Source organism: Paraburkholderia sp. SEWSISQ10-3 4 (assembly GCF_030464785.1).
GTDB lineage: Bacteria > Pseudomonadota > Gammaproteobacteria > Burkholderiales > Burkholderiaceae > Paraburkholderia > Paraburkholderia aspalathi.
The window spans coordinates 1-56,991 of record NZ_JALPRI010000021.1 but is presented as its reverse complement, the minus strand read 5'-3'; the positions used below and the strand labels follow the sequence as shown (position 1 = coordinate 56,991).

Genomic DNA, 56,991 nt, shown 5'->3' with positions numbered 1-56,991 from the left:
AAAGCCCGCACGAGGCGGGCTGAGGGAACGAGCGCGCCCTTGCTTCAGCGCGTAGTTCTTATTGTCTGGTACTGCAGTTCAATGCTGCGGAGCCTTTTCAGCGGGTCGATCCCGCGGTTCGGCCGATTCGGTTCGGGCGAGGAGCGGCCGCTGAACCTTTAGCCCGCTTACAGGCGAGCCATCCGCTGATATTCGCCTGCGGCCTTGGTGCGCCCGATCGCGGCTTCGAACTCGGTGTGCAGTTCGTTCTGGGTGGTTTCCGCATCGGCGAGCAACGCTGCGTCGATGTCCTGAATCCGGCGGATCATTTCCAACGCGGCCGGTTCCTGATTGGCCGACAGCGACATCAGCAGCGGCGAACGCAGTTCGGTCAGGCGGCCCGCTTCCGGCCAATCGGCCAGCGAGGCCGCCTGTTCGATTTCCCGTGTGATCGACAGCAGGCGTTCGACCAACTCCGTCTGATTCATTTCGATCGGGGCCATGGCTTAGCTCTTGTTGGTCGCCAGCGCGCCGGCGCTGTTGGTGCCGCCGAACAGGGCGGTCAGGTACTGCGAGTTGTTGTTCATTGTCGCCATCAGCGTGTTCAGCGCGGTGAACTGGGCCTGATACTGGCTCGTCAGCTGCGCCGTGTAGTCGGCGAGCGCCGTTTGCTGTGTGGTGATGCTCTTCAGGTCGGCGTTCAGCGCGCTGTTGCGCGTATCGATGATGCCGCCGGTCTGCGTGAAGGTGGTAATGCTGCTGTTCAGCTGCTCGGCGATGCCGTTGGTCGAGTTGAAGAGCGAGGCGACCGTTGCCGGGTTGGCCGTCAGGGCGGTGCTGAGCGCGGTGTTGTCGACCACCATCGTGCCGTCTGCCGGGTCGTCCTTCAACGTGATGCCGATCGACGCCAGCGTGGTGCCGGTGCTGCCCGAGCCAACCGAGCCGCCCACGATCGAAGCCAGCGCGTTCTTGATCGTCTGCAGCGTCGAGTCGCCCAGCAGCGGGCCTTGCGACGAGGACGACGAGTTGAACGACGTGAGCGTCGACATCGTCGTGACGACGGTGTTGTAGAGGCTGACGAAGTTGTTAATCGCGGTGCTCTGCGACGTGGTATCCGTCGCAATGGTCAGCGTCTGCGTGGTGCCCGCGGATGCCGCTGTCAGGTTCATCGTGACGCCGGAAATGGCGCTCGTCACAGAATTGGTTGAGCTGCTGGCGGCGATTCCGCCGACCGTGAATTCCGCGTCCTGGGCAAACCCGCTTTGCGTCCAGGCACTGCTCGAATTCGCCGACGTGATCGACGATTGGCCGCCCGTCGTGCTGGCAGTCGAGGTCACGCCGAGGCTCGACAGGCCGGTGTCGGACGTGACATTGCTGGTCGAGACGTTGATGACGTTGGCGGCACCCGTGTTCGCCGCGCGCAGCACGAGGTGGGCGCCGTCCGTACCGGTCACGATGGTCGCTGTGACGCCAGGGTTGCTGCTGCTGGAGTTGATTGCGGACGCGATGCCGGAGAGCGTGTTGTTGGTGCTGTCGACGTTGATGTCCATCGACTTGCCGCCGAGCGAAACCGTCAGCGTGCCGGCGCCCAGTTGTGTCGTGGCGCCGAAGGCTGCCGAGGACAATGCCTGCGAGCTGGCGATCTGCGTTACCGCGACCGAGTAGCTGCCGGCCACGGCGCCCGCACCGGCTGTCGCCGTCAGACCGGTGCCGCTGGCGGTTGCCGAGAAAGTCGACAGCGTGGTGCCGTTGGCGAGGTTCGTGATACCCGACTGCAACGCGCTCAGCGCGGAGCTCAGGGCACCGTATGCGGACAACGTGGTGCTATCCGTGGTTTGTTGCGCCGCCAGAGCCGCCGTTTGTCCGGCAGTCTTCGCGTTCACGAGTGCCGTAACGAGCGTCGACACGTCCATCGACGAGTTGCCGGTCGAGCCACTGATGATCGATTGAGCGGCCGACTGCAGCGCTGAGTTGGCGGCGGCGGTCGACGCAGCAGTAGACGTGGTTGAGATCGAGGACATGCAGAGGCTCCGGGCGTCTGGAAATCTGTATTGGGTGGTGCGCGATGCTACATCACTTCTCAAGCGGAATGCACAGCGGGAGGCATGCCTCCCGTTGCTTGAAACCCGGTGATGCGCCGCACTTGCGGGCGGCGCATCACCTTACTGCGTCAGCTCTTACTGCAGGAGCTTCAGAACTTGCTGCGGGTTCGAGTTAGCTTGCGCCAACACCGAGATACCAGCTTGTTGCAGCACTTGCGCCTTGCTCAGGTTCGCCGTTTCTTGTGCGAAGTTGGCGTCCGTGATTTGCGATTGTGCCGACGACAGGTCGGTCGACTCAGCTTGCTGCGACGTCGAGATTGCGGTGAAGCGGTTTTGTGCGGCACCCAGCGATGCTTGCAGGTTGTTGACGGTCTGCAGTGCGTTGTCGATGGAGACCATCGCTTCGTTCGCGCCGGTGACCGTGCTGATGTCGAGGTTCGAAACCGTCGGCGGGCTGTTGATCGCGTTGATCTGTGCGACTGCCGATGCCTGAGCAGCGGAACCCGCACCTGCCGTCGTCGTTGCAGCAGCCTGGAGTGCCAGAGCCGTACCTTGCGTGCCCGTACCTGCCGTTGCGCCTGCGCCGAAAACTGCTTGTGCGACGGTCGCGGCAATCGCCTGGTTATTCTGGTCGGTGAAGGTGTAGCCGCCCTGGCCGTCCGACAGCACGTTGATTGCCGTGATTGCCGGGCTGGCAGCCGTCGTGTAAGCACCCGCCGAGTCCACGCTGAGCGAGACCGTGCCGACCGTTTGACCCGTTTGCACCAGGCCGCCACCGATCTTCGCTGCCGACATCGATTGGCTCAGGTTCAGGCTGATGGTCTGGCCAACGTTCGCGCCGACCTGGAACGTCAGGCTGCCTGCCGAGCCGTCCAGAATGTTGGTGCCGTTGTACGTCGTTTGCGACGCGATACGGTTCACTTCAGAGATCTGTGCTGCCACTTCCTTCTGCAGAGCTGCCTGGTCGCTCGACGACAGCGAACCGGTCGATGCTTGCACGGCCAGTTGGCGGATACGTTGCAGGCTCGACGTCAGCGAGGACAGTGCGCTCGATGCGGTTTGAACCATCGACACGCCGTCATTCGCATTCGACACGCCCTGGTTCAGGCCGTTGATCTGCGTTTGCATACGCGTCGAGATCGCCAGACCTGCTGCGTCGTCAGCCGCGCTGTTGATGCGCTTGCCCGACGACAGACGGGTGATGGCTTGCGAAAGGGCGCTTTGCGAGCCATTAAGGTTTTGCTGTGCAACCAGCGAGTTGATGTTGCTATTGATTCCGAGCATGAAAATCTCCTAAATAAGCCTTGAGCCCAATACGCCACGTTGGCATCGGCGGAAGCACTCGTTCATTGCTGGCCGCCTCAGTGAAGGTTGACGGCGCGTCTAAAAAAAACTTGAGGAACTTTGTGCAATAGCGACCCAATTGTTTTTCGAGCCGGTTGGGCCGCTACCCGTCTGCAAGCCGCTTGCAGCCTTGTTCGGGAGATCCACTGCAGGTATTGAAAAGACGGCGTATTCTCCTTTCCTCTTGTGACAAACCCTGGAAAAATCATGCAAAAACGCCGGATTGGACGTTCCGAATTAGAGGTCGCGCCGCTTATGTTCGGTGGCAATGTATTTGGCTGGACAGCCGATGAATCGACCTCCTTTTCGATCCTGGATGCATTTGTCGATGCGGGGCTCAACTTTATCGATACCGCCGATGTCTATTCCGCGTGGGCGCCGGGAAACCAGGGTGGCGAATCGGAAACCATCATCGGCAAGTGGTTCAGGCGGAGCGGCAAGCGCGACAGGATCGTGCTCGCCACCAAGGTTTCGAAGCACCCGCAGCGCAAGGGTTTGTCGGCGGCGAACATTCAGGCGGCAGTCGAGGATTCGCTGCGCCGCTTGCAGACGGATTACATCGATGTCTATTTTTCTCACGACGACGACACCGAAACGCCTTTGGCCGAAACCCTCGGCGCGTATCAGAAGCTGATCGAGGCGGGCAAGGTGCGGGTGATCGGCGCGTCGAACTACAGCGGCGCGCGCGTCGAGGAAGCACTCGCCGTGTCCCGCCAACATGGGCTGCCCGAGTACCAGTTGCTGCAGCCGGAGTACAACCTGTACGACCGCGCGGAGTATGAGCGCGACATCGAGCCGGTGGCGCTCGCCAATCAGCTCAGCGTGGTGGTGTACTGGAGCCTTGCAAGCGGCTTTCTGTCCGGCAAGTACCGTTCGCAGGCCGATCTGGCCAACAAGGCGCGCGGCAGCCGGGTCGAGAAGTATCTGAACGAGCGTGGTTTGCGGATTCTGGACGCGCTCGACCGGGTCGCCGGGCGGCACGGCAGCACGCCAGCCACGGTCGCGCTGGCATGGCTGATCGCCCGCCCGAGTGTAACGGCCCCAATTGCCAGCGCGACCTCGGTCGACCAGCTCAAAAGTCTGGCCGCCGCCGTCCATCTGATGCTGACCGGCGCCGATATCCGCGAGCTGGACGAGGCAAGCGCTTGACCCGCGCGGAGGCCTGGCGCGATCGCTAAACCCCTGGTAGGATGGAGAGTTTCCTGATATCATCGGGAGTGAATTGAGATCTTTGCCTGTTTCGTCAATGTTTTTCATTGATGAAAGGTTGGCGAAACGGCAGCAGACGCGGCATATGCGTTACGTCTGTCCGCGTTCCGCGGTGAACTCCCCACCTCTCTTTTCCGGCCTCCGTGGCCGTTATGCCTCTCGTTTCATTCGTGGTTTGGCCGGGATTTATCCCGCGTTTGCCTGTTACTGGCCATGAATCGGAACGACCGGAGGGCCGGCGCGTGAGCGGTATCCGCCACGCAATTTACCCCTATCAAGTGATTGAGTTAGGAATTACATGACGACGATTCTTCTGAAAGAAAACGAGCCGTTCGAAGTGGCGATTCGCCGCTTTCGTCGCGCAATCGAAAAGAATGGCCTGATCGCTGAACTGCGTGAGCGTCAATCGTACGAAAAGCCGACTACGGCACGTAAGCGCAAGAAGGCTGCTGCTGTGAAGCGCCTGCACAAGCGCCTGCGCAGCCAGATGCTGCCGAAAAAGCTGCACTAAGCACGCTTTTTCGCGCTGCATTTCGCGCACTGTACGCCGAACGGCGGTGTGAGCTTCGAAAGAAGCCACATCGCCGTTTTGCTTTTGGGGAGTCGATTTACGTTGGGCTTTTGCCGCCGTATCGAGGCTCGTTACGCGGCGCTCTTCAGGCGTTCGGCGGACAGGCCGAATTGCCGGGCAATTGAGCTCAGACGCTCATGCCATTCCCACGTGCCGAACACGTCGTGCACGTTCTGCAGGCAACTCAGCAGAGCGATTGTGGCCGGGTCGTAGACATTGAGGCGGGCGCGCAGGAGCGCCTTTTTGAGCGCAGAGATGCCGGCATCCATATACGCAGGCACCTCGGTGGCCGCGCGGCCGATGTAGCGCACTGGAACGCCTTCCATCGCAGTCATGTAGTCGCGCGGCTTGATGAAGCTGCCGACCGGGCAACCGCCGCAGTAGCCGCGGTATGCGCCGCCGCCACGCGGTAGCAAGGCGGCGCGTTTCTGGCCGAGCAGATGGTCCACGGCCTGGTCGAAAATCTCCTGATGGGTCAGGAAATTAAGGGTTTTCATGGTTGGTCTCCCATGCGTTACGCAGCGGTTATTCGTTGTTCGAGCGCATGAACGGCAGTATCGGATACGCGCCAATTAATGAAGCCCGGACTAGCAATGCGAAAAGCCTTCAATTCCCGGGTTTGGCTCGTTTGCCTTTTCTGCCGCTTATGCCGGTCTGGCGACACCGTCCGCCACCGTGGCGGCCAGCGCTCACCATCTCTATAACGACTGCCCGCGTGAAAAGCGTAGACAGGGCTTTACCGGATGGCCGGCGTTCGCCTGGAACGCGAGCGGCGCCTCAGACGCTTTACGCCAGGCGCTACCAACCGCTGCCGCTGCGCTGCTTCAGCCGGCCTTGCGATTGCGTCCCTTCTTGCCAAGCGCCGCGCATCGCGCGCGGCACATGCAGCTCGCCTCGTGGTCATTCACCATGCCGACTGCCTGCATGAATGCATAGCAGATCGTCGAGCCGACGAACTTGCAGCCATAGCGCTTCAGCCCCTTGCTGAGCGCGTCCGAAATTTCGGTCGATGCGGGCGCCTGTTTATACGATGCCCAATCGTTCTGGATCGGCGTCTGATCGACGAACGACCATACGAAGTTGGCGAGCGAGCCGTGCTCGGCCTGAATCTGCTGCACTGCGCGCGCGTTGGTAATGGCCGATTCGATCTTGCCGCGATGGCGTACGATACTTTCGTCCAGCACCAGCGCGTCCACATGTTTGGGCGTAAAGCGCGCGACCTTATCAATGTCGAAGTCGGCGAAGGCGCGGCGATAGCCGGTCCGTTTGTTGAGAATCGTCGACCATGACAACCCTGCCTGGGCACCTTCCAGTACAAGCAGTTCGAACAAATGCTGATCGTCCCGCGAGGGCACGCCCCACTCGGTGTCGTGGTAGTGTGCGAGCGCTTCGCTCGATACCCAGTTGCATCGCTGTGTCACTTTTGCGCTCCCGCGTTGTCATGTCGTCCGTCAGCATAGCGGAAGTCCAGCGCGTCGCAAGCTGGCCATTCGGCCGATTGCGGGATTGAAACTGACCTGCCACGCTATGCGTTATTCACCACCTGAACTCACTCGATTCGATGAATAAAGACCTCTTTCTGATCGGCATTGACGGCGGCGGCACGGGTACGCGAGTCGTACTCGGCGATGCGCAGGGCCGCGAACTGGCGCAGGCGGCGAGCGGCCCCTCGGGGCTGGGTCTCGGCGTGGAACGCGCGTGGCAGGCCATTGAGGCCGGCTGCGCCGCCGCATTCGCACGGGCCGACATGTCATTGGACTGGGCGCGCTGCGTACTCGGTTGCGGGTTGGCAGGGGTCAATAATCGCGACTGGCTGGCTGCGTTTCGCGCGCAGGCGCCGACGGTAGCCGGGCTTGCGGTGGAAAGCGATGTGTACACCACCTTGCTTGGTGCGCACGGCGGCGCGCAGGGCGTGGTCGTCGCGCTTGGCACCGGCAGTCAGGCGGCTGTGCTTGACGGCAACGGCGAGTGCCGAACTGCCGGCGGCTTCGGTTACCCGTCGGGTGACGAGGCGAGCGGCGCGTGGCTTGGGCTGCGAGCCATCGTGTACGCCCAGCAGGCGGCCGACGGCCGTGTACCCAACGACGATCTGGCGCAGGCGCTGCTCGCCCACACCGGCGCACATGACAGCGACAGCCTCGTGGTCTGGCTGTGCGAAGCCAATCAAACCGCTTACGCAAGGCTCGCGCCGATCGTCTTTGCACATCGCACGCATCCGTTTGCCGCGCGTTTGCTCGGCGAAGCCGGCCTGGAAGTGGGCAAGATGATTGCCGCGCTCGACCCTTCGGAGATCCTGCCGGTCGCGCTGTGCGGCGGTCTCGGCGCACCCTTGCGCGAGTACGTGCCGCAGATCTATCAAGCCCGTTTGCGCGAGCCGTTGGCGGACTCGGCACACGGCGGTTTGCAGTTGGCGCAGCGCGAAGCGGCTCGCATCGGCGGTTGAGAATCGCCGGGCGCGCCGGGAGCGATCTCTCGGATCCGGCGCACAACGGTAAAATGCGATCTTTGACGCTGCCCGGCTGCCCACACTATGTACAAAGTCATTGCCACGGATCTCGACGGTACGCTGCTCAACGCCGATCACCAGGTGGACCCGTTCACGATCGCCACCGTGCGTAAGCTGGAAAGCGACGGGCTGCATTTCGTGATCGCCACGGGGCGCCACTATAGCGACGTTGCGGGCATTCGCGACCTGCTGGGCATCGAGCCGTACCTGATCACGTCGAACGGTGCGCGCATTCACGCGCCGGACAACACCGTGATCCACGCCGACGACCTGCCACCGGCCATCGTGCAGCGGTTGGTGCTGCCGGAAATCGTCGGCGAGCACGGACGTGTGATCGTCAACCTGTTCGCCGACCAGGCGTGGTTGATCGACCGCGATGCGCCGGACTTGCTGAAATTCCATCAGGATTCCGGCTTCACCTACGAGGTCACCGACCTGCTGAAACACGACGGCGTCGACATTGCCAAGGTCCTCTACATCGGTGACCCTGCTGACCTCGCGCAAATCTCGGCCAACCTGGCGCGCGAATTTGGCGACGCGCTGTACGTTACCTATTCGCTGCCGGATTGCCTTGAGGTGATGACGTCGAACGTATCGAAGGGCCGTGCTTTGCAGATCGTGCTCGAGCGCCTCGGCGTCGATGCCTCGCACTGCGTGGCGTTTGGCGACAACATGAACGATATCGACCTGCTGGAGACAGCCGGCCATCCGTTCATGATGAACAACGCCAATCCCGATCTCATCAGGCGCCTGCCGGACGTACCGCGCATCGGCAACAACTTCGAAGCGGGCGTGGCGCACCATCTGCGTAAACTGTTCTCGCTCGACGACGAACTGATGTCCTGAAAACGGACCGGCCCGCATCCTCTTTCGTGGATGCGGGCCGGTTGTTCGCCTCCCCAGGCGAAGGCCTTACGAGCCAGCGCTACGATTAGCCGTGCCATCCGCCACGGCGATCGCCGTGGTCATAGTGACCCCAGTGGCGGTCGTTGTGATTCCAGCCGCGGTTATCCCGGTGGTCGTCGCGATAGTAGCCGCCGCGGTCGTAGCGGTGGTCCCAGCCGCCGTTGCCGTAGTACACCGGCTGCGGCGCTGCGTAGACGGGTGCAGGCTGGGCATAAACCGGTGCGCCGAGCGACAGGCCGATATTCAGATCCGTATGGGCTTGCGCGACACCGCATGCGCCCGCCGCGAGTCCAGCAGCAACCAGCAAGTGAGTGACGATGCGTTTCATGTTGTTCTCCTGTGAGGCGACGTATGTTTGTCGCACAGGACCAATCTACGCATTCCGGTCGCTGATTAGTGAGACGAGATGTTACGGACTGCAAGCATCGTCGCAGGGTTTGAAAGGCAATAGAAGGAACATTCGAACGCAACACGCGGTATGCGTTTTCCGGTCGAAGCCCCGTCAAATAAGGCCCCCCGGCTTCCTGAGGCGAGCCGGCATCCAGTTCCCATCGCCTATTGCAGCATTCGGACGGCTGCGCCCGTAATCACGGCTTACATCTGTATTACCCAATTAATCAGCCGAGCCAGAGGAAGCACCCGCCGCAGCCGCTCCCGGCAGCGCCGCGCATGGGCAATCCGCAGCGCGGCCGTTCAGTCCTTGCCGGTCAAGCTTGAACGTGGCGCGGGCCGTGCCGTTTTGCCAGTTGAGGCGAACGATATAAATACTGTCGAAGTCGTCGCTTTGCCAGTTGGGGACATCGGCGGCATTGCCGCCATGCGTGCTCATCATCTGGCGCAGCAACTTCACGATTAACTTGTGCTCCCATGCAACGACAATCAGCTTGTTGCGATTGGCCGGATTGACGAGCGCTGTGCCGAGTTGATCGATCTGGGCGAAGCCGTATGGCGTTTGCACCGGCATCTGGAACTGGATGGCGGTTGGCTCGATGGTCGCAAGCGGCCGGACATAGTAATAGGGATGACCGCTGTCGTCCTTTTGCTGGCCGGGATCGGGTGCGTAGATCGCATCCGGTTTGCCGAACTTGGCGGCGATCACCGCCGGCAGGGCCAGCGCGCGGTTGAGCCCCTGGCAATTGAGCTGGCCGTAACCCTTGGCGGGTTTCTCACCGTGGCGCACGAATACGAGCGTTTCGGTATTGCTGTCCGCCGCATGGGCCGCGGGTAACGCCAGCACGCCTGCACACAAACCGCCGATGGAGAGTGCGACGCCATGCAGGAATCCGCGGAAACGGGTCATCAGTAGCACCTGTGCGAGCTTGGGAAGTCGCACGATTCTAGCAGCGGGTTATCGGTAGGCCGTGGGCCTGCCCGCATTGTGCGCAAAAACGAAACGGGCGCCGTAGCGCCCGCTTTGATTGCCCAGGGTATGCGCACCCTGGCACACCCAGCGCACTCGCCGATCAGTCGAGCGCCAGTTCCTGCGAATTGCCGCGGCGGCTTTCGGCGACGAGCGGGTACAGCACACCTGCGATCACCGCGCCGATGATCGGTGCGACCCAGAACATCCACAGCTGATCCACCGCTGCGCCGCCGACGAACAGCGCCGGACCGGTGGAGCGCGCCGGGTTGACCGACGTGTTGGTAACCGGAATAGAGATCAGGTGAATCAACGTCAGGCACAGGCCGATGGCGATCGGCGCGAAACCGGCCGGCGCGCGTTTGTCGGTCGCGCCGAGGATGACGAACAGGAAGAAGCCGGTCATCACCACTTCGCAAATGAATGCCGCTACGAGCGAGTAATGGCCCGGCGAGCGCTCACCGTAGCCGTTGCTGGCGAACCCGCTGGCAACGAGGTCGAAGCCCGGCTTGCCCGAGGCGATCAACGACAGCACCAGCGCACCCAGCACCGCGCCGATCACTTGCGCGACGATGTACGGCACCAGGTCGCGGGCCGGGAAGCGGCCGGCGACGGTCAGGCCGACGCTCACCGCCGGATTCAGGTGGCAGCCGGAGATATGGCCGATCGCATACGCCATTGTCAGGACCGTGAGGCCGAAGGCGAGCGAGACGCCCACGAAACCGATGCCCAGGCCGTGGACCGGGCCGGCGAAGTTGGCGGCGAGGACGGCGCTGCCGCAGCCCCCGAGCACGAGCCAGAAGGTGCCGAACAGCTCGGCAGCAAGGCGCTTTGACAACTGCATGATTGGTAATCCTAAAATGTTTGACGCTTGGAGTGGCATGAACGCTAAGCGCTAGTGCATGCCATTGAGCGCGCAATTCTAGGGAAAGACAGCCGGATTAGGTGTCAAGAATTGTCAAAGTGGAGTCGCCTTTACCTATTATTACCCGATAAAGATCTCGTTTTACAATTCATCGACGCTTAATAATTATCAGATGATTTCTTCCTAAATCGGTATTATTGTCCATTGCGAATTTTTATAATTGCAGCTAGTCTGCGAGCGAATGAGTTCTAAAAAGGGGAGAACCGATATGTCTCAATATGCAGACCTCAAGGCACAGATTGCCAAATTGCAGGCACAGGCAGACGAAGCCCGTCGTACTGAAGTCGACAATGTTGTCGCCGACATCCGCCAAAAGATCGCTGAATACGGTCTGACCGCGCAAGACCTCGGCTTTGCGGTGGCCGCCAAGCGTGGACGCCCGCCGAAGAAGGCGCCGCTGCCGGCCAAGTACCAGGATCCGAAATCGGGCAATACCTGGAGCGGACGCGGCAAACCGCCAAAGTGGATTGTCGGTAAGAATCGCGAACGCTTTCTGATTGGCGCGGCCTGAATGCTCTGTAGTCCGGGCGAAAGCCAACTGAAGGTTGAACGGCGCCGGGTTGTTTATTCGCGTCGCGCTAATCCGGGATGGAAGCGCATCCATGGCTGAATTAAAAAAGCCGCCCTTGAGAGGCGGCTTTTCCGTAGTAGAAGCGGGTTAACTCTAGCTAAGCGCTCGCGCAAACGATTCACCAGGCAAATTTACTCATGATTGGCGTGCGAATCGGAAAACGGCGAGAAAACGGCGTAAGCGGCAGAAGCACGACTTAAGCGGCTGAGCGGATAAAAACCTCAGCCACTTAAGCCCATCGCTCAACCCACCGCAACCCGGCGCAACATCGGGCGGCGCGTCGCTTCGATCAGTGCCGAATAGCCGTCAACGTAATTCTGGGCCATTGTTTTCGAACTGAAGCGGCGCTCGAACTGCGCGCGAATCTCGGTGCGCGACAGTTCGTCCAGACGCTGCAGCGCGGCTACCGCGCCTTGAACGTCCTCGACAATGTAGCCGGTCACGCCGTGGTCGATCACTTCCGGTACCGAACCGCGGTTGAAGGCGATCACCGGCGTGCCGCACGCCATCGATTCGATCATCACGAGACCAAACGGCTCCGACCAGTCGATCGGGAACAGCAGCGCCTTGGCGCCCGACAGGAACTCGGGCTTTTGCGCCTCGTTGATCTCTCCGACGAACTCCACGTGCGCCATGGAGAGCAGCGGTTCGATTTCCTTCTTGAAGTATTCCTGGTCGACCTTGTCCACCTTGGCGGCGATCTTCAGCGGCAAACCGCTTTGTGCAGCGATCTTGATAGCTGTATCGACGCGCTTCTCCGGACAGATTCGGCCGAGGAACGCCAGGTATTCCGGCTTCTTGTGCGCCTGCGGAGTGAGCAGTTGCTCCGGCAGACCGTGGTAAATCGTATTCAGCCAGTTGGCCTGGGGCAGCGGCACGCGCTGCGAATCCGAGATCGACACCACCGGCACATTCGAGAACGCGTCGAACACCGGTTGCAGCTCCGGCAAGTCCAGACGGCCGTGAAGCGTCGTCACGAACGGCGTGTCCATGGTCGTGAAGAGCGGGAACGGCATGTAGTCGAGGTGAAAGTGCAGCACGTCGAACTCGTGCGCGACCTTGCGCACCTTTTCCATCATCAGGACGTGCGGAGCCAGCGCATCGCGAATCGTCGGGTCGAGGCGCAGCGCCCGCGGCCAGCACGCATCGAGGTTCGCCGAGGTGACCGAGTCGCCGCTTGCAAACAGCGTGACGTCGTGGCCGAGATCGACCAGCGCTTCGGTCAGGTACGAGACGACACGTTCGGTGCCGCCGTAGAGTTTCGGCGGGACAGCTTCATACAGCGGCGCAATTTGTGCGATTCGCATGCGTTTCTCCTGTTCAAAACGGCTTCGCACAACGGCGCTCGGGTCGAGCGAGGAGCGAATGCCTGACGGACGGTTGGGCGCGGTAAGCCGCCGCCCGGGGGTGTTCCGAACCTGCATCGGGTAATCCCTTAGCTTCATTATCGGGATCGGCCGCGCTAATTCGAGTTATTTTTCAAACGCTTAATGTTGTTACAGCGCGAAACATGATGCGTTACAGGTCGGCAGGAGGGTGTCCCGATAGTCGGCAAGCACGACAGGATGGGCATCCGAACGCTAAAGGAACACCAGCAAGGGGCGGTCCCGGGGGGCTGAAACGCGCCCTAAACCACGCGCGTTGCACAGAAGTGAAAACGTCTTATAATTCTTCCTCACCACTACAAGGTGCGGATTGTGAGTCACTCAAGACTCACCGTTTGGTTCACATTTCTGCTGAAGAAATAGCCAAAACGCATCGCCGGCCTCAAGCTGAGCGCCACTTCGGCTGCTTCAGCCTTCTTTACGACCCCTCCGTGTAGGAATAATTCCTACACGAATGACGGATTAATCCGTCAAACAGGCAGGGTGTCTGTCCGATTTTCGTCCGCTCCCCCTTTCGACACAATGCTCCCAAGACCAGAAACGAGCCGATTCGTGCGGTTTAAGTGCGCGCGTTCGAGCAAACGTTTCCGTAACGGCCTGACCAGCCAGATACACCCGGGGGAATCATGAGCGCGACAAGCGAAATGCTCAATGAGATCAGAGAAGTCAATCTTTCTTATCTCCTGCTCGCCCAGCGTCTGCTGCGCGAAGACAAGCCTATGGGCATGTTTCGCATGGGGATTTCGGACCAGCTGGCCGACGTCCTCGCCAACCTGTCTTTGGCGCAGACCGTGAAGCTGGCGGCGTCCAATCAGGTGTTGTGCCGTTTCCGTTTCGATGACCATGCCGTACTGTCCGCCCTTGCGGACAAAGGCAAATCGAGCGCCGTGGCCCAGGCGCATTCCGCGATCCTGATGGCAAGCCAGCCAGTCGAGCAACTCAGCTGATGGCAGCTTTTGGTTCAAGTAAAGCGATCAGGATTGGGGAATTGCAAGCGGATGGCCTATAAGAGCGTTGTGCAGGAAGTCAGGGAAATTACCCTCGCCATCGAGCTGATCGAGCTCGGTGCGCGTTTGCAATTGCTGGAAGCGGAAACCAGCCTGTCGCGCGACCGGCTGATCAAGCTGTACAAGGAGCTGAAAGGGGTGTCGCCGCCCAAGGGCATGTTGCCGTTTTCGACCGACTGGTTCATGACCTGGCAGCCGAACTTTCACTCATCGCTGTTCTACAACATCTACTGTTTCATGGCCGGCCACGGCGGCTGTCCGACGATCCAGTCGATTGTGAAGAGCTACCGGCTCTATCTGGAACACGTCCAGCTGCACGACGACGAGCCCGTGCTCAGTCTCACGCGCGCCTGGACGCTGGTGCGCTTCTTCGACTCCGGAATGCTGCAAATGACCGCCTGCTGCCGGTGCGGCGGACATTTTGTCGCGCATGCCCACGATCCGCAGCACGCCTTTGTTTGCGGGTTGTGCCAGCCGCCGTCGCGCGCGGGTAAGACAAAGAAATTTGCCGACGCCCGGGCCCGCGAAAGCCTCGCCGCGCTCGAAGTTTGAGCCGTAGGGCGGTGCCGGCCTTTAGCCCGCAATCCGGCGCACAGGTCGTTTCACACGCCCACATCCCCATTCGGCGGGCTTTCCAGCCCGATCGGTCAACACGGGACCCGGCCGGGCCGGTTTAACCCGCCTCTGGTTTACACCGGAGCGACGAGCCGCTTTTCCGTCAAAGTTTTCTGCTCCGTTGCCGTAAACCAGATTAACGACGGTCACCGTCGCTTCTTTGTGAGGGCTCGGCAGTGCTGATTTTCGTGGGAACACTCGTGACGCTATTGTCCGTTTTCGGCGGTTACGCGCTGGAAGGCGGCCATCTCGGCGCGCTGTTGCAGCCTGTCGAAGTGCTGATGATCGTCGGCGCCGGCGTCGGCGCATTCATTCTCGGCAACGGGATGAAGACGATCAAGGCGACACTGCGCGTCATCCCGACCCTGTTCAAGGGCGCGAAGTACAACAAGGACGTCTACATGGAGCTGATGGCGCTCCTCTACGTCCTGCTGGCCAAGGCGCGCAAGGAAGGCACGCTGACGCTGGAAGCCGATATCGACGATCCGTCGAAGAGTCCGATCTTCACCCAGTACCCGAAGATTCTCGCCGACCATCACATCATCGAATTCCTGACCGACTACCTGCGTCTGATGGTCGGCGGCAACATGAACGCGTTCGAGATCGAAAGCCTGATGGACGAGGAGATCGAGACGCATCACCAGGAAGGCGAGGCGCCCGCGCACGCCCTGAACAAGGTCGGCGACGCGATGCCGGCGTTCGGGATCGTGGCCGCGGTGATGGGCGTGGTGCACACCATGGCTTCCGCCGACAAGCCGCCCGCAGTGCTCGGCGAGATGATCGCCCAGGCGCTGGTCGGCACCTTCCTCGGGATTCTGCTTTCGTACGGGCTGATCGGACCGCTCGCGAGCGTCGCCGAACAGCGCGTGACCGAGTCGACCAAGATGTTCCAGTGCATCAAGGTGACGATCCTCGCCAGTTTGAATGGTTATGCGCCGGCGATTGCCGTCGAATTCGGCCGCAAGGTGCTCTTCTCGACTGAACGCCCGTCGTTCGCCGAGCTGGAAGAGCACGTGCGCCGCGTCAAAGCCAAGTAATGGGCGCCGGGAACTGATTCGATGAGCAAGGATAAAGACCGCGCCATTGTCGTCAAGCGCTCCGCGCCGGCCAAGAAAGGCCACCACGGCGGCGCATGGAAGCTCGCGTATGCGGACTTCATGACCGCGATGATGGCGTTCTTCCTGCTGATGTGGCTGCTGAGCTCGGCTTCCACCGTGCAGTTGAAGGGCATCGCCGATTACTTCAACCAGCCGTTGAAGATCACGCTGTGGGGCGGCGATCGCAGCGCCGAGGACTCGAGCATTCTGAAGGGCGGCGGCCGCGATATTTCGACCGACGCGCAGGGCGTGACGCGCTCGACTGACGGCACGAACAATCGCGCCGAGCGCACGGTCTCGCATAGCAACGACGACTCGATCAAGCAGTCGCAGGGCGAGCTGGAGCGCCGCGAACAGGTCCGTCTGCACGATCTGCAGGTCAAGCTGATGGCCGCGATCGAAGCGAACCCGGTGCTGCGCCAGTTCAAGCAGCAGATCCGCATCGACTCGACGCTGACCGGCCTGCGCATCGAAATCGTCGACTCGCAGAAGCGGCCGATGTTCGCGACCGCGAAAGACGTGGTTGAGCCGTACATGCGCGACATCCTGCGCGAAATCGGCCACACGCTGAACGACGTGCCGAACCGCATCATCGTGCAAGGACACACCGACGCCGCGCAATACGCGGGCGGCGAGAAGGGCTACAGCAACTGGGAACTGTCCGCGGACCGCGCCAATGCGTCGCGCCGCGAGCTGATCGCCGGGGGCATGGACGAAGCGAAGGTGATGCGCGTACTCGGCCTCGCGTCGACGCAGAACCTGAACAAGGCGGACCCGATGGACCCGGAAAACCGCCGCATCAGCATCATCGTGCTGAACAAGAAGTCGGAGGAGGCGCTTGACCATGACGACTCCACCACGACCACCTTGTCGGACGACGCGGCCGGCTCCAAGCCGCTGCTGCAAAGACTTGCGCAACCGGTGACGGTTGCACCGAAGGTGCCGGCGGCAGCGCCGGCAGCCCAGTAACAGACAGCGACCGGCGGGCCGGTCCATGCGCCCAGGTGGCGCGGACGGCCAGCCGGTCCATAGCGTAAGTGCAGCGAGGTTTTCATGATCAGGCACATCCTGGCAATCGACGATTCGGCATCGATGCGGCAAATCCTCGCCGCAACGCTGACGACGGCAGGCTATGAAGTGACGCTCGCGGCGGACGGCATTGAAGGGCTCGAAAACGCGCTCGCCATGTCGTTCGACCTCGTGCTGACCGACCAGCACATGCCGGGCAAAACCGGCCTCGATCTGATCACGGAACTGCGCGGCAATCCGGCTTACCAGGCGACGCCCATCCTCGTCCTTACGACGGAATCGGGCGAGCCGTTCAAGGAGGCGGCGCGGGCCGCGGGGGCGACCGGCTGGATTGAAAAGCCGCTCGACCCCGACATGTTGACCGAACTGGTCGCGGCACTAGCCGAATCGGACAACGCATGAGCGCCCTATAAGCGCCACCTTTACACAAGTTACAGAAGCTCTCGACGCGGCGGCACGACAGCCCAAGCGTAGACAGGAACTCTCGCGGTGACCCAGGCATGACACTCGACATCACTCAGTTCTATCAGACCTTCTTCGACGAAGCGGACGAACTGCTCGCGCAGATGGAGCAGTTGCTGCTCAATCTGGACATCGCCCATCCGGACCCCGAAGACCTCGCGGCAATTTTCCGCGCGGCGCATTCGATCAAGGGCGGTGCGGCGACGTTCGGCTTTACCGCGCTGACGGAAACGACTCACATTCTCGAATCGCTGCTCGACCGCGCGCGCAATAACGAACTCGTGCTGCGCAAGGACATGATCGATACGTTCCTCGAAACAAAGGACGTGTTGTCGGGTCAGCTCGCCGACTACCGTGCGAGCGCCGAGCCGGATACGGCTGTTGCCAAGGCGATCTGCGCGAAGCTCGAACAGTTGCACGCCGAAAGCCGCCTGGGCGCCGAAGCGGCCGCGGCGCCGGCAGCCGCCGCACCGGTGGCAGCCACAGCACCAGTAGAAGCACTAGTAGCAGAAACAGCAGGGCAAGGCGGTACCCCGCCCGAGCACGTCGTCGAACAGGCCGTGCAGGCGGCGGGTGAATGGACTGACGGCGAACCGGCACAGACCGGACAAGCCGCGGGCGCCGGCGATGCAGCCGGCCCCCATCTGAAAATTACGCTACGGGGCGTAGGTGAGAAGGACCAGGAACTGCTGTCCGAAGAGCTCGGCAACCTGGGGAACATTGTTGGGCAGGTCAAGAGCGGCGGCGATCTGACGCTGTGGCTCCAGACCGATGTGACCTCCGACGACATCATCGCCGTGTGCTGTTTCGTGATCGACGAAAGTCAGATCGCGATCGGCCGCGGCACCGCACCGGCGGACGAGACGCAGCAAGGCGAACCTGGAACGCCCGACGCTGCCGATTCGGCCCCGGCGCAAGCAGCACAAACGGCACACGCTCACCAGGCGGAGCAGGCAGCATCGTCGGCACCGGCGGCCCACACCGCTGCGCCCGCTCAAGCCGCCGCCACGCACGGACTGTTCAATGCCCCGGCGTCGACAGCGACTACGCCGGCGCCTGCCGCGGCTGCACCCGCAGCAGCGACCAGCGCACCGGCGGCAAGCGTGGCAGCAACTGCGACGGCGACCGCCGAACAGGATCGCAAGGCGGCACGGCCGGCCGCGGCAGCAGGTGGCGCGGAAGGCAGCTCGATTCGCGTCGGCGTCGAAAAGGTCGATCAGCTGATCAACCTGGTCGGCGAACTGGTGATCACGCAGGCGATGTTGGCCGAAACCACCAGCACGTTCGATCCGGCGCTGCACGACCGGCTGTTCAACGGCATGGCGCAGCTCGAGCGCAATGCGCGCGATCTGCAGGAAGCGGTGATGTCGATCCGCATGATGCCGATGGACTACGTGTTCAGCCGCTTCCCGCGTCTCGTACGCGATCTGGCGGCGAAACTCGGCAAGGAAGTGGAACTCGTCACCTTCGGTCAGGCGACTGAACTCGACAAGAGCCTCATTGAACGGATCATCGATCCGTTGACTCACCTCGTGCGCAACAGTCTCGACCACGGTATTGAAACCGTGGAAGCGCGGCGTGCGGCGGGTAAGGATTCGACCGGCCAGCTGGTGCTGTCGGCGGCTCACCATGGCGGCAACATCGTCATCGAAGTGAGCGACGACGGCGCCGGTTTGCGCCGCGACAAGATTCTCGCGAAGGCCGCCAAGCAGGGCATGCAGGTCAGCGAATCGATGTCCGACGAAGAAGTCTGGAACCTGATTTTCCTGCCGGGCTTCTCGACGGCGGAGCAGGTCACGGACGTCTCGGGCCGTGGCGTCGGCATGGACGTGGTGAAGCGCAACATCCAGTCGATGGGTGGTCACGTGGAAATCACTTCGCATGCCGGCAAGGGCAGCACCACGCGCATCGTTCTGCCGCTCACGCTGGCGATTCTCGACGGCATGTCGGTCAAGGTCGGCAACGAGATTTTCATTCTGCCGCTGAACTTCGTGATGGAGTCGCTGCAACCGCGCGCCGAGGACATCTACACGGTGGCCAACGGCGAACGCGTGGTACGCGTACGCGGTGAATATCTGCCGCTCGTCGCGTTGCACGAAGTGTTCAACGTCGACGATGCCAAGCAGGAACCGACGCAAGGCATCGTCACCATTATGCAAACCGAAGGGCGCCGCTTTGCGATGCTGATCGACGAGCTGGTGGGGCAGCAGCAGGTGGTCGTGAAGAATCTGGAAACGAATTACCGCAAGGTGCACGGCATTTCCGCCGCAACCATTCTCGGCGACGGCAGTGTCGCGCTGATCGTGGACGTGGCGGCGCTGAACCGGGAAACGCGCCATGCGCACGGCGCGATGAGCCTCGCATGACATCCGCAACACTCACTCAACTTATTTCATCCCAACCGTTTGGGGGCTAACGTGGCAGAAGTTCAATCCATCAATTCGAGCGTCGCGAACGCGACGAATGGTCGCCGCGACGCGCAGCAGGCAGACGCCGGCGGTCAGGAATTCCTCGTCTTCACGCTCGGCGCCGAAGAGTACGGCATCGACATTCTCAAGGTGCAGGAAATCCGCGGCTACGACAACGTGACGCGTATCGCCAATGCGCCGGAGTTCATCAAAGGCGTGATCAATCTGCGCGGCATCATCGTGCCGATCGTGGACATGCGCATCAAGTTTCATCTGGGCCGCGTCGAGTACGACCACCAGACGGTGGTGATCATCCTGAACGTCGCGCATCGCGTGGTCGGGATGGTGGTGGACGGCGTGTCGGACGTGCTCACGCTCGCCACCGACCAGATCATGCCGGCGCCGGAATTCGGCGCGACGCTGACGACCGAGTACCTGACGGGCCTCGGCACCGTCGACGGCCGCATGCTGATCCTGATGGACATTGAGAAGCTGATGACCAGCCGCGAAATGGCGCTGATCGAAACGCTCAGCGCGTAAGTATGACTACGCGCCAGTAAGAAAGACTGATCGAAGAGGGAGCATCAAGATGCTGAGCAGGTGGTCGATTCGCACATCGCTGACGATGGTGGGGGTCATTCTGGTTGCGCTGACCGTCGTGGTTGGCGCGCTTGGTCTGACCGCGCTGAACGGCGCGAGCCAGTCGCTCGACCGTATCGCGCGCGGCGATCTGGTCGCCATTCACGCGCTCGACGATGCTTCGGCGTATCTGTTGCGGTCGCGCGTGTCGCTGGATCGTTTCAATTCGTTGAGCGCTGCCGGCGACACGGAGCAGGCCAAGAAGGTTCTCGACCGCGCACAGGAGCTGTACGGCAAGAGCAACCAGAACTGGCAGACCTATCTCGACACGCCGAAGAGCGGCGTCGATCAGGCGCAACTGGACGAACTGGTGGCCCGTCGCACGACCCTGATGCGCGACGGCATGGAGCCTGAATTCGCCGCACTGCGGGCGAACGATCTGGCTGCCTATCACGCCATCGCCGATACGAAGATCAGCCCGTGGTTCGTTGCCTACGACAACGCCGCGTCCGCTGTTATCAAGTCGCTGCAGCAGCTCGCAACGGATCAGCAATCGAGCGCGCAATCGAACATTTCGTTGATGACCTCGCTGATCATCGGCGTCACCGTGATCGCGCTGCTGCTGGTATTGGGTATCCGCTTTGCGCTGCGAGGCCTGATCGTGCAGCCGCTGAACGATGCCACGGCGTGCTTCGAACGGATCGCTTCGGGCGATCTGTCCGAGCAGATCAACGTGTTCAGCCGTAACGAAATCGGTCGCCTGTTCGCCGCCATCAAGCGCATGCAGGAAAGCATGGCGACGATGGTGACGGCGGTTCACAGCAGCACCGAATCGATCGACACCGGCGCGCGCGAAATCGCCATGGGCAACACCGATCTCTCGCAACGCACCGAACAGCAGGCCGCGTCGCTTCAGGAAACCGCCTCGAGCATGGAGCAGCTGACCGGCACGGTGCGCCAGAACGCCGAGAACGCGCGCCAGGCGAGCCAGTTGGCCGTCAACGCGTCGGATATCGCGACACGCGGCGGCGACGTGGTGAGCCAGGTCGTCACGACGATGCAGGACATCGCGACCAGTTCGAACAAGGTCGTCGACATCATCGGCGTGATCGAAGGGATTGCCTTCCAGACCAACATTCTCGCGCTGAACGCGGCGGTCGAAGCCGCGCGGGCAGGCGAACAGGGCCGCGGTTTTGCAGTGGTCGCAGGCGAAGTGCGCAGCCTCGCGCAGCGCAGCGCCAGCGCCGCGAAGGAAATCAAGGAACTGATCGGCGACTCGGTCGACAAGGTGCAAAGCGGCTCGGCGCTGGTCGGCCGCGCGGGCACCACGATGGACGAGATCGTGCAGGCGGTGCGCCGCGTGACCGACATCATGGGCGAAATCAGCGCGGCTTCCGAAGAGCAGTCGGGCGGTATCGAACAGGTGAATCGCGCGGTTGTGCAGATGGACGAAGTCACGCAGCAGAACGCCGCGCTGGTCGAGCAGGCAGCGGCTGCGGCTGCGTCGCTCGAAGACCAGACGCGACAACTGCAAGCGGTGGTGAACGGCTGGAAAGTAGCCGGCGGCCAGACGCGCAGTGTCGCAACGGCAGCTGTAGCTGCAGCGCGTCCGCAAGCGGCGGCACGTTCGAACGGCAGCAAGAGCGCCAGCCAGCACGTGCAGTCCGCAAAGTCCGCGCCGCAGGCAACCGCACATGCAGCAGCGCATCCGGCAGCAGGCAAGGCAGCAAGTACGGCAAGCGCAGCAAAGGCGGCAACGCCGGCTTCGTCCACCCACGGTGCCGACACCACGCGCGTCGAACCGGCTCTCAAACCGAAGACGGCCCGCGCCGCATCCGACTCCGCAGCACGTCCGGCCGTAGCAAGCGCCGCGTCGGCAGGATCGGACGCGGACTGGGAAACGTTCTAGGAAGTGGCACAGAGACATGCGGTCATTCGGCATCTCGCTCCATGACGGGCGAATCATCGAAGCACGCTTACAAGGCGTGTCGCGGGCCGATCGCGTGTTGGCAGAACTCGCGGGTGGGCGCGACCCCGCGAACACAACCCCTTTCGCCAGAAGCAATTCGGTTGGCGAAAAGCGGGATGGCTCGTATTGCAGGCAGGGACTCTCATAATGGCAACGCGCGAACAGCAACCTCCGCAACCGGCGCGCCCCGCCCGGGCGGAACCGGCTAGAGCCGGCGAGCAAGGACGGGATTTCGAATTCACGTCGGCGGATTTCGCTCGCATTCGCGATCTGATTCATCGCAGCGCGGGCATTTCCCTGTCGGATCACAAGCGCGATATGGCGTACAGCCGTCTGGCGCGCCGCTTGCGTTCCCGTGGCCTCGAGACCTTCAAGCAGTACCTCGATCTGCTCGAAGCGGAAAACGATCCGGCCGAGTGGGAAGCGTTCACCAATGCGCTGACCACCAACCTGACCGCGTTCTTCCGCGAAGCTCATCATTTTCCGATCCTGGCCGAGTTCGTGCCGCGCCGCGCGCAGCCGGTTTCCGTGTGGTGCTCGGCGGCCTCGACCGGTGAGGAACCGTATTCGATCGCGATGACGCTGATCGAAGCGCTCGGCGACAGCGGTGCGCGTCAGGCCACCGTGCTCGCCACCGACATCGACACGCAGGTGCTGGCGAAAGCCGAAGCCGGCATGTATCAGTTCGACCAGGTGAAGCACCTGTCGCCCGAGCGGCTCAAGCGCTTCTTCCTGAAGGGCACCGGCGCGCACGCCGGCATGGTCAAGGTGCGCCCTGAAGTGCGCGCGATGGTGCGCTTCGAACAGCTGAATCTGACCGACCGCGATTACCAGTTGCGCTCGCAGTTCGACGCGATCTTCTGCCGCAACGTGATGATCTATTTCGACAAGCCGACGCAGGGGCAGGTGCTGGCGCGCTTCGAGCCGCTGATGAAATCGGGTGGTTTGCTGTTTGCCGGCCACTCGGAAAACTTCACCTATGTGACGCAGGCGTTCAAGCTGCGTGGTCAGACCGTCTATGAACTGACGCGCGATGCAGGCGCCGCACGCACGCCGGCACGCGCCACGAGCCATGCCGGCAGCGCAACGACGAGCGGGGTGACCGCATGAGCAGCAGCTTGCCGATCGCCTCCAATCTGTACTTCGACAACCACTTCCAGCGCCCCGGCGTGAAGCTGTTGCCGAACGAGTTTTACACCACGAGCGAAGACATGGTGCTCGTCACCGTGCTCGGTTCGTGTGTCGCGGCCTGCATTCAGGACCGCACGGCCGGCATTGGCGGCATGAATCACTTCATGCTGCCCGACGACGGCGCGGACGCCGGCCAGCCCGCATCGGATTCGATGCGCTATGGCGCGTACGCCATGGAAGTGCTGATCAACGAACTGATCAAGGCCGGCGGCCGGCGCGAACGCTTCGAAGCCAAGGTGTTCGGCGGCGGCGCGGTACTGGCCGGCATGACGACGATGAATATCGGCGATCGCAATTCGGAATTCGTGCGCCGCTATCTGGCGCTCGAAAAGATCCGCATCGTCGCAGAGGATTTGCAGGGCAACCATCCGCGCAAGGTCGCTTTCATGCCGCGCACCGGCCAGGTGATGGTCAAGAAGTTGCGCCTGCAGCAGGAAGCGGGCGTGGCGGAGCGCGAGCAGGCGCTCGTGCGGCAAAGCGCCGAAGCGCGTGCCGAGCGGCTCGCGGCGGCACGCAAACGGGTCGAGTTGTTCTCGACGCCGGCCGCCACGCGGCCCAGGATCGAACTGTTCGGCGCGGCAGGCGGCAGTGCGGGCGCGGGCGCAACGAAGCCGCGTATCGAACTGTTCGGCGCAAGCCCGCGCCCGATTAATTCAAACAACGCCAGAACTACAGAGGAGGCGTGAGCGCTGTGCAAAAGATCAAAGTACTGTGCGTCGACGATTCGGCGCTGATCCGCAGCCTGATGACGGAAATCATCAACGGCCAGCCGGACATGACTGTCGTGGCGACCGCACCTGATCCGCTGGTCGCGCGCGATCTCATCAAGCAGCACAACCCGGACGTGCTGACGCTCGACGTCGAAATGCCGCGCATGGACGGTCTCGATTTCCTCGAGAAGCTGATGCGTCTGCGGCCGATGCCGGTCGTGATGGTGTCGTCACTGACCGAGCGTGGCAATGAAATCACGCTGCGCGCGCTGGAACTGGGTGCAGTCGACTTCGTCACCAAGCCGAAGGTCGGCATTCGCGACGGCATGCTCGACTACTCGGAAAAGCTCGCCGACAAGATTCGCGCCGCGGCCCGCGCACGGGTGCGCCAGGCCGCGCCGGTGCAGCACGCGGCCACGCATGCCGCGCATGCGCCTGCTGCCGCCGCGCCGCTCTTCAACAATCCGCTGCTCAGTACCGAGAAGCTGATTATTGTCGGCGCGTCGACGGGCGGCACTGAAGCGATCCGCGAAGTGCTGGTTCCGCTGCCGCCGGATGCGCCTGCCGTGCTGATCGCGCAGCATATGCCGCCGGGTTTCACAAAATCTTTTGCACAACGCCTTAATGGTTTGTGCCGGATTACCGTTAAAGAGGCAGAGCACGGTGAACGCGTGCTGCCGGGACATGCGTATATCGCGCCCGGCCACGCTCACCTGTTGCTGGCTCGCAGCGGCGCGAACTATATTGCGCACCTGTCGGACGAACCGCCGGTGAACCGGCACCGTCCGTCGGTTGATGTGCTGTTCCGTTCGGCCGCGCAGCATGCAGGCAAGAATGCGGTAGGCGTGATCCTGACCGGAATGGGGCGCGATGGCGCCGCCGGACTACTGGACATGAAAAAAGCGGGGGCGTATACCCTTGCACAGGACGAAGCGAGCTGTATCGTATTCGGCATGCCGCGCGAAGCCATTGCGCTCGGCGCCGCGGACGAAATTGCTTCGCTGCCGGAAATGAGCCGACGTGTGATGGCGCGTCTGTCGTCAATGGGCGACCGCGTACAGCGGGTATGATGCGCGGGCCTGACGGCGAGCGCCAGGCATGGGCCGGAGTAAGTCACTCCGGTCAATACGCATCGGAATGAACTGGCGGTCATGCGCCGCATCATGGATCAAGCAAAGGGAATGAAATGGATAAGGGAATGAAGATTCTGGTGGTTGACGACTTTCCGACGATGCGCCGGATTGTTCGCAACCTGCTCAAGGAGCTCGGCTACTCGAACGTCGACGAAGCGGAAGACGGTCAGGCCGGCCTCGCGCGTTTGCGCAGCGGTGCGTATGACTTCGTGATTTCCGACTGGAACATGCCGAACCTCGACGGTCTGGCCATGCTCAAGGAAATCCGCGCCGACGCCCACCTGACGCATCTGCCGGTGCTGATGGTGACGGCCGAGTCGAAGAAGGAAAACATCATCGCGGCGGCTCAGGCCGGCGCGAGCGGTTATGTCGTCAAGCCGTTCACGGCCGCGACGCTCGACGAGAAGCTCAACAAGATTCTCGAGAAGATGGCGAAAGCCGGGAGCTGATGTGACTCTGCCGACCAACGCGCAAGGTGCCGAAGCGGCGGCCGAGAGCGGCGACCTCGCGTCTGACCGCATCCTCGCCCGTATCGGACAACTGACGCGCACGCTGCGTGACTCGATGCGTGAGCTCGGGATCGACAAGCATGTCGAGCGTGCGGCTGAAGCCGTGCCCGATGCTCGCGACCGTCTCAAGTACATCGCGAACATGACCGAGCAGGCCGCCGAGCGCGTGCTGTCATCGATCGACGTCGCCAAGCCGATCCAGGAACAACTGCAGAAAGACGCCGGCGAACTCGACGCGCGCTGGGAGCAGTGGTACGCGGCGCCGATCGAGCGCGAGGAAGTGCGCGCGCTGATGAACGACACGCGCACCTTTCTGCGCGGCGTGCCCGAGGCGACCACCGCGACCAATTCGCAGCTGATGGAGATCATGCTGGCGCAGGACTTCCAGGATCTGACCGGACAGGTCATCAAGAAGATCACGGATGTCGTGTACCTGATCGAGCAGCAGCTGCTCGGCGTGCTGGTCGAGAACATCGCGCTCGAGCGGCGTGAGCAGTTCGCGGCGAATGCGGCGGCGCTGGCGGCTGAGCCGTCGTCCACCGGCAGCCCCGAACATCTGCTGAACGGTCCGCAGATCAATCCGGAAGGCAAGACGGACGTGGTGCAGGATCAGTCGCAGGTCGACGATCTGCTGGCGAGCCTCGGCTTCTGACCTGCCGGCGCACCCTCACGGGTGCGAGGCAGGATCGCCGGATCGCCGCAACGGCATAGATGGCAGCCCACGCTTCGGCGTGCGCCTGCTGTCTGCCGACACAAACCACAGGCATACTACGGACTCAAGCAGCGGCATGGCATTCCGGTGAGAGACAGTCACCGGTCGGTGGCACCGTGAGGCATCCCTCCAGAGTGCGACCGCAGCGGTGCCGTATGATCTGCATACATGCGGCCGGTTCGCACGAGGTGCGAGCCGAGCAGCAGCAGCTCGGGAGGAGCCTTGTCATGTGGAGTCGCGTACGCCGCGCCGGGTTCGTTATGGCGCTTGCATTACCCTGTTCGTTGTCAGCCGTGCAGTCCGCGTATGCGGGCTTGGGCGGCACCCCGATGACACCGCCTACGGATGCGTCGGTTTCTTCCCGCACCGTGCAGCCCGGCACCAGTTCGGCAACGGCGGCCCAAAGCGTGATGCGTTCTGCATCAAACGCTGCTTCTTCCACCTCGGCTTCGGCGTCCTACACCGTGCGTGAAACCACGCTCGGCAACGGCACGGTGGTGCGCGAATACCTCGCCGCGGACGGTTCGGTCTTCGGCATCGCGTGGCATGGTCCGCAAATGCCGGATCTGAACGATCTGCTCGGCAGCTATTTCCCGCAGTACGTCGCCGGTGTAAAGGCCGTGCGCGCGGCGCGCGGAGGCGCTCGTGGCCCCGTTGCGGTCGATCAGAGCAACCTCGTGGTCCGCTCCGGCGGCCACATGGGCGGGTTCAACGGTCAGGCCTGGTTGCCGCTGGCGTTGCCGGCCGGCGTCAGCGGTTCCGACATCCAGTAAGGGCGAGGACGAACGATGCGAACCATGCAAAGTGCTGTGAAGCTCAGGGGCTGGGTGCAGGCCGTCGTGGCCGTGGCGTTGGTGTCGGTGATTGCCGCCTGCGGTGGCGGTGGTGGCGGCGACAGCTCCAGTTCCAGCAACAGTTCGTCGACCACGCTGAACGGCGGCTCGCTGCCGGCCAGCCCGACCCAGCAACCAATCGCCGCGACGGCGGCGAACACCGTGGCGATCACGGTCGGGCGGGGTGTGAATGGTGTCATCAATATTCCGACGGTTAGCGTGACCGTATGCCCGCCGGGTACGACATCCAACTGTCAGACCATCAACAACATCCAGGTCGATACGGGTTCGTTCGGGCTGCGTCTGGTCAGCTCGGTGCTGAATAGTTCGTTGCTCAATGGTGGGTTGCCGATCAGTACCCTCGCCAGCGGCGCGCAACTCGCCGAGTGCGCGACTTTCGCCGACGGCTTCACATGGGGCACCGTGCGCACCGCGACCATACAGATCGGCGGCGAAACGACAGCCTCGCCCATCCCGATACAGATCATTGGTGATTCGGCGGCCGGCGCAGCGCCCAGCGGCTGCGGCAGCGGCTCGGCGGAAAACACGGCCACCGATCTCGGCGCCAACGGCATTCTCGGCATCGGCACGGCGCCCACCGATTGTGGCGCAACCTGTTCGACTCCGTCGACGGCCACCAACTACAGCAATTATTTCACGTGTGGCACCTCCTGCGCCCGTGCGACGGTGCCGCTCAGCCAGCAAGTCGCCAATCCGGTCGCCAAGTTCACGGCCGACAATAACGGCGTGATCGTGCAGATGCCTCCGGTGTCGAATACCGGTGCTGCGTCGGCCACCGGCACGCTGGTGTTCGGGATCGGCACGCAGTCGAACAATGCGCTGGCGGCTACGCAGACTTTCACGACCGATGCCTTCGGCAACATGAACAATAGCGTCTTTAACGGCACGACCGTGCAGGCGTTCTTCGATTCGGGGTCGAACGCGTACTTCTTCGCCGACAGCTCGCTCGCGCAGTGCGGCAGTAATTTCGCCGGGTTCTATTGCCCTTCGTCCGCGCAAACCCGGTCGATCACGCTGGGCGGCCTGAGCAGCACGAGAGCGAGCGCCAGCATCGGCATCCTGAGCGCGTCGACGCTGTTCAGCAACACCAGCAACTATGCGTTCAACGATCTGGCCGGGCAGATTGGCGGCAACAGCAGCTTCGATCTCGGTTTGCCGTTCTTTTATGGCCGCTACATGTACTACGGCTTCGCGACCAGCACTCAGGCGCCTTACGTCGGCTTCTAAGGGCCATGTTCTACGCATAAGAACCGGCTGGACACCCGCGCGAAACGCCGCGGGTGTCCGCTAGCCGCAGTTGCAACTGCACCCGCAGCCGGCGCTGCTTGCCGGCTGTTCCATCCCTCGAAATACCCCCCTTTCTCCGCCCTTATCCGCCGATCGTCGCTTGCGTCGAGCGGGAATAATCGCTCTCACTGGAAAGAGGCGCCGTGCCTCAGCCGACTGGAGAGCGTTTGTGGCAGAGGATAGCGACCTCGAAAAAACCGAATCAGCCACTCCCCGGCGCCTGCAGAAGGCGCGCGAGGAAGGGCAGATCGTGCGTTCGCGGGAGCTGTCGACGTTTGCGCTGCTGGCAGCGGGATTCTTCGGCGTTTGGGGCATGTCCGACAGCATCGGCGAGCATTTGCAGGGCATGCTGCGGGCGTCCTTCACGTTCGACCACGCCACCGTGTTCGAAACCCGCCGCATGCTGATCGGCGCGGGCGCCGCGGGCCGCGAGGGCCTGTATGCGCTGCTGCCGGTTCTGGCCTTCACCGGCGCTGCCGCCTTGCTCGCGCCGATGGCGCTGGGCGGCTGGCAGTTGTCTTCGAAAGGCCTCGAGCCCAAGTTCAACCGGCTCAATCCGATCGAAGGGCTCGGCAAAATATTCTCGATCAACGGACCGGTTCAGCTCGGCCTGTCGCTCGCGAAGACGCTGGTGGTGGGCTGCATCGGCGGCTCGGCGATCTGGAATCGCCGCGAGGAAATTCTCGCGCTGGCAACCCAGCCGCTGCATCTCGCGCTCGCCAACACCGTGCATCTGATCGCGGTGTGCTGCGGCATGACGGTCGCGGGCATGTTCGTCGTGGCCGCATTGGATGTGCCGTATCAACTCTGGCAGTTCCACAAGAAATTGCGCATGACGAAGGAAGAAGTGAAGCGCGAACACCGCGAAAGCGAAGGCGATCCGCACGTCAAAGGCCGGATTCGCCAGCAACAGCGCGCCATTGCCCGTCGCCGCATGATGACCCAGGTGCCCAAGGCCGACGTGGTGGTGACCAACCCGACGCACTTCGCCGTCGCGCTGCAGTACACCGACGGCGAGATGCGCGCGCCGAAGGTGGTCGCCAAGGGCGTGAACCTGGTGGCCGCGCGGATCCGCGAAATCGCCGCCGAAAACAACGTGCCGCTGCTGGAAGCGCCGCCGCTCGCACGTGCGCTGTATCACAACGTCGAACTGAACCGTGAGATTCCCGGCCCGCTGTATGGCGCGGTCGCCGAGGTGCTTGCGTGGGTGTATCAGTTGCGGCGTTTCAACACCGAAGGCGGCGTCGCGCCGGTCGCACCGACCGAGTTCGACGTGCCGGCGGACCTCGACAAGGGCGGCGTGCCGGACGATGAAGCCGAGCAGGAAGCCGCCGACGTACTTAACCCGACTAACGACGACGCTTCAGGAGCCTCCGCATGAACGCTCGCGCCGGATTCCTGTCCCGACGGCCGGATGCATTGAGCGGCACCAATTTGCGCGCCCTCGCCGGGCCGGTGCTGATCTGCATGATCCTCGGCATGATGATTCTGCCGTTGCCGCCGTTTCTGCTGGATCTGCTGTTCACCTTCAATATCGCGCTTTCCGTGATGGTGCTGCTCGTCAGCATGTACACGATGAAGCCGCTCGACTTCGCCGCTTTCCCAAGCGTGCTGCTGTTCTCGACCTTGCTGCGCCTGTCGCTGAACGTGGCCTCCACCCGCGTCGTGCTGCTCGAAGGCCATACCGGCCCGGACGCGGCGGGCCAGGTGATCGAGTCGTTCGGCCACTTCCTCGTGGGCGGCAACTTCGCGGTCGGTATCGTCGTCTTCGTCATTTTGATGGTCATCAACTTCATGGTGATCACCAAGGGCGCGGGGCGGATCGCGGAAGTGTCCGCGCGCTTCACGCTCGACGCGATGCCCGGCAAGCAGATGGCGATCGACGCCGACTTGAACGCCGGCCTCATTAACGAAGATCAAGCCCGCAAGCGCCGTCTGGAAGTCTCTCAGGAAGCCGAGTTCTACGGTTCGATGGACGGCGCCAGCAAGTTTGTGCGCGGCGATGCGATTGCCGGCCTGCTGATCATGGTGATCAACATCGTCGGCGGCCTGATCGTCGGGATGGTGCAGCACGGCATGGACTTCGCGTCGGCAGGCAAGACCTACACGCTGCTGACGATCGGTGACGGCCTTGTCGCACAGATCCCGTCGCTGGTGATTTCGACCGCGGCCGGTGTGATCGTCTCGCGCGTCGCGACCAACGAAGACATCGGCACGCAACTGACCGGCCAGCTCTTCACGAACCCGCGCGTGCTGGTGATCACGGGCTGCATTCTGGTGTTGATGGGCCTGATTCCGGGCATGCCGCACTTCGCGTTTCTGGTTCTCGGCGGTGGCCTGATCCAGCTCGGCCGCACGATGAAAAAGCGCAGCGAAGCGCGCAAGAACACCGCAACGCTGGTCGATGTCGCACCGGCTACACTCGCGCCGGTCGAGAATACCGAAGCCAGTTGGGACGACGTGACGATGATCGACACGCTCGGTCTCGAAGTCGGCTACCGGCTGATTCCGCTCGTCGACAAGAACTCGGACGGCGAACTGCTCAAACGGATCAAGAGCATTCGCAAGAAGTTCGCGCAGGAGATCGGCTTCCTGCCGCCGGTGATCCATATTCGCGACAACCTCGAATTGCGGCCGAACGGCTACCGGATTGCGCTGAAGGGCGTCGAGGTGGGCGTCGGCGAAGCGTATCCGGGGCAGTGGCTGGCGATTAACCCGGGGCAGGTGTCCGCCGCGCTGCCGGGCACGCCGACGCAGGACCCGGCGTTCGGTCTGCCGGCCATCTGGATCGATACGAATCTGCGCGAACAGGCGCAGGTGTACGGCTACACGGTGGTCGATTCGAGCACGGTGGTGGCCACGCACCTGAATCACCTGGTGGTCACGCATGCGTCCGAACTGCTCGGTCGCCGCGAAGTGCAGGCGTTGCTGGAGCGGATGCAGAAGGACACGCCGTCGCTCGTCGACGATCTGGTACCGAAGTCGCTGCCGCTCACCACGCTGCAAAAGGTGCTGCAAAACCTGCTGGAAGAAGGCGTGCCGATCCGCGACCTGCGCACGATTCTCGAAGCCCTGTCCGAACACACGCCGAAGGTCACCGACGCGCACGATCTCACCGCCGCCGTGCGCCTCGCGCTGGGCCGTGCGATTACGCAGCAGTGGTTCCCGGGTGTAGGCGACATGCAGGTGATGGGCCTCGACTCGAATCTGGAGCGAGTGTTGTCGCAGGCGCTTTCCACAGGCGCCAATCCGGGCCTCGAACCGGGTCTCGCGCATACGCTGCTGAACGAAACGCAGAAGGCAATGACGCGTCAGCAGAACCTCGGGCTCTCGCCGGTGCTGCTGGTGCAGCATGCGCTACGGCCGATGCTCGCGCGCTTCCTGCGCCGCAGCCTGCCGCAGTTGAAGGTGCTGTCTTATGCCGAAGTGCCGGATACGCGCAATATCAAGGTGGTGAATCTGATCGGGGCGCATGGCTAAACCCCGTGCGGCTAAGCCTGGCAGGTAGCCGCAGCCGTTCCAGACCGATGGTTTCCGCCGGCGCTCCTCGAGCGCCGGTTTTCATTTCCGCGCCTAACTTTTCGCCCCGCAGGCGACCGGCGGAGGTCATGCTGTGTCGGCGAAAGCGCCGCCGTACACCGCCGGAGAGCCTGTTTCAAACCGCCGCGCGTGTGAATTGAGGTGCGTTTCCATCGCCCGAATTGCCCGCCTTTAACGGTCTTTATCCATCGATCGTCACTCGACGGGTTTCGCAATAATGATCTCAATGGGAAGCGGTATGTTGCCAATCCGTTAGTCAGTAAGTCCGTATACCTCATCGGGGGTCCAGCTTGAACATTCGTAAATTTGTCGGTGCTACCAGTCGCGATGCTCTGCGTCTCGTGCGCGAAGCCTTGGGCCCGGATGCCGTCGTTTTGTCCAACCGCACGATGGAAGACGGCAGCGTCGAGATCGTCGCCCTGGCAGATAGCGACCTCGCCGCCATTACGCCGAAAGCGCCGCGCGGTAGCGCAGGCGCACCGCTGGCCACGCCGATGAATGTCATGGCCGGACAACAGCCCGCGCTCGCCGCACCGCGCGCCAATCCGATGATGCAGGCGAATCCGTATGCGAGCGGCATGCCCGATGTGTTCTCGTCGGTGTTCGGCGCAAGCCCGGAAGCGGGCGCTGAGAATGTGACGCCGAACGTCGTTAGCACCGTCGGCACTGCTTCGGGGGCAACTGCGAAGTCCGCCACCGTCCCCGCCGCGCCGAAGGCCACGTTGCCGAACGCGCCCAAAGCGGCGCTGGCCGCACCCGCTGCCGCGTCGCTGCCGCAAGCGGTCAACACCGAGCAACCGAGCGCCCGCGCCGCTGCAACGCGTCTCAGCGAAGACATCCGCGCGGATCTGCTCAAAGCCGCCGAAGCGCAAGCGCCGCGCACGATGGCCGAATCGAACCCCTGGCTGATCGACCACGCTCGCCGCATCGCCGCCGAACAGCAACCGCAAGGCGCGTACAGCGCGCGCCCCGCCGCGATGACACCCGCTGCTGCCATGGCCAAGGGCCTCGGCGCCGCAGTGGAAGCCGGCCAACAGGCCTCGAAACCCGCCGCGCAGCAAGTCACCGATACGCCCGAATGGGCGCGTGAAGGCGCGCAACTCGCCGCGCGCCGCGCCGCTCAGAAAGTGGCCGCATCGATGCCTGCCACCGACGACGCCCGCTCGCCCGCTTCGGTCGCCGAAGCGATCAAGACGCGCATGGAGCAGGTCGTCAACGACACCGTGATGAGCGAGCTGTCGTCGATGCGCGGGATGATGGAAGAACACTTCGCCGGCCTCCTGTGGGGCGATCGTCAGCGCCGCAGCCCGGCGCGCGCCGCGCTCACCAAGCACCTGTTCGCCGCCGGTTTCTCCGCGCAGCTCGTGCAGATGATGGTCGACAACCTGCCCGACGACGTCGACAACATGGAAGGTGGCATGGAGTGGGTACGTTCGGTGCTCGAATCGAACCTGCCGGTGATGGAAGACGAAGACGCGCTGATGGAGCGCGGCGGCGTGTTCGCGCTGATGGGCCCGACGGGCGTCGGCAAGACCACGACCACCGCCAAGCTCGCCGCGCGCTGCGTGATGCGCTTCGGCGCCAGCAAGGTGGCGCTCCTCACCACCGACAGCTACCGGATCGGCGGCCACGAACAACTGCGCATCTTCGGCAAGATTCTCGGCGTCTCGGTTCACGCGGTGAAAGACGGCGGTGATCTGCAACTCGCGCTCTCCGAATTGCGCAACAAACACATCGTGCTGATCGACACGATCGGCATGAGCCAGCGCGACCGCCTGGTCTCCGACCAGATCGCGATGCTGTGCCGCGCCGGTCAGCCGGTGCAGCGTCTCCTGCTGCTGAACGCGACGAGCCACGGCGATACGCTGAACGAAGTCGTGCAGGCCTATCAGCGCGCACCGGATCAACAGCCGCTCGCCGGCTGCATCCTGACCAAGCTCGACGAAGCCACCAATCTGGGCGGCGTGCTCGATACGGTGATCCGCTACAAGCTGCCGGTGCACTACGTGTCGACCGGTCAAAAGGTGCCTGAAAATCTGTACGTCGCAACGAAGAAATTCCTGATCAAGAGTACGTTCTGCATCCCGCGCGACAACTCCCCATTCGTGCCGCACGACGACGACATTCCGGCGTTGCTGTCCGCGCTGTCGGCGCGTTCGACGGCCGAACTGCACGAGGTTCGCTTTGGATAAGTTCATGTCGGATCAGGCAGAAGGACTGCGGCGGTTGTTGGCCCGTAGCGGCTCGCGCGTGATTGCGGTGACGGGCGGCTCGGCCAACGTCGGCTGTACGACGACGGTAGTGAACCTCGCCGCGGCGCTCGCGCAGCAAGGCAAGGACGTGCTGGTGATCGACGAGTGCCTCGGCGAGAAATCGGTGAGCGCGATGCTCGGCGGCGTGCGCGGCGCAGGCAATTTTGCGGCGGTGATGCGCGGCGAGATGACGCTCGACGATGCCGCCGCGCGCCACGCGCTGGGCTTCTCCGTGCTGGCCGCCTCGCGCAACAACCGCGAAGGCCGCACTGCCGCGCAATTCGACGTGCTGCTGCGCGGTTCCGCCGACATCGTGCTGATCGATGCGCAACTCGACGAACACGGCCACCTGTCGCCGCTCGCGATGCAGGCGCACGACCTGATGATCGTAACAAGGGTGGCCGCGCAAGCGATCACCGAGGCGTACGCGTGCATGAAGCGTCTGCATTACGCGCACGCCACCGCGCAGTTTCGCGTGCTGGTGAACCACGTGCAGAGCGTGGAAGACGCGCACACCGCCTTTGTTAACCTGGCCGGCGTGGCGGGACGCTACCTGACGGTGGCGCTGGAAGACGCCGGTTGCATTGCCGCCGATGTGCGGATGGCGCGAGCCCTGGAGTTGTCGCGGTGTGTCGTCGATGCGTTCCCATCGACACCGGCCGCGCGCGACTTCCGGCACCTTGCCGCCGAATTGCAGTACTGGCCGATGCGGCCAGCGATGTCGTCGCAAGCGCCGTGGATGGCGCCTGCGACAGTTACAGCGGCGCAACACGCCGACCAACCGTCTGCGCAGCACGCCTGAGAGGCGGCACAAGGACAAGGGGAGCACGATGTATAACGCTCAGGGAAAGATTTCCCAAGCCGAAGTTCTGACGAAGTACGCGCCTCTCGTGCGTCGCCTCGGCTTGCAGCTCGTTGCCAAGATGCCGGCAAGCGTCGATCTCGACGACCTGATCCAGGCCGGCATGATCGGACTGCTGGACGCGGCGAGCCGCTACAAGGAAGACCAGGGCGCGCAGTTCGAGACTTACGCCAGCCAGCGGATTCGCGGCGCGATGCTCGACGAGTTGCGCAGCAACGACTGGCTGCCGCGCAGCTTGCGGCGCACGTCGCGCGAAGTCGAATCTGCCGTTCACAAGGTCGAACAGAATCTGGGCCGCTCGGCGAGCGAAACGGAGATCGCCGAGCATCTGCAAATGCCGCTCGACGAGTACCAGTCGATGCTCCAGGATCTGCACGGCAGCCAGCTGATCTATTACGAAGACTTCGACCGTTCCGCGGACGACGAACCGTTTCTCGACCGTTACTGCGTCGATCATTCGGACCCGCTGTCGGCGCTGCTGGACGACAGCCTGCGCTCGGCGCTGGTCGAGGCGATCGACCGCCTGCCGGAACGCGAGAAGCTGCTGATGTCGCTGTACTACGAGCGCGGTATGAACCTGCGCGAAATCGGCGCGGTGATGGAAGTCAGCGAATCGCGGGTGTGCCAGTTGCACAGCCAGGCCGTGGCGCGCTTGCGCACGCGTCTGCGCGAAATGGCATGGGCGAACGCCGAGGCGACTTGAGCTGAGGTGGATGGCTGGCCGGCGGTGCGCACAACGTCCGCCTGGTCTTTTCTCCTGTTACGCGTCTGCCATCTCATGCTCCGCGGCCAGCGCGAGAAACGCTGAACGCGACATGCCACGCGCCTGGGCGTAGGTGTCAATATCCTGGACCAGTGCCTCAGGCAGTGAGATGTTGATACGCACCGCCTTCTTCAACGCCGGAATATTCCGCGTTGTCACGAAACCCCACGTGAAACCCGCGTAGTCCGGATTACGCCGATGCTCGTCCAGCGTCAGCCGTTCGGGAATCGGCAACCCTTCGTCGAGCAGCGTATCCAGATGCGCCTCGATCGCCTCCTTCGCGTTCGCGTAGGCTTCTTCCAGCGAATCTCCCGCCGAATGACAACCCGGAATATCGGGAACGACCACGCCGAACGCTTGATGCGTGTCACCGGGTTCGATCGCGATCGGGAAAATCAGGTTCTTCATTTCAGGCCTGCCTGTTTCAAGATGCTGTTCAGTGTGCCGGGCGGAAGATCTTTCTTCGGATGCGGGATGGTCACGAGACCGGCTTTTACCGCGTGCCGGAAATGGTGGTGGCTGCCCGATATGCGGATCAGCCGCCAACCATCGGCTTGAATTACTTTGACGACCTCGGCACTGTTCATACTGCACTCCTCGAACTATACACACGATTACACAACCTCGCTAGTGGGTAACGTTCCGCCTGGTTCGTCGAAGGCAGCCTTGAAAGCTGCGCGTGACGGCGGATGGGCCCAGTGGGGGAAGCCGTGATTTCAACGTGGCGGAGAATTTCGCGCTACCTGGCCGGATGGCTAACGCGCGTTGGAGGCGGGCTTGGGCGCCCTGTGCGGGAAGGGGAAAACAAAAAGGGCTCGTCAAAGACGAGCCCTTTTGCTCAAAGCAATCTACTCAAGTGCGTCGGCGGGAAACGTACCGCTCCAACGAAATTTTCAGGCCGCGGGACGCGCGGGAATCCGGCCGTCCGGTCCGTAGAAACCGACCTTCTGCGGCACGGCCACCTGCAGCGCCGTCAGTGCGCGCTGGTTGTAGTCCATCCGCACGCGGATCAGTTCACCGTTACTCGTATTGAAGCGCCGCGCCCGCTCGGCGGCCTTTTGCAGCAGCGCCCATTGGTCGGCGAGCCGCGCATCCGCGCTGGCCGCGAGCTCCATGCCGGGCCAGCCGGCCGGAAGGCCCATTTCCGCAAGCAGCGTGTCACGGGTGGTCTCGAGCCTGGCGAGCAGGCCGATCAGTTCGGTTTTCTTCTCGACGATCGGCGGCAGCAGTTCCAGCGGCGACAAGGCAGTCAGCGCCTTGGTCTCGAGCGTCAGAATCGAGGCGAACGCCTCGACGGCCGAATATTCTTCGATGAGGGTGGCAAGCAGGGCGTCTTTCATCTCAACAACTCGCTGAACACGACGGCTCGCGCATGATTCACGAGCCGGGTTTGTCGAATGCCGCCCGGCAATTCACCGTACTTCGATGCGTCGATTAGTTGCCGGTCGACGAGGTTTTGCTTTGCAACAGTTCGCGCGCGGTATTCAGCACGCCGTCGGCGATCTTGCTGGAATCGATCTTCAGCGAGCCGTCCTTGATGGCTGCCTTGATCGACTCGACGTGCGCCGTGTCGATATCGGCCGAGCCGGACGCCGCGAGGCTGCGCAAATGCTGCGACAGACCCGACAGGCTGACGCTGGCGTCGCCCGAACCGCTGGTGGTGGGCTGCGAGGTCGTGCCCGCAGTCTGCGCGTTGCCGTTCGCGGTCGTCGCGTCGCTTTGCTGCGAGCGCGACAGGGCGTCTTTCAACGTCGGCAGATTCGAATTGGTTGTGGAATCGACTTTCACGATGGGCTTCCTGAACGATTTGATCTTGATAACGGCAAGCGCTGATCAAAACTTTAGCGCAATCGCTCCAGGTTTTGCCTCGTCTTTCAAGACGATCCGGCCCCACGACGGGTTCGACATCCACTGCGCCAGCCGTGCCGGCCGCCGCGCGTGAATCCACGCTAGCGGACGGGTTGCCTGGCTTACAGTCGGCCCGCTTCACAACTGAATCTCCACCGTCGAACCATCCTTGACGATGCCGGAGATGATCTGGCCGTTGGCCGTCTTCACCCGCACTTGCTGGCCCGGCGACGCGTTGTTCATCGCGCTGCCTTCGGCCGAAATCGCAAAACCGTCGCCCGCTGCGACCACTCGCACCGTTTGTCCGATCGACACCGACGACGCGCTTTTCAGCATGTCGCGGCGCAGCGGCATGCCGCCGGCGATGCGCACGAGCGACACCGAGCCGACTACTTGTGACGGATCCGTGACGATCGCCTGCGGCAAACCGGTCAGGTCGCCGTCGCGTGCGACGAGGTCGGCGGAGGTGAACACTTCGCCTGGCGCCATTGCGCGGGCGGCCAGATAGTAGGTGGCGCGCAGCGAAATGCGCGCTTGCAGATAGATGGTCCACGGCCGTTCGCCGGCGCAGCGTACCCCGACGGTCATGCGGCCCCACAAGCGCGCGCCGCTGGGCATGAAAGGTTCGAGCATCGTGCAGGCCGCGAGTCCGCGCGGAAACGCCGGCGCGACGGTAATTTCGACCTTGCCCGGCAAGCCCGCCGATTGCTGCTGCAGGAAGGCGAGCGCTGCACTGCGAATCGCCTCGGAGTCTTGCTGGCCGGCCAGCGGGACGGGTTGCGCCACCGCTGCGGGCCGCAGATTCTGTTGCGCGACAGCCGGCGCCACCTGACGCATCGACGGCGTGCGGGCGATGGTGGCCGGCGGCGTCGGCATCGGCGCGGATGTCGGCGCGGCTACCGCCGTGGTCACGACGGGTTTGCCGTTCGCGCCCAGTTGCGGCGGCTCGCCGCGCGAAGCAAGAGTGTCGAAGCCACCTGATGCGGATGCGGGCGTGCCGGCGGCTACGCCGTTAGGTGCATTGGCGACGACCGACTGCACACCGCCGGTTTGCCGCCCGGCATTGAGCGCCGGCGTCACCACAACCGGCACGACCTGACGCGTGCCCGGCGTCACATTGATACGCGCAATCCCGGCCGGCGGATTAGTCGCAGCCGCGGCCGCATTGGCGCTTCCCGGCGCGGGAATCGTCACGACTCCGTTCGCGTCCGGCTTGAAACTGGTACGGATCATTTGCGGCGCGGCAGGCGGCTCGCCTGCGCCCGGAATGACGATCGAGCCGCTCGCATTGGCGGCGCGCGTGAATTGATCGGCGTCGCGCGCGACCGGCCCGGGCGTCAGCGACTGCGCGGTAGCGGCGGCGAGCGTCGCGGCGGAGCCCGTGCGTTTCGCGGGCGTTGCCTCCATCTGCGCGGCCAGATCGTTGAGCGCGGCCGGATTCTTTTCGCCTGGACCTGGAATCACGATCGGACCACCGGCGTCCTGAGCCTGCTGGGCCTGGGTCGAGGCCGGCAGCAGCACGATGCCGCCGGCGACCCATACGACGAGATTCACAACCAGACGCGTCAGAAGACGGGATGCACCACGCGAAGCACGCCGCACCGGGCCCGCACTCACGCGATGCGCCGCCACGCAGCTTGCGCGGTGCGTCGGATCGAAGGTGGGCTGGTCCATCGTGTTTCTCCATCGAATGCATCGGTACGCCTTGCATTCTAGTGAGCGGGCCCATTGCGCAAACGTTGAATAGAAGCCCCCTTTCCCGGTTATTCGTCCGATTGCCACTTGCGTTCGGCCCATAAGATGCACTTCATGCAAAAAGGTCTTCCCGGCCGACGCAATCCTTACGCGACGCACAAAACGGGAAGCCTCGGGAACGTTCTCCGGAGATTTCTATGCTGGACAAACTCGATGCCGAATTCGCCTTTGGCCGCCAGGCGCTCGATGTACGCGCTTACCGGCAGGAACTGCTGTCGTCGAATATCGCCAACGCCGATACCCCCGGGTACAAGGCGCGCGACGTCGACTTCGCTTCGTCGCTGGCCGGCGCGCTGAAGAAGACCGGCGGCGGTGCGGGCACGGGCGCCTCGAACAACTCGACGCTCGCCATGACGCAGCCCGCAGGGGTGACGAGCGGCATGTCGATGGTGTCGACCGCGCCGGGTCACATGTCCGGCAAGACGACGCTGACGCCGACCGGCGGTACGCCGGACGACTACGGCAATCTGCAGTACCGCATTCCGACGCAACCCGCGCTCGACGGCAACACGGTCGACATCGATACGGAGCGCGTGCAGTTCGCGGACAACACGTTGCACTTCGAATCGGGCATGACGGTGCTGTCAGGCCAGATCAAGACGATGCTCGCGGCAATCCAGTCGGGTTCGTAAATAGCCGGCACGACGATCGGCGCAGTACCAGATACGCAGTACGCAGGAACAATCGCTACGGGATTTAACTTGAAATCGGGTCGAACCGTGCAACTGCGTTGCATGGGACCAGAGTAAGCGCTAAAGCGCGAACTCTGGTCGACACAGGAGAGGTCAGGAAACATGCCATCTTTAATGAACATCTTTGGTGTTGCAGGCTCCGCGATGTCAGCGCAGTCGCAGCGGCTCAACGTGACGGCGTCGAATCTCGCCAACGCGGATAGCACGACCGGCCCGGACGGCCAGCCGTACAAGGCCAAGCAGGTCGTGTTCGCGGTCAGCCCGATCGGTGGCGCACGCACGGGCTCCGGCCAGCAGATCGGCGGCGTGCAGGTTACCGGTGTGGTCGACGACCCGACGCCGATGAAGACCGCCTACGACCCCGGCAACCCGGCGGCTAATTCAGACGGTTACGTCACGCTGCCTAACGTCGACCCGGTGCAGGAAATGGTCAACATGATCTCGGCCTCGCGCTCGTACCAGGCCAACGTCGAGACCCTGAATACCGCCAAGACACTGATGTTGAAAACGCTCACGATCGGAACCTGAGGAGAATTCCTTGACCACCAACACCACCATCGGCAGCAGCGGCACGAACGTGTCGCAAACGCTGCTCGATACGATGAACGGCACGAGCAGCGCCTCGAGCTCGACCAGTTCCAGCGGCAGCACGTCGGGCACCTCGGCGACCGATCTGCAGAATACTTTCCTGCAGCTGCTCGTTGCGCAGCTGAAGAATCAGGATCCGACCAATCCGATGGACAGCTCGCAGATGACCTCGCAGCTGGCGCAGATCAATACGGTGTCGGGCATCAGCCAGCTGAACACGACGCTCACCTCGCTCGCTACGCAGATGTCGGCAGGCCAGCAGTCGCAAGCCGCGCTGCTGATCGGCTCGACCGTGCTCGCGCCCGGCAGCTCGGTGTCGGTTGCAAGCGGCAAGGCCGGCGCGTTCGGCGTGCAGCTCGCCAACTCGGTGAGCGACCTGCAGGTGGTCGTGAAGAACTCGGCGGGCACGATCGTCAACACGATCGACCTCGGCAAGCAGTCGGCGGGCACGATTCCGGTGGGCTGGACGCCGACCGATTCGGCCGGCAACACGCTGCCCGACGGCAGCTACACGATCAGCGCGGTCGGCACGATCAACGGTCAGCAGGCAACGGCCACGACGCTCACGGGCGCGACGGTGCAAAGCGTCGTCATGCAGAGCAGCGGTACGCCGGGCCTCGTGCTGTCGAACGGCACGACCGTGGGGCTGACCAGCGTCGCCGCCATCCTCTGATTCAGATTCTGTCAGTTACGACTTTCCAGATACGGAGACCGTTATGGGTTACCAACAAGGTTTGAGTGGTTTGTCCGCATCGTCGAGCGACCTCGACGTGATCGGCAACAACATTGCCAACGCGAACACGGTTGGCTTCAAGAGCGGCGCGGCGCAATTCGCCGACATGTACGCCAATTCGGTGGCGACCGCCGTGGGCAACCAGGTCGGCATCGGCACCAAGCTCTCTGAAGTGCAACAGCAGTTCTCGCAAGGCACGATCACCAGCACGAACCAGGCGCTCGACGTCGCGATCAACGGCAACGGCTTCTTCCAGCTGTCGAACAACGGCTCGCTGGTGTACTCGCGCAACGGCGTGTTCCAGCTCGACAAGAACGGCAACATCACCAACGCGCAAGGCCTGCAACTGATGGGCTACGCCGCGAACAGCGCGGGCGTCATCAACACCGCGCAAACCGTGCCGCTCAGCGTGCCGACCGCGAACATCGCGCCGCAAGCCACCACCAAGATCGTCGCCGGTTTGAACCTGAATGCGCAGGATCCGCTGATGCTCGGCACGCCCGCCGTGACGGCCGGCGGCACCAACGCGGGCACGCTCACGACGACCGGCGCGACCATCACGAACACCGCGTCGGGCACGAACAACGACAACTACACCGTCAACTTCACAAGCCCGACGACCTACACCGTCACCGACAGCACGCTCGGCACCACGACCGCCTCCGCTACGTACACAGCAGGCACCGCGATCCAGCTCGGCAACGGCCAAACCATCACGTTCAGCGGCACGCCGGCGACCGGCGACAGCTACGCGATCGCGCCGACCCCGGTGGCATTCAACCAGAACAGCTCGTCGACGTACAACTACTCGACCAGCACGACGGTCTATGACTCGCTTGGCGGTTCGCAAACGGTCAACATGTATTTCGCCAAGACCTCGGCCGGCACGTGGAACGTGTACGCGGGCACCTCGACCGGCACCGCGAGCCTGGTCGGTCACGCGAACTTCAACTCGTCGGGCACGCTGCTCGGCACGACCAACGCGGCCGGTACGGCCACCACCACCCCGTTCGTCTTCAACTTCAACATTCCGACCACCGACGGTTCGTCGACGCCGCAGAGCCTGACGTTGAACATCGCCGGCACGACGCAGTACGGCGGCAAGGACGGCGTGAACTCGCTGCAGCCCGACGGCTTCGCAGCCGGCACGCTGACGAGCTTCACGATCGGCGCCGACGGCACGCTGACCGGCAACTACTCGAACCAGCAAACCGCGGCGCTCGGCCAGGTCGTGCTCGCGAACTTCTCGAACCAGAATGGCCTCGTGAATCTCGGCAACAACGAGTTCCAGCAGACCTCGCAATCGGGCGTCGCGCAGATCTCCACACCGGGCTCGACCAACCACGGCGTGCTGCAAGGCGGTGCGGTGGAAAACTCGAACGTCGATCTGACGAGCGAACTGGTGAACCTGATCACCGCGCAACGCAATTATCAGGCGAACGCGCAGACGATCAAGACCCAGCAGACCGTCGACCAGACCCTGATCAACCTGTAAGCGACCGGGACTAACCCATCATGGATCGGCTGATCTACACCGCGATGTCGGGCAGCACACAAGCGCTCGAACAGCAGGCTATCGTTGCCAATAACCTGGCGAACGCCTCGACCACCGGCTTCCGCGCGCAGCTTGCGACTTTCCGCGCCGTGCCGATGGGGTTCGGCGACGGCAGTTCGATCAACGACGACACCACGCGTACCTTCGTGTTGTCGTCGACGCCGGGCGCCGACTACACGCCGGGGCCGATCCAGCAGACGGGCAACCCGCTCGACGTGGCGATTCAGGGGCCGGGCTGGCTGGCGGTGCAAACCGCTGACGGCAACGAGGCTTATACGCGCGCCGGCAATCTGCACGTCGACGAGAACGGTCAACTGGTGAACGCCATGAACCAGACGGTGCTCGGCAACGGCGGTCCGGTATCGGTGCCGCCGGGTGCGGAAATCACCATCGGCAAGGACGGCACGGTGTCCGCGCTGACGCCAGGCGATCCGCCGACGGCGGTGGTGACGGTCGATCAGCTGAAGCTGGTGAATCCGGATCCGCAAACCATGACGCGCGGCGACGACGGCCTCTTTCGCACCGCCGACGGCAATGCCGCCGACGCCGATCCGGCCGTCACGCTGGCGCCGGCTTCGCTTGAAGGCAGCAACGTGAATCCGGTCAGCGCGATGGTCGCGATGATCACCAACGCTCGCCAGTTTCAAATGCAGACCAAGCTGCTGGAAAACGCGGACAAGAACGATCAGTCCGCCAACCAGCTGCTCAGCTTTAGCTAACGGGATGGGACCGGACTAAGCGCTAAAGCGCTAACTCCGGTCGACATAGGAGAAGAATAGTGAATCGCTCGCTCTACATCGCCGCCACCGGCATGAATGCGCAACAGTCGCAGATGGACGTGATTTCGAACAACCTCGCGAACGTCAGCACCAACGGCTTCAAGGGCTCGCGCGCGGTGTTCGAGGATCTGCTGTATCAGACCATCCGTCAGCCGGGTGCGAACTCGACGCAAAACACCGAACTGCCGTCCGGCATCCAGCTCGGCACCGGTGTGCAACAGGTCGCGACCGAACGTCTCTACACGCAGGGCAACCTGCAGCAGACCGGCAACTCGAAAGACGTCGCCATCAACGGTCAGGGCTTTTTCCAGGTGCAGATGCCCGACGGCACGACCGCCTACACGCGTGACGGTTCGTTCCAGACCAATGCGCAAGGCCAGCTCGTCACGTCGAGTGGTTATCAGGTGATTCCGGCGATCACGATTCCGACCAACGCGACCTCGCTGACCATCGGCAGCGACGGCGTGGTGTCGATCACCGTCGCCGGCTCGACCAACAGCCAGCAGCTCGGCTCGATGCAGATCGCCACCTTCATCAACCCGGCCGGTCTGGATGCGAAGGGTGAAAACCTGTTCTCGGAAACGGCTTCGTCGGGTGCGCCGAACGTCGCGCAACCTGGCCTGAACGGCGCCGGCACGCTGAATCAGGGTTACGTGGAAGCATCGAACGTGAACGTGGTGCAGGAACTGGTGAACATGATCCAGACGCAGCGCGCTTACGAAATCAACAGCAAGGCCGTGACGACTTCCGACCAGATGCTGCAGACCCTCAGCCAGATGCAGGTTTAAGGCCAGGGACTGGGAATTAACAGGCGGTAATCAAAGATGTCGCACTTCACTCGTAATCCGGTTCACTCGCGTACCGCTCAGGCGCTCGTGCAGCTCACGCTGCTCACGGCACTGGGTGGCTGCGGCCTCGTGCCGAAGCAGCCGATCACCCAGCAGCCGATGACGGCCGTTCCGCCGATGCCGCCGCAAGCACAGTCGCCGGGCTCGATCTTCAATCCGGGTTACGCGGGCCGGCCGCTGTTCGAAGATCAGCGGCCGCGCAATGTGGGCGACATCCTGACGATCGTGATTCAGGAAAACGTCAACGCGACGAAGTCGTCGGGCGCCAACGCGAATCGCTCGGGCAACACCAACTTTAACGTGCCGACCGCGGGCTTCCTCGGCGGCCTGTTCGGCAAGACTAACCTGAGCGCAACCGGCGGCAACGCGTTCCAGGGCACTGGCGGCGCGAACGCGTCGAACACTTTCAACGGCACGATCACCGTGACGGTGACCGGCGTGCTGCCGAACGGCAACCTGATGGTGAGCGGCGAAAAGCAGATGCTGATCAACCAGGGCGATGAATTCGTGCGCTTCTCCGGCGTGGTGAATCCGAACACGATCTCCAACCTGAACGCCGTCTACTCGACCCAGGTGGCCGACGCAAAGATCGAATACTCCGCGAAGGGCTATCTCAACGAAGCCGAGAACATGGGCTGGTTGCAGCGGTTCTTCCTCAACGTGTCGCCGTGGTGATCATGCGTACCGTCTCCTTCCGCTCCGGCCGCCTCAGCCGCTTCACACGACTCGTTCAGCTCGGCCGTGCTGTGGCGTTCTTCGCACTCGCCTGCGCGGCCTTGCCGGTGGCGACGCCCGCGCATGCCGAACGCCTGAAGGACCTCGTGCAGATCCAGGGCGTGCGCGACAACCCGCTGATCGGCTACGGCCTTGTCGTCGGTCTCGACGGCACGGGCGACCAGACCACGCAGACGCCGTTCACCACGCAGACGCTCGCCAACATGCTGGCAAACCTCGGCATCTCGATCAACAACCAGGCGGCGGGCTCGACCAACCAGCAGTCGTCGCTATCGAACATCCAGTTGAAGAACGTCGCCGCGGTGATGGTGACGGCGGTGCTGCCGCCGTTCGCGCGTCCCGGCGAAGCGATCGACGTGACGGTCTCCTCGCTCGGTAACGCCAAGAGCCTGCGCGGCGGCACGCTGCTGCTCACGCCGCTCAAGGGTGCCGACGGCCAGGTGTATGCGCTCGGCCAGGGCAACCTGGCGGTGGGCGGCGCCGGTGCGAGCGCGAACGGTAGCAAGGTGCAGGTCAATACGCTGGCCGCGGGCCGCATCGCCGGCGGCGCGATCGTCGAACGCGCGGTGCCGACCTCGGTATCGCAAGCGGGCACGATGCAGCTCGACCTGAACGACATGGACTACGACACCACGCAGCGCGTCGTGGCCGCGGTGAACAACGCGTTCGGCAGCGGCACCGCCATGGCGCTCGACGGCCGCACGATCCAACTGCGCGCGCCGTCCGATCCGGAGCAGCAGGTCGCCTTCATGGCGCAATTGCAGAACCTCGACGTCAAGCCGGCGCAAGCCGCCGCGAAGGTGATCCTGAACGCGCGCACCGGCTCGATCGTGATGAACCAGATGGTCACGCTGCAAACCTGCGCGGTGGCGCACGGCAATCTCTCGGTGGTGATCAATACGCAGCCGGTGGTGAGTCAGCCGGGTGCATTCTCGAACGGTCAGACGGTGGTGGCCAAGCAGTCGCAGATTCAGATGAAGCAGGACAACGGCGCACTGAAGATGGTGACCGCCGGCGCCAATCTCGCCGATGTGGTGAAGGCGCTCAACGCACTGGGTGCGACGCCCGCGGATCTGATGTCGATCCTGCAGGCCATGAAAGCGGCGGGCTCTTTGCGCGCCGACCTGGAAATCATCTAAGGAAGACAACAGATGAATTCGGATACGACCAACTCCGCCAATGCGGCGAACGACCTGACCCAGCGCTTCGCGCTCGACGTGCAGGGCTTCGGCAAGCTGAGCGCACAGGCTAAGGCTTCGCCGCAAGCCGGCATGAAGATGGCCGCGCAGCAGTTCGACGCGGTGTTCACCCAGATGATGCTGAAGAGCATGCGCGATGCGACGCCACAGGATGGCCCGTTCGATTCGCATGACAGCGCCACCTTCACATCGATGATGGATCAGCAGTTGTCGCAACAGCTGTCGCAGAAGGGCATTGGTGTCGCCGACGCGATGCTCAAGCAGATGATGCGCAATCAGGGCATGCAGGTCGGCGGCGCGAGCGGCGCAGGCGGCGGACTCACCGGCATGGCCAATGCGCTTGGTGGCGGCAGCGGCGGCGACGAAGGCCAGACCGCGGCGCTGAACGCGCTCGCGAAGGCTTACGGCAACGCGCAGGCCAACGGCCAACTGGCGATGGGCAAGGGCTACTCGGCCAACAGCGCGCTGACTCCGCCGATCAGAGGCGACGGCAGCTCGCCGAAGGTCGATGCCTTCGTCGACAAGCTTGCCGAGTCGGCGCAAGCGGCCAGCGCGGCAACCGGCATTCCGGCGCGCTTCATCATCGGCCAGGCCGCGCTCGAATCGGGCTGGGGCAAGAGCGAGATCAGGAAGTCGGACGGCACGACCAGCCACAACGTGTTCGGCATCAAGGCGACCAAGGACTGGACCGGCAAGACCGTCTCGACAGTCACGACTGAGTATGTGCACGGCAAGCCGCAGCGCACCGTCGAAAAATTCCGTGCGTACGATTCGTACCAGGAAGCGATGACCGACTACGCGAGCATGCTCAAGGGCAACCCGCGTTATGCGCAGGTGATCAATTCCGCGCATGACGTGAATGGTTTTGCCAACGGCATGCAACGCGCGGGTTACGCGACCGATCCGCATTACGCGAAAAAGCTGATGTCCATCATGCAGAAAATGGGCTGACCTGCCGTTAATGCAGGTGCGCAGTCGCACTTGACTGCGCAGCCGGTGAGTTTAAGCAGTTTGATTTTCTTGAATAAAGTATGCACGCGACGGGGCCAGGTGCATAACAAGACGGAGGAGGCCGGCCGCCTACGGGCGGCCGGTCCACCCGCATAACCGGCGTGAAGGTTGCCGGTATTCAATGCACACGGATTCGACTGCCGGAATATCGGCGTTTAACGTTTGCGGCAAATATTTCATTACACGGCCCTAAATTTTGGCTGAATGCTGCCGCTAATCAGTTAGACCCGATACCGGAAAGCATTTAATGTCCGGTTGAACGCGCGTGCTGCGGCTTCGATGAAGACCGCGCGAAAGCCCCGGCAGGAGCCCTGGCACGCGCCCGCAAGAACATGCATACCGGCAAGCCCATGGATACTACCCAGTCGCACGCCCAGACCGACGCACACGGCCAGTCGCACGCCACGCTCGATGAAAGCGCGCCCGATTTCGGCCGCCGCAATCCGCTGGAGATTGGCGTTCAGTTACGCAACCTCGTCAATCGAGGCGATTTCCTCACCGTCGAATATGTGGGCGGTCAGCTCGTGACGCGCCTGCTCGATGTCGACGTGCGCGCACGCACCTTCACTTTCGATTGGGGCGCGCTCTCCGAACAGAACAGAGGCTTGTTGGGCGCGCCGCGCTGCCAGTTCCACGCTTCGCCTGACGGCGTGCGCGTCGAGTTCGCCACCGGCACCCCGCGCGAAACCCGCTATGAAGGACTGCCCGCATTCGAGTCCGACTTCCCGGAAGTGCTGTTCTACGTGCAGCGCCGCGAGTATTTCCGCGTCGATGCGCCGATTCTCGATCCGTATATGTGCTCCGGCCGTTTGCCCGAAGGCGATACGTTCCGCTTCGAAGTGCACGATCTGTCGCTCGGCGGCGTCGGCATGCGCACCGCGGACGAACGCGTGGCCGAATTGCCGATGGGCACGCGGCTGCAGGATTGCGAACTGTTTCTCGGCTCGCTCGGCCGCCTTTCGCTCGATCTGCAACTGGTGTCGCACCGTTCCACCGCGTTGCCGAACGGCACGCAGCGCTATCAACTCGGCTTCCGTTTTCTGACGCTGCCGGGCAGCGCCGAAAACACGCTGCAACGACTGATTACGCAACTCGAAATGAAGCGCCGCTCACTGGTGCGCTGAACGGCGCAAGAACCTTGCTGCACGCGCCTCGCAAACGTTGAAACAAGCATCGGAATGGCCCTCAATTTTTCTTCGCGGGGGCCGTTAAACAGGATGTTCAAGTAACGCGGCGGCAAGTGGTCGGTGTCGCCCTTCAGGATGACGCATGTCGAGCAACCTCATCAATCTCGGACTCAGTGGACTGAACGCAGCCCAGTGGGGACTTACGACGACCGGCCAGAACATCAGCAACGCGTCGACGCCGGGCTACACGATCGAAACGCCGGTCTATGCGGAAGCCGGTGGCCAATACACGGGTTCCGGCTTTTTGCCGCAGGGCGTCTCGACCGTCACCGTGACGCGCCAGTACAGCCAGTATCTGACCACTGAGCTGAACAATGCGCAGAGCTCGGGCAGCTCGCTGTCGGCGTACAACACGATGATCTCGCAGCTGAACAATCTGATCGGCAGCCCGACTGCCGGCATTGCGAGCGCGATCACCAGCTATTTCACCGGTCTGCAAAACGTCTCGAACAACGCCTCGAGTCTGGCCACCCGCCAGACCGCGATGAGCGGCGCGCAGACGCTCGCGAACCAGATCAATGCCGCGGGTCAGCAATACGACTCGCTGCGCCAGAGCGTCAACACGCAGCTCAGCAACACCGTTTCGCAGATCAACAGCTACACGCAGCAGATCGCCCAGCTGAACGGGCAGATCGCCGCGGCCAGCTCGCAAGGTCAGCCGCCGAACCAGCTGATGGATCAGCGCGATCAGGCAGTGTCGAACCTGTCGCAACTGATCGGCGTGAACGTCGTGAACAGTAACGGCAGCTACAGCGTGTTCATGAGCAACGGCCAGCCGCTCGTGTCGTCCACCAACAGCTACAACCTGGGCACCGCGCCTTCGACTGGCGACACCAGCGAACTGTCGGTGCAGTATCTCGGCCTCGCCGGTGCGAACCCGGCCGCCGCGCCGCAAGATCTGCCTGACAGCAAAGTCACGGGCGGCACACTCGGTGGCCTGCTCGCATTCCGCAGCCAGACGCTCGATCCGGCCGAAGCGCAGCTCGGCGCGATTGCGGTGAGCTTCGCTTCGCAGGTCAACGCGCAGAACAGCCTCGGCATTACGCTTGCCGGCGCCCAGGGCGGCGCGCTGTTCTCGGTAGGCAGCCCGACCGTCTACGCGAATACGCAGAACACCGGCAACGCGTCGCTGAGCGTCTCGTTCGCGAATTCCGCGCAGCCGACCACCGGCGATTACACGCTGGCCTATAACGGCACCACCTACACGCTGACCGACAATTCGAGCGGCGCGGTGGTGGGCTCGGCGACCAATCTGAGCCAGCCGATCAACGGCCTGAATTTCTCGACCACCGGCACGATGAACCCCGGCGATTCGTTCACGGTCGAACCGACCCGTGGGGCGCTGAACAGCTTCAACACCGCGACCACGGATCCTTCGGCGATCGCCGCTGCCGCACCGGTACTCGGTACCGCAACGGCGAGCAATACCGGCACGGGCACGATCACGCAAGGCACGGTGACGGCCGGCTACACGATGCCGAATGCGACCACTACGCTGTCGTACAACGGCACGGGCCTGACCGGCTTCCCGGCGAACTCGACGGTAACGGTGACGGCCGGCACGCCGCCGACCACCACCACCTACAACACCGCCACGACGCCCGTCATTCCGTATTCGGCGACCACCGGCGCGACGCTGACGATCAACAACGCGACAGCCGGCAGCATGAACGGCGTGACGGTGACGATCAGCGGCGCACCGGCTAACGGCGACACCTTCACTATCGGCCCGAACACCGGCGCGAACAACGACGGCCGCAATGCGCTGGCGCTGTCGAACCTGTCCTCGGCGAAGGCTTTGGCGGGCGGCACGGTCACGCTGACGGGCGCGTATGCGAACTACGTCAACCAGGTCGGCAACCAGACCAACCAGATTCAGACCTCGAGCACGGCGCAGACCTCGCTGGTGACGCAGATCACCACCGCGCAGCAGTCGGTCTCGGGCGTGAACATCAACGAAGAAGCAGCGAACCTGCTTCAGTATCAGCAGCTCTATCAGGCGAACAGCAAGGTCATCCAGACTGCGCAGACCCTGTTCCAGACGATACTCGGCATCTTCCAGTGAGGCGTTGAACATGCGCATCTCCAGTACGCAGTACTTCAATATGAACGTGTCGACGATGAGCGATCAGCAAGCTCAGTTGTCGCAGTTGTATCAAGAGATCTCGAGCGGCGTGAGCCTCTCCACGCCGTCGGACAATCCGCTTGGCGCGGCGCAGGCAGTGCTGTTGAGCTCGACGGCGACGAGCCTGTCGCAGTACACGACCAACCAGAGCACGGCGCTCGCGTCGCTGCAGCAGGAAGATTCGACGCTCGGCAGCGTCAACACCGTGTTGCAGAGCATTCACACACTGGTGCTGCGTGCGGGCGACGGTTCGCTGAACGACGGCGACCGTGGCTCGATCGCGACGCAATTGCAGAGCTTGCGCAGCCAGTTGATGACGCTCGCCAATGCGACCGACCCGCAGGGCAACGCCCTGTTCGGCGGATATCAAAGCACCGCGCAGCCGTACACCACCAACTCGGCCGGCGTCGTGGCCTATTCGGGCGATACCGGCACGCCGAGCATGCAGATCACGTCCTCGCACACCATTCAGACGGGTGACAACGGGATTGCGATCTTCGGCAGCGTGGCGGCGATCGGCACCAGCTCCGTGCCGGCGGCGACGACCGGCAATACGGGCACCGGCGTGATCAGCACGGTGAGCCTGACGAACCCGACCAATCCGGCCAATGCGGATACGTACAAGATCAACTTCTCGTCGGCGACCACCTACACGGTGACCCAGACCACGCCGACCGGTACGGTGACCACGGGCACGCCGCAACCGTTCACGGCCGGCTCGGCGATTACTCTCGGCGGCCAGACGGTGAACATCACCGGCGCGCCGAACGCGGGCGACAGCTTCACGGTGACGCCGGCCACGCAAGGCAGCACGGATGTGTTCGCCAACCTGAGCCAGTTGATCACCACATTGCAAACGCCGGTGTCGGGCGGCGCTTCGACGGCGAGCTACCAGAGCGCGCTGACCACCAGCATGACCCAGCTCGAAAACACGATGAACAACGTCGTGACCGCGCAGGCGGCAGTAGGTGGCCGCGAGCAGGAAGTGCAGGCATTGCAGACGGTCACGCAAACCAACACATTGCAGACGTCGAGCAACCTCGCGGATCTGACGCAGACCGACATGGCCAAGACGATCGGCCAGTACACGATGACGCAGAACGCGTTGCAAGCGGCGCAGCAGGCGTTTGTGAAGATTCAGAGCGTCTCGCTGTTCCAGTACCTGAATTAAGCGAGCAGTCTGAAACGAAGAAGGGCGGAAGCCGGCGTGAGCCGGTTCCGCCCTTCTTCGTTTTGGGTAGGCTGCGCTACTTCAACCCCGCCGCCACGCGCCCCATCTGATCGAGGCCGACGTCGAACAGGCGCATGAAGAACGGAATCATGTTCGGGATCATCAGTTGCAGGAGCAGCATGCCGATCAGCATCGTCAGCGGAAAGCCGATCTGGAATACGCCGATTTGCGGTGCGGCGCGGTTCAGGATGCCGAGCGAGATATTAGTGATCAGGAGCGCGACGACCACCGGCAGCGACAGCAACAGGCCCGCCGAAAACACCGTGCTGCCGAAATTCGCCAGCGTGCGCCAGCCGGGCGCGCCCAGAATGTTCGCCGACACCGGCACGGACTGGAACGTGGTCAGGAGCGCGCTGATCATTTGCAGATGGCCGTCGATCACCAGAAATACCAGCATTGCGATGGTGTTCATGTAGCTCGACAGCACCTGGCTCGAACTGCTGGCCTGCGCATCGAAGAATGTCGCGAAGCCGAGACCCATGCCGAGGCCGACGAAATCGCCGGTGGCGCTGATTGCCATGAACACGATCTGCATCGTCATGCCGAGCGCGATGCCGATCAGGAACTGGTTGACGATGATCCACACGCCTTCGGCGGAAAACACGGTGACCTGCGGTAGCGCGCCGAGCGTGGGCGCGACGATGATCGTGATGAAGGCCGCGAGGCCGATCTTCACGCGCGTGGGCAGCGAGCGGTTGCCGAGCACCGGTGCGGTCGCCACCAGCGCGAGAATCCGCACGAACGGCCACAGGAACGCCGTGAGCCAGACGTTCAGTTGGGCGTAGGTGACGGAAAACATGGCAGTGGGGAAGGGGGCAGGCGCCGAGCTGAGGCCGGGGCCGCGCTCAGTTGACGAGCGACGGGATGTTGGTGAGCGTCTGGCGCAGATAGTCGAGCATGGTCGTCAACATCCACGGACCGGCGATCACCATCGTGACGGCGATCGCGAGCAGCTTCGGAATGAACGACAGCGTGGTTTCGTTGATCTGCGTGGCGGCCTGGAACAGGCTCACCACCAGACCGACCACCAGCGCGACCAGCAGCAACGGCGCGGCAAGCAACAGGCCGACATACATGGCCTGGTGCGCGAGCGTCATGACGGATTCCTGATTCATGGCGTAGTACCGGAAGCGAGAAGAATTGAGTGAGTCCGTTAAACAAAGCTCTGCGCGAGCGAGCCGAGCAGCAGTTGCCAACCGTCGACCAGCACGAACAGCATCAGCTTGAACGGCAGCGAGATGGTGGCGGGCGACACCATCATCATCCCCATCGACATCAGCACGCTCGCCACCACCATGTCGATGATGAGGAACGGGATGAAAATCGTGAAGCCGATCTGGAAGCCCGTTTTCAGTTCGCTCGTCACGAACGACGGCACCAGCAGCGACAGCGGCACGTCTTCCGGGCCTTGCATGGGCGCTGCATGCGAGATGCGGGCGAACAGGGCGAGATCGCTTTCGCGGGTCTGGCGCAGCATGAAGGTCTTGAACGGCGCCAAGCCGCGGCTGACCGCGGTCTCCATCGGCATCGAGCCTTCGGAGAAAGGTTTGTAGCCGTCGTTATAGGCCTTGTCGAGTACCGGCGACATCACGAACAGCGTGAGGAACAGCGCGAGACCGACCAGCACCTGGTTAGGCGGCGTGGTGGTGGTGCCGAGCGCCTGACGCAGCAGCGACAACACGATGATGATGCGCGTGAAGCTCGTCATCATCAGCACCATCGCGGGCAGGAACGACAGCATCGTGAGCAGCAGCATCGTCTGCACGCTCAGCGAATACGTCGTACCGCCGTTCGGACCCGGGCTCGTATTGAAGGCTGGCAAGCCGGCGGTTTGCGCGAACGACAGCGTCGGCAGCGCGAGCATCAGCGCCGGCAAGACGACTGGCGCGACGCGGCGCAGGACGGGAATGACTTTCGAGGCGGCGCGGGACATGCGAGTGGCGTGCGCTTGATGGTCTGAATGCACCGGGTGCGTTGATAGAAGACTGAACTGCATTACCGATCCCCGCTGCCTTGCCCATTGAAACGTTTGCCCACTTCGCCTTTTAAAGCATCGCGAAAGCGTTGGCCGAAGGTGCCGGGCAGTGCGGAGTCTTTACTCGATGCATCCGATGCGCCGGGTTGCGTGCCTGCTACCGGATCGAGCGCGGCCGAACCGGCGGGCATCGTATGCAGCAGACGCACATTGCCGGGCGCCGTGCCGAGCACGAGCCACGTGTCGCCGATCTCCACCACCGCAACCCGCTCCTTGCCGCCGAGCGAAGCGCCACCGATCGTTTTCACGAGGCCGCCGCGATTGGCCGGTTGTAAGCCGAAGCGGCGCGCGAGCCATGCACAGGCGAACACCAGGCCGATCACGACCAGCAGGCCGACGATGGTTTGCAGCACCGCGCCGACGCCGAGCGCCGGAACGGCTGTACCAGCCCCTACACCCGACGCGATTTTCGCGGCGTTGTTGACCGCGTTCATGTCGGCCGCGTGCGCGGCCGATGGGGCGAGTGCCGCCACCGAGGTCACTGCGAACATCAGCGCAGGGGTGGCTGCTGCCGTCGTTGCCAGTGCTGCGAGCACAGCGCGATTGAGAACATTGCGCGACGCATGCAGCATGGCGCGACCGGCAACGCGTTTCATCGATTCAGCTTCCGGATACGTTCGGACGGCGTGATGATGTCGGTCAGACGGATACCGAACTTGTCGTTCACGACCACCACTTCGCCCTGGGCGATCAGGCAGCCGTTGACCAGCACATCCATCGGTTCACCCGCCATGCCGTCCAGTTCCACGACCGAGCCCTGTGCGAGTTGCAGCAGGTTGCGGATCGCGATCTTGGTGCGGCCGAGTTCGACGGTCATCTGGACAGGAATGTCCAGAATCATGTCGATGTCGTTGCGCGTCGAGGTCGGTTCGACCTTCGAGAGCGGCTGGAACACGCCGGCCGTGGTCGCGCTGACTTCCGTGTTGTCGTTCTGCTCGGCCAGCGCGCTGGCCCAGTCGGCCATCGCCGCTTCGTCTTCGGCGCTGGTTGCGTCGGCGGCCAGTTGCGGCTCGCCAGCGGCCAGTTCGGCCTCAGTCTTTGCGTTCAGGTCACTCATATCCACCATCCTTCATCGTGTCGGCTGCGCTGATCATTTTCTGGACCCGCAACGCGTACTGACCATTGAAAATTCCGTAGCCGCACTCCATCACCGGCACACCGTCGACTTTCGCCGTGATGTGTTCGGGGATGTTGATCGGCAGAACATCGCCCTTGCGCATGTTCAGGATCTGTTCGAACGTGACCGGTACCTGGGCCAGGTCGGCGGTCAGTTCCACTTCTGCTGCCTGCACCTGTTGCGACAGCACGCGGACCCAGCGGCGGTCGACTTCGAGCGCCTCGCCCTGGATCGGCGACGAGAGAATGTCGCGGATCGGCTCGATCATCGAATACGGCATGCAGATGTGCAGCGTGCCGCCCGTCGTGCCGAACTCGATCGAGAACTGCGTGACGATGACGATTTCGTTCGGCGTCGCCACGTTGGCGAACTGCGTATGCATTTCCGAGCGCACGAATTCGAACTGCAGCGGACGCACGCTTTTCCACGACGCCGCATAGTGCTCGAACGTGAGGTTGAGCAGCTTCATGATGATGCGCTGCTCGGTTGCCGTGAAATCACGGCCTTCGACGCGGGTATGGAAACGCCCGTCGCCGCCGAACAGGTTGTCGACCACGAAGAACACCAGGTTCGGGTCGAACACGAACAGCGACGTGCCGCGCAACGGCTTCACGTGGACCAGGTTCAGGTTGGTCGGGATCGGCAGGTTGCGGGTGAACTCGCTGTACTTCTGCACTTTCACCGGGCCGACGGAAATTTCCGCCGAGCGCCGCATGAAGTTGAAGATACCGACGCGCAACAGACGCGCGAAGCGGTCGTTGATGATTTCGAGGCCGGGCATCCGGCCGCGGACGATGCGTTCCTGCGTCGCGATGTTGTACGGGCGTACACCCGCACGGTCGGTCTGCTCGGTTTCCGAGTCGGACTCGCCGGTGACGCCCTTGAGGAGGGCATCGACCTCCTCCTGGGACATGAACTCTTCGTGGCCCATTCCTTATTCCTCGTGCGTCCCGAAGCGGTTAATGATGGCAGCGCTAAATAACGTCACTGCACGACGAATTCGGTGAACAGCACGTCCTGGACGTGGATCGGCGCGGCGCCCTTATCGGTCGGCTCTTCGATCAGCGTCTGGAGTTCGGTGGCGAGAGCGCGTTTGCCTTCGAGCGGTGCGAGTTCTTCCGGATGTTTGTTCGACAGTGCGAGGAGGATGCGGCTACGCACTTCCGGCATATGGTCGGAGAGTTCCTGCTGGGTTTTCGGGTCGTTGAGCTTGAGCGTCAGGCCGATCCGCAGGAAGTGTTGCTGGCCGTCGTCCGATTGCAGGTTGACTGTCATCGATTCGAGCGGGAAGAAGAGCGGCACGGGGAGCGGCGCCGGTGCGGCGGCGGTTGTCGCTGACGCGGGGGCCGGGGTGCGTTTGGACATGAAGAACCACACACCCGCGCCGGCAGCGCCTGCGGCGATGATCGCGATGAGGACGATCAGGATGATGCGCTTCAAGGGGCCCGGGGAAGCGGGCGCGGCTTGCTGGTTTGCGGTCGTGGTTGCCATGAGGTTTGCTTTGCTTGCCTTTAGTGCTGGTGATGGTGATTGTTGTTGATTTGCCTGCGGCGCGATGGGTCGAAAAGAAGGGTTATTGAGGGCTATCTCTGGTTTTTGCCTTTCAGGCGGGGGATTGCCTGACGGCGCGGGATTTAGGTTTTTTGCCCTTTCAGGCGGAGGATTGGCTGCGCGGCGCTTTTGTCAGTGCTCGTAGGGCGTTGGCCTTTCCCTGATCTGGCTTTGGTGCCTTTCCTTGTTTTGTTAGTGGTCTATTAGCGTTGCCCCTGTGCGGGG

58 protein-coding genes are annotated in these 56,991 nt (G+C 62.9%); 37 read left to right on the top strand and 21 right to left on the bottom strand.

Annotation, left to right across the window (positions count from 1 at the left end):
- Positions 1-167 precede the first annotated feature (167 nt).
- From M0D68_RS29005 to M0D68_RS28995, 3 genes are all read right to left on the bottom strand, one after another.
- Complete coding sequence (locus tag M0D68_RS29005; protein WP_266226079.1) at positions 168-482, bottom strand: flagellar protein FliT; 315 nt, start codon at positions 480-482, stop codon at positions 168-170.
- Positions 483-485: 3 nt separating this feature from the next.
- On the bottom strand, positions 486-2,000 hold the full coding sequence (fliD, locus tag M0D68_RS29000; protein ID WP_200620175.1) for a flagellar filament capping protein FliD: 1,515 nt from the start codon (positions 1,998-2,000) through the stop codon (positions 486-488).
- Positions 2,001-2,156: 156 nt separating this feature from the next.
- Positions 2,157-3,305, bottom strand: a complete 1,149-nt coding sequence (locus M0D68_RS28995) for a flagellin (protein WP_200653787.1) — start codon at positions 3,303-3,305, stop codon at positions 2,157-2,159.
- 267 nt (positions 3,306-3,572) lie between these two features.
- Here M0D68_RS28995 and M0D68_RS28990 point away from each other — a divergent pair, with 267 nt between their 5' ends.
- Together M0D68_RS28990 and rpsU are read left to right on the top strand one after the other, a co-directional pair.
- On the top strand, positions 3,573-4,514 hold the full coding sequence (locus tag M0D68_RS28990; protein ID WP_266226078.1) for an aldo/keto reductase: 942 nt from the start codon (positions 3,573-3,575) through the stop codon (positions 4,512-4,514).
- A gap of 358 nt (positions 4,515-4,872) precedes the next feature.
- Positions 4,873-5,085 (top strand): 30S ribosomal protein S21, encoded by a 213-nt coding sequence (rpsU, locus tag M0D68_RS28985; RefSeq protein WP_006050883.1) that lies wholly within the window; start codon positions 4,873-4,875, stop codon positions 5,083-5,085.
- A gap of 131 nt (positions 5,086-5,216) precedes the next feature.
- Here rpsU and M0D68_RS28980 read toward each other — a convergent pair whose 3' ends face one another.
- Both M0D68_RS28980 and M0D68_RS28975 read right to left on the bottom strand, forming a co-directional pair.
- Positions 5,217-5,642: a hypothetical protein gene (locus M0D68_RS28980; RefSeq protein ID WP_093640769.1), complete on the bottom strand. Its 426-nt coding sequence runs from the start codon at positions 5,640-5,642 to the stop codon at positions 5,217-5,219.
- Between the two features lie 327 nt (positions 5,643-5,969).
- Entirely contained in the window at positions 5,970-6,566 is a 597-nt protein-coding gene (locus M0D68_RS28975) for a DNA-3-methyladenine glycosylase I (protein ID WP_200653785.1), read from the bottom strand.
- A 140-nt stretch (positions 6,567-6,706) separates the two neighbouring features.
- Between M0D68_RS28975 and M0D68_RS28970 the strand changes: the two genes are divergently transcribed.
- Both M0D68_RS28970 and M0D68_RS28965 read left to right on the top strand, forming a co-directional pair.
- Positions 6,707-7,588 carry a BadF/BadG/BcrA/BcrD ATPase family protein gene (locus M0D68_RS28970; RefSeq protein ID WP_266226077.1) on the top strand — a complete coding sequence of 294 codons (882 nt, stop codon included), beginning with the start codon at positions 6,707-6,709 and terminating at the stop codon, positions 7,586-7,588.
- A gap of 87 nt (positions 7,589-7,675) precedes the next feature.
- Positions 7,676-8,497 (top strand): Cof-type HAD-IIB family hydrolase, encoded by an 822-nt coding sequence (locus tag M0D68_RS28965; protein WP_266226076.1) that lies wholly within the window; start codon positions 7,676-7,678, stop codon positions 8,495-8,497.
- Positions 8,498-8,582: 85 nt separating this feature from the next.
- On the opposite strand, the gene M0D68_RS28960 is transcribed toward M0D68_RS28965, so the two are convergent.
- The 3 genes from M0D68_RS28960 to aqpZ form a co-directional block, all read right to left on the bottom strand.
- Positions 8,583-8,885, bottom strand: a complete 303-nt coding sequence (locus M0D68_RS28960) for a PXPV repeat protein (protein WP_266226074.1) — start codon at positions 8,883-8,885, stop codon at positions 8,583-8,585.
- A gap of 285 nt (positions 8,886-9,170) precedes the next feature.
- Positions 9,171-9,857 carry a histidine phosphatase family protein gene (locus M0D68_RS28955; RefSeq protein WP_266226073.1) on the bottom strand — a complete coding sequence of 229 codons (687 nt, stop codon included), beginning with the start codon at positions 9,855-9,857 and terminating at the stop codon, positions 9,171-9,173.
- A 163-nt stretch (positions 9,858-10,020) separates the two neighbouring features.
- Positions 10,021-10,761 carry an aquaporin Z gene (gene aqpZ / locus M0D68_RS28950; protein ID WP_093640785.1) on the bottom strand — a complete coding sequence of 247 codons (741 nt, stop codon included), beginning with the start codon at positions 10,759-10,761 and terminating at the stop codon, positions 10,021-10,023.
- A 289-nt stretch (positions 10,762-11,050) separates the two neighbouring features.
- Between aqpZ and M0D68_RS28945 the strand changes: the two genes are divergently transcribed.
- Positions 11,051-11,353: an H-NS family nucleoid-associated regulatory protein gene (locus M0D68_RS28945; protein WP_093640787.1), complete on the top strand. Its 303-nt coding sequence runs from the start codon at positions 11,051-11,053 to the stop codon at positions 11,351-11,353.
- 302 nt (positions 11,354-11,655) lie between these two features.
- Here the strand turns inward: M0D68_RS28945 and M0D68_RS28940 are convergent, their stop codons facing one another.
- Positions 11,656-12,720 (bottom strand): glycosyltransferase family 4 protein, encoded by a 1,065-nt coding sequence (locus M0D68_RS28940; RefSeq protein WP_154559871.1) that lies wholly within the window; start codon positions 12,718-12,720, stop codon positions 11,656-11,658.
- A 704-nt stretch (positions 12,721-13,424) separates the two neighbouring features.
- On the opposite strand from M0D68_RS28940, the gene flhD reads away from it, so the two are divergent.
- From flhD to M0D68_RS28840, 20 genes are all read left to right on the top strand, one after another.
- Positions 13,425-13,745 carry a flagellar transcriptional regulator FlhD gene (gene flhD / locus M0D68_RS28935; RefSeq protein WP_093640793.1) on the top strand — a complete coding sequence of 107 codons (321 nt, stop codon included), beginning with the start codon at positions 13,425-13,427 and terminating at the stop codon, positions 13,743-13,745.
- A 51-nt stretch (positions 13,746-13,796) separates the two neighbouring features.
- On the top strand, positions 13,797-14,357 hold the full coding sequence (gene flhC, locus M0D68_RS28930; RefSeq protein ID WP_200620183.1) for a flagellar transcriptional regulator FlhC: 561 nt from the start codon (positions 13,797-13,799) through the stop codon (positions 14,355-14,357).
- Positions 14,358-14,596: 239 nt separating this feature from the next.
- Positions 14,597-15,457 (top strand): flagellar motor stator protein MotA, encoded by an 861-nt coding sequence (gene motA, locus M0D68_RS28925; protein WP_006050895.1) that lies wholly within the window; start codon positions 14,597-14,599, stop codon positions 15,455-15,457.
- Between the two features lie 21 nt (positions 15,458-15,478).
- Positions 15,479-16,486 carry a flagellar motor protein MotB gene (gene motB, locus M0D68_RS28920; RefSeq protein WP_093640796.1) on the top strand — a complete coding sequence of 336 codons (1,008 nt, stop codon included), beginning with the start codon at positions 15,479-15,481 and terminating at the stop codon, positions 16,484-16,486.
- Between the two features lie 84 nt (positions 16,487-16,570).
- A complete protein-coding gene (locus M0D68_RS28915; RefSeq protein WP_093640799.1) occupies positions 16,571-16,948 on the top strand; it encodes a response regulator in 378 nt (125 codons plus the stop codon).
- Positions 16,949-17,046: 98 nt separating this feature from the next.
- Complete coding sequence (gene cheA, locus M0D68_RS28910) at positions 17,047-19,374, top strand: chemotaxis protein CheA (protein ID WP_266226072.1); 2,328 nt, start codon at positions 17,047-17,049, stop codon at positions 19,372-19,374.
- A gap of 51 nt (positions 19,375-19,425) precedes the next feature.
- The gene (cheW, locus tag M0D68_RS28905) at positions 19,426-19,956 is read left to right on the top strand and encodes a chemotaxis protein CheW (protein WP_054038497.1); all 531 of its coding nucleotides are present in this window, start codon (positions 19,426-19,428) and stop codon (positions 19,954-19,956) included.
- Positions 19,957-20,005: 49 nt separating this feature from the next.
- Entirely contained in the window at positions 20,006-21,904 is a 1,899-nt protein-coding gene (locus tag M0D68_RS28900; RefSeq protein ID WP_093640804.1) for a methyl-accepting chemotaxis protein, read from the top strand.
- Positions 21,905-22,108: 204 nt separating this feature from the next.
- Complete coding sequence (locus tag M0D68_RS28895) at positions 22,109-23,074, top strand: CheR family methyltransferase (RefSeq protein ID WP_211703216.1); 966 nt, start codon at positions 22,109-22,111, stop codon at positions 23,072-23,074.
- Complete coding sequence (cheD, locus tag M0D68_RS28890) at positions 23,071-23,841, top strand: chemoreceptor glutamine deamidase CheD (protein ID WP_200653302.1); 771 nt, start codon at positions 23,071-23,073, stop codon at positions 23,839-23,841. The genes M0D68_RS28895 and cheD overlap by 4 nt, the downstream gene beginning before the upstream one ends.
- A gap of 5 nt (positions 23,842-23,846) precedes the next feature.
- Positions 23,847-24,935: a chemotaxis response regulator protein-glutamate methylesterase gene (locus M0D68_RS28885; RefSeq protein ID WP_167378470.1), complete on the top strand. Its 1,089-nt coding sequence runs from the start codon at positions 23,847-23,849 to the stop codon at positions 24,933-24,935.
- Positions 24,936-25,051: 116 nt separating this feature from the next.
- Positions 25,052-25,447 carry a chemotaxis response regulator CheY gene (gene cheY / locus M0D68_RS28880; RefSeq protein WP_093640812.1) on the top strand — a complete coding sequence of 132 codons (396 nt, stop codon included), beginning with the start codon at positions 25,052-25,054 and terminating at the stop codon, positions 25,445-25,447.
- 1 nt (position 25,448) lies between these two features.
- Entirely contained in the window at positions 25,449-26,159 is a 711-nt protein-coding gene (gene cheZ / locus M0D68_RS28875; RefSeq protein ID WP_054038491.1) for a protein phosphatase CheZ, read from the top strand.
- A gap of 287 nt (positions 26,160-26,446) precedes the next feature.
- The gene (locus M0D68_RS28870) at positions 26,447-26,992 is read left to right on the top strand and encodes a DUF2844 domain-containing protein (protein ID WP_266226071.1); all 546 of its coding nucleotides are present in this window, start codon (positions 26,447-26,449) and stop codon (positions 26,990-26,992) included.
- 15 nt (positions 26,993-27,007) lie between these two features.
- Positions 27,008-28,300, top strand: a complete 1,293-nt coding sequence (locus M0D68_RS28865) for a DUF3443 domain-containing protein (protein ID WP_211706157.1) — start codon at positions 27,008-27,010, stop codon at positions 28,298-28,300.
- Positions 28,301-28,529: 229 nt separating this feature from the next.
- Positions 28,530-29,741: a flagellar biosynthesis protein FlhB gene (gene flhB, locus M0D68_RS28860; protein WP_211706158.1), complete on the top strand. Its 1,212-nt coding sequence runs from the start codon at positions 28,530-28,532 to the stop codon at positions 29,739-29,741.
- Positions 29,738-31,840 carry a flagellar biosynthesis protein FlhA gene (gene flhA / locus M0D68_RS28855; RefSeq protein WP_093640823.1) on the top strand — a complete coding sequence of 701 codons (2,103 nt, stop codon included), beginning with the start codon at positions 29,738-29,740 and terminating at the stop codon, positions 31,838-31,840. Before flhB ends, flhA begins: the two co-directional genes overlap by 4 nt.
- Before the next feature lie 350 nt (positions 31,841-32,190).
- Positions 32,191-34,092, top strand: coding sequence for a flagellar biosynthesis protein FlhF (gene flhF / locus M0D68_RS28850; RefSeq protein WP_266226070.1), 1,902 nt, complete (start codon positions 32,191-32,193; stop codon positions 34,090-34,092).
- Positions 34,085-34,954 (top strand): AAA family ATPase, encoded by an 870-nt coding sequence (locus M0D68_RS28845; protein ID WP_093640829.1) that lies wholly within the window; start codon positions 34,085-34,087, stop codon positions 34,952-34,954. The genes flhF and M0D68_RS28845 overlap by 8 nt, the downstream gene beginning before the upstream one ends.
- A gap of 28 nt (positions 34,955-34,982) precedes the next feature.
- Positions 34,983-35,717: an RNA polymerase sigma factor FliA gene (locus M0D68_RS28840; RefSeq protein WP_054038479.1), complete on the top strand. Its 735-nt coding sequence runs from the start codon at positions 34,983-34,985 to the stop codon at positions 35,715-35,717.
- 57 nt (positions 35,718-35,774) lie between these two features.
- Here M0D68_RS28840 and M0D68_RS28835 read toward each other — a convergent pair whose 3' ends face one another.
- The 5 genes from M0D68_RS28835 to flgA form a co-directional block, all read right to left on the bottom strand.
- Positions 35,775-36,185 carry a type II toxin-antitoxin system HicB family antitoxin gene (locus tag M0D68_RS28835; RefSeq protein WP_266212323.1) on the bottom strand — a complete coding sequence of 137 codons (411 nt, stop codon included), beginning with the start codon at positions 36,183-36,185 and terminating at the stop codon, positions 35,775-35,777.
- Positions 36,182-36,364, bottom strand: coding sequence for a type II toxin-antitoxin system HicA family toxin (locus M0D68_RS28830; protein ID WP_028198502.1), 183 nt, complete (start codon positions 36,362-36,364; stop codon positions 36,182-36,184). Before M0D68_RS28830 ends, M0D68_RS28835 begins: the two co-directional genes overlap by 4 nt.
- A gap of 306 nt (positions 36,365-36,670) precedes the next feature.
- Entirely contained in the window at positions 36,671-37,117 is a 447-nt protein-coding gene (locus M0D68_RS28825) for a flagella synthesis protein FlgN (RefSeq protein ID WP_093640835.1), read from the bottom strand.
- A gap of 94 nt (positions 37,118-37,211) precedes the next feature.
- Positions 37,212-37,565: a flagellar biosynthesis anti-sigma factor FlgM gene (gene flgM / locus M0D68_RS28820; RefSeq protein WP_093640838.1), complete on the bottom strand. Its 354-nt coding sequence runs from the start codon at positions 37,563-37,565 to the stop codon at positions 37,212-37,214.
- A 198-nt stretch (positions 37,566-37,763) separates the two neighbouring features.
- Positions 37,764-39,299 (bottom strand): flagellar basal body P-ring formation chaperone FlgA, encoded by a 1,536-nt coding sequence (gene flgA / locus M0D68_RS28815; RefSeq protein ID WP_266226069.1) that lies wholly within the window; start codon positions 39,297-39,299, stop codon positions 37,764-37,766.
- A 218-nt stretch (positions 39,300-39,517) separates the two neighbouring features.
- Here flgA and flgB point away from each other — a divergent pair, with 218 nt between their 5' ends.
- From flgB to flgL, 12 genes are all read left to right on the top strand, one after another.
- On the top strand, positions 39,518-40,012 hold the full coding sequence (gene flgB, locus M0D68_RS28810; protein ID WP_054038465.1) for a flagellar basal body rod protein FlgB: 495 nt from the start codon (positions 39,518-39,520) through the stop codon (positions 40,010-40,012).
- A 162-nt stretch (positions 40,013-40,174) separates the two neighbouring features.
- On the top strand, positions 40,175-40,600 hold the full coding sequence (gene flgC, locus M0D68_RS28805) for a flagellar basal body rod protein FlgC (protein ID WP_093640844.1): 426 nt from the start codon (positions 40,175-40,177) through the stop codon (positions 40,598-40,600).
- A 10-nt stretch (positions 40,601-40,610) separates the two neighbouring features.
- Positions 40,611-41,333 (top strand): flagellar hook assembly protein FlgD, encoded by a 723-nt coding sequence (gene flgD / locus M0D68_RS28800; RefSeq protein WP_093640847.1) that lies wholly within the window; start codon positions 40,611-40,613, stop codon positions 41,331-41,333.
- Positions 41,334-41,376: 43 nt separating this feature from the next.
- Positions 41,377-42,888 carry a flagellar hook protein FlgE gene (locus M0D68_RS28795; RefSeq protein ID WP_093640850.1) on the top strand — a complete coding sequence of 504 codons (1,512 nt, stop codon included), beginning with the start codon at positions 41,377-41,379 and terminating at the stop codon, positions 42,886-42,888.
- 20 nt (positions 42,889-42,908) lie between these two features.
- Positions 42,909-43,667, top strand: a complete 759-nt coding sequence (gene flgF / locus M0D68_RS28790; protein ID WP_093640854.1) for a flagellar basal-body rod protein FlgF — start codon at positions 42,909-42,911, stop codon at positions 43,665-43,667.
- A gap of 59 nt (positions 43,668-43,726) precedes the next feature.
- Entirely contained in the window at positions 43,727-44,515 is a 789-nt protein-coding gene (flgG, locus tag M0D68_RS28785; protein ID WP_054038459.1) for a flagellar basal-body rod protein FlgG, read from the top strand.
- Between the two features lie 36 nt (positions 44,516-44,551).
- Complete coding sequence (gene flgH, locus M0D68_RS28780; RefSeq protein ID WP_093640857.1) at positions 44,552-45,250, top strand: flagellar basal body L-ring protein FlgH; 699 nt, start codon at positions 44,552-44,554, stop codon at positions 45,248-45,250.
- A gap of 2 nt (positions 45,251-45,252) precedes the next feature.
- Entirely contained in the window at positions 45,253-46,449 is a 1,197-nt protein-coding gene (locus M0D68_RS28775) for a flagellar basal body P-ring protein FlgI (protein ID WP_234487905.1), read from the top strand.
- A 12-nt stretch (positions 46,450-46,461) separates the two neighbouring features.
- Positions 46,462-47,460 (top strand): flagellar assembly peptidoglycan hydrolase FlgJ, encoded by a 999-nt coding sequence (flgJ, locus tag M0D68_RS28770; RefSeq protein WP_093640860.1) that lies wholly within the window; start codon positions 46,462-46,464, stop codon positions 47,458-47,460.
- A 410-nt stretch (positions 47,461-47,870) separates the two neighbouring features.
- Positions 47,871-48,644 carry a flagellar brake protein gene (locus tag M0D68_RS28765; protein ID WP_200653296.1) on the top strand — a complete coding sequence of 258 codons (774 nt, stop codon included), beginning with the start codon at positions 47,871-47,873 and terminating at the stop codon, positions 48,642-48,644.
- 145 nt (positions 48,645-48,789) lie between these two features.
- A complete protein-coding gene (gene flgK, locus M0D68_RS28760) occupies positions 48,790-50,772 on the top strand; it encodes a flagellar hook-associated protein FlgK (protein ID WP_266226067.1) in 1,983 nt (660 codons plus the stop codon).
- A 10-nt stretch (positions 50,773-50,782) separates the two neighbouring features.
- Complete coding sequence (gene flgL, locus M0D68_RS28755; protein ID WP_266226066.1) at positions 50,783-52,003, top strand: flagellar hook-associated protein FlgL; 1,221 nt, start codon at positions 50,783-50,785, stop codon at positions 52,001-52,003.
- 76 nt (positions 52,004-52,079) lie between these two features.
- Here the strand turns inward: flgL and fliR are convergent, their stop codons facing one another.
- From fliR to fliL, 7 genes are all read right to left on the bottom strand, one after another.
- A complete protein-coding gene (gene fliR / locus M0D68_RS28750; protein ID WP_200621685.1) occupies positions 52,080-52,862 on the bottom strand; it encodes a flagellar biosynthetic protein FliR in 783 nt (260 codons plus the stop codon).
- 46 nt (positions 52,863-52,908) lie between these two features.
- Entirely contained in the window at positions 52,909-53,178 is a 270-nt protein-coding gene (gene fliQ / locus M0D68_RS28745) for a flagellar biosynthesis protein FliQ (RefSeq protein ID WP_093640874.1), read from the bottom strand.
- Positions 53,179-53,216: 38 nt separating this feature from the next.
- The gene (fliP, locus tag M0D68_RS28740) at positions 53,217-53,996 is read right to left on the bottom strand and encodes a flagellar type III secretion system pore protein FliP (protein ID WP_200621686.1); all 780 of its coding nucleotides are present in this window, start codon (positions 53,994-53,996) and stop codon (positions 53,217-53,219) included.
- A 62-nt stretch (positions 53,997-54,058) separates the two neighbouring features.
- Entirely contained in the window at positions 54,059-54,694 is a 636-nt protein-coding gene (gene fliO / locus M0D68_RS28735) for a flagellar biosynthetic protein FliO (RefSeq protein ID WP_266226064.1), read from the bottom strand.
- Positions 54,691-55,155: a flagellar motor switch protein FliN gene (gene fliN / locus M0D68_RS28730; RefSeq protein ID WP_093640882.1), complete on the bottom strand. Its 465-nt coding sequence runs from the start codon at positions 55,153-55,155 to the stop codon at positions 54,691-54,693. Before fliN ends, fliO begins: the two co-directional genes overlap by 4 nt.
- The gene (gene fliM / locus M0D68_RS28725; protein ID WP_093640885.1) at positions 55,148-56,146 is read right to left on the bottom strand and encodes a flagellar motor switch protein FliM; all 999 of its coding nucleotides are present in this window, start codon (positions 56,144-56,146) and stop codon (positions 55,148-55,150) included. The genes fliN and fliM overlap by 8 nt, the downstream gene beginning before the upstream one ends.
- Before the next feature lie 53 nt (positions 56,147-56,199).
- Positions 56,200-56,706 (bottom strand): flagellar basal body-associated protein FliL, encoded by a 507-nt coding sequence (gene fliL / locus M0D68_RS28720; protein WP_200653292.1) that lies wholly within the window; start codon positions 56,704-56,706, stop codon positions 56,200-56,202.
- Between the last annotated feature and the right edge of the window lie 285 nt (positions 56,707-56,991).

Coding starts and splice junctions, on each gene's coding strand:
- fliM (WP_093640885.1), bottom strand. CDS start 56,146: ATGGGCCACGAAGAGTTCATGTCCCAGGAGGAGGTCGATGCCCTCCTC.
- M0D68_RS28795 (WP_093640850.1), top strand. CDS start 41,377: ATGGGTTACCAACAAGGTTTGAGTGGTTTGTCCGCATCGTCGAGCGAC.
- fliN (WP_093640882.1), bottom strand. CDS start 55,155: ATGAGTGACCTGAACGCAAAGACTGAGGCCGAACTGGCCGCTGGCGAG.
- flgH (WP_093640857.1), top strand. CDS start 44,552: ATGTCGCACTTCACTCGTAATCCGGTTCACTCGCGTACCGCTCAGGCG.
- aqpZ (WP_093640785.1), bottom strand. CDS start 10,761: ATGCAGTTGTCAAAGCGCCTTGCTGCCGAGCTGTTCGGCACCTTCTGG.
- M0D68_RS28915 (WP_093640799.1), top strand. CDS start 16,571: ATGATCAGGCACATCCTGGCAATCGACGATTCGGCATCGATGCGGCAA.
- fliD (WP_200620175.1), bottom strand. CDS start 2,000: ATGTCCTCGATCTCAACCACGTCTACTGCTGCGTCGACCGCCGCCGCC.
- fliR (WP_200621685.1), bottom strand. CDS start 52,862: ATGTTTTCCGTCACCTACGCCCAACTGAACGTCTGGCTCACGGCGTTC.
- flhA (WP_093640823.1), top strand. CDS start 29,738: ATGAACGCTCGCGCCGGATTCCTGTCCCGACGGCCGGATGCATTGAGC.
- M0D68_RS28945 (WP_093640787.1), top strand. CDS start 11,051: ATGTCTCAATATGCAGACCTCAAGGCACAGATTGCCAAATTGCAGGCA.
- rpsU (WP_006050883.1), top strand. CDS start 4,873: ATGACGACGATTCTTCTGAAAGAAAACGAGCCGTTCGAAGTGGCGATT.
- flgF (WP_093640854.1), top strand. CDS start 42,909: ATGGATCGGCTGATCTACACCGCGATGTCGGGCAGCACACAAGCGCTC.
- fliO (WP_266226064.1), bottom strand. CDS start 54,694: ATGAAACGCGTTGCCGGTCGCGCCATGCTGCATGCGTCGCGCAATGTT.
- flgC (WP_093640844.1), top strand. CDS start 40,175: ATGCCATCTTTAATGAACATCTTTGGTGTTGCAGGCTCCGCGATGTCA.
- flgA (WP_266226069.1), bottom strand. CDS start 39,299: ATGGACCAGCCCACCTTCGATCCGACGCACCGCGCAAGCTGCGTGGCG.
- cheD (WP_200653302.1), top strand. CDS start 23,071: ATGAGCAGCAGCTTGCCGATCGCCTCCAATCTGTACTTCGACAACCAC.
- M0D68_RS28965 (WP_266226076.1), top strand. CDS start 7,676: ATGTACAAAGTCATTGCCACGGATCTCGACGGTACGCTGCTCAACGCC.
- motB (WP_093640796.1), top strand. CDS start 15,479: ATGAGCAAGGATAAAGACCGCGCCATTGTCGTCAAGCGCTCCGCGCCG.
- M0D68_RS28900 (WP_093640804.1), top strand. CDS start 20,006: ATGCTGAGCAGGTGGTCGATTCGCACATCGCTGACGATGGTGGGGGTC.
- flgB (WP_054038465.1), top strand. CDS start 39,518: ATGCTGGACAAACTCGATGCCGAATTCGCCTTTGGCCGCCAGGCGCTC.
- fliL (WP_200653292.1), bottom strand. CDS start 56,706: ATGGCAACCACGACCGCAAACCAGCAAGCCGCGCCCGCTTCCCCGGGC.
- M0D68_RS28960 (WP_266226074.1), bottom strand. CDS start 8,885: ATGAAACGCATCGTCACTCACTTGCTGGTTGCTGCTGGACTCGCGGCG.
- M0D68_RS28955 (WP_266226073.1), bottom strand. CDS start 9,857: ATGACCCGTTTCCGCGGATTCCTGCATGGCGTCGCACTCTCCATCGGC.
- M0D68_RS28830 (WP_028198502.1), bottom strand. CDS start 36,364: ATGAACAGTGCCGAGGTCGTCAAAGTAATTCAAGCCGATGGTTGGCGG.
- M0D68_RS28980 (WP_093640769.1), bottom strand. CDS start 5,642: ATGAAAACCCTTAATTTCCTGACCCATCAGGAGATTTTCGACCAGGCC.
- M0D68_RS28775 (WP_234487905.1), top strand. CDS start 45,253: ATGCGTACCGTCTCCTTCCGCTCCGGCCGCCTCAGCCGCTTCACACGA.
- M0D68_RS28940 (WP_154559871.1), bottom strand. CDS start 12,720: ATGCGAATCGCACAAATTGCGCCGCTGTATGAAGCTGTCCCGCCGAAA.
- M0D68_RS28835 (WP_266212323.1), bottom strand. CDS start 36,185: ATGAAGAACCTGATTTTCCCGATCGCGATCGAACCCGGTGACACGCAT.
- flgJ (WP_093640860.1), top strand. CDS start 46,462: ATGAATTCGGATACGACCAACTCCGCCAATGCGGCGAACGACCTGACC.
- flgL (WP_266226066.1), top strand. CDS start 50,783: ATGCGCATCTCCAGTACGCAGTACTTCAATATGAACGTGTCGACGATG.
- M0D68_RS28870 (WP_266226071.1), top strand. CDS start 26,447: ATGTGGAGTCGCGTACGCCGCGCCGGGTTCGTTATGGCGCTTGCATTA.
- cheA (WP_266226072.1), top strand. CDS start 17,047: ATGACACTCGACATCACTCAGTTCTATCAGACCTTCTTCGACGAAGCG.
- fliP (WP_200621686.1), bottom strand. CDS start 53,996: ATGTCCCGCGCCGCCTCGAAAGTCATTCCCGTCCTGCGCCGCGTCGCG.
- M0D68_RS28995 (WP_200653787.1), bottom strand. CDS start 3,305: ATGCTCGGAATCAATAGCAACATCAACTCGCTGGTTGCACAGCAAAAC.
- flhD (WP_093640793.1), top strand. CDS start 13,425: ATGAGCGCGACAAGCGAAATGCTCAATGAGATCAGAGAAGTCAATCTT.
- M0D68_RS28840 (WP_054038479.1), top strand. CDS start 34,983: ATGTATAACGCTCAGGGAAAGATTTCCCAAGCCGAAGTTCTGACGAAG.
- flhC (WP_200620183.1), top strand. CDS start 13,797: ATGGCCTATAAGAGCGTTGTGCAGGAAGTCAGGGAAATTACCCTCGCC.
- fliQ (WP_093640874.1), bottom strand. CDS start 53,178: ATGAATCAGGAATCCGTCATGACGCTCGCGCACCAGGCCATGTATGTC.
- M0D68_RS28765 (WP_200653296.1), top strand. CDS start 47,871: ATGGATACTACCCAGTCGCACGCCCAGACCGACGCACACGGCCAGTCG.
- M0D68_RS28970 (WP_266226077.1), top strand. CDS start 6,707: ATGAATAAAGACCTCTTTCTGATCGGCATTGACGGCGGCGGCACGGGT.
- M0D68_RS28865 (WP_211706157.1), top strand. CDS start 27,008: ATGCGAACCATGCAAAGTGCTGTGAAGCTCAGGGGCTGGGTGCAGGCC.
- cheY (WP_093640812.1), top strand. CDS start 25,052: ATGGATAAGGGAATGAAGATTCTGGTGGTTGACGACTTTCCGACGATG.
- M0D68_RS28825 (WP_093640835.1), bottom strand. CDS start 37,117: ATGAAAGACGCCCTGCTTGCCACCCTCATCGAAGAATATTCGGCCGTC.
- M0D68_RS28990 (WP_266226078.1), top strand. CDS start 3,573: ATGCAAAAACGCCGGATTGGACGTTCCGAATTAGAGGTCGCGCCGCTT.
- M0D68_RS29005 (WP_266226079.1), bottom strand. CDS start 482: ATGGCCCCGATCGAAATGAATCAGACGGAGTTGGTCGAACGCCTGCTG.
- flgK (WP_266226067.1), top strand. CDS start 48,790: ATGTCGAGCAACCTCATCAATCTCGGACTCAGTGGACTGAACGCAGCC.